This window comes from Roseovarius roseus, from assembly GCF_043355935.2.
GTDB classification, from domain to species: Bacteria; Pseudomonadota; Alphaproteobacteria; order Rhodobacterales; family Rhodobacteraceae; genus Roseovarius; species Roseovarius roseus.
In genome coordinates, this window is the sequence record NZ_JBHFPE020000010.1 from 1 (window position 1) to 57,195 (window position 57,195).

General features: G+C 63.8%; 52 protein-coding genes (1 of these 52 only partly in view). 33 read left to right on the top strand and 19 right to left on the bottom strand.

Features of this window, described 5'->3' with window-relative positions; translation table 11 throughout:
* Positions 1-152: 152 nt before the first annotated feature.
* The 4 genes from ACEWPL_RS14040 to ACEWPL_RS14055 all read left to right on the top strand — a co-directional run bounded on the left by ACEWPL_RS14040 (position 153) and on the right by ACEWPL_RS14055 (position 6,851).
* Positions 153-1,847, top strand: coding sequence for a hypothetical protein (locus tag ACEWPL_RS14040; protein WP_393932145.1), 1,695 nt, complete (start codon positions 153-155; stop codon positions 1,845-1,847).
* Positions 1,844-2,806, top strand: a complete 963-nt coding sequence (locus tag ACEWPL_RS14045; RefSeq protein WP_393932143.1) for an AAA family ATPase — start codon at positions 1,844-1,846, stop codon at positions 2,804-2,806. Before ACEWPL_RS14040 ends, ACEWPL_RS14045 begins: the two co-directional genes overlap by 4 nt.
* Before the next feature lie 549 nt (positions 2,807-3,355).
* The gene (locus tag ACEWPL_RS14050) at positions 3,356-5,137 is read left to right on the top strand and encodes an SLC13 family permease (protein ID WP_393932141.1); all 1,782 of its coding nucleotides are present in this window, start codon (positions 3,356-3,358) and stop codon (positions 5,135-5,137) included.
* Between the two features lie 94 nt (positions 5,138-5,231).
* Positions 5,232-6,851 carry an MFS transporter gene (locus ACEWPL_RS14055; protein ID WP_393932151.1) on the top strand — a complete coding sequence of 540 codons (1,620 nt, stop codon included), beginning with the start codon at positions 5,232-5,234 and terminating at the stop codon, positions 6,849-6,851.
* 29 nt (positions 6,852-6,880) lie between these two features.
* Here ACEWPL_RS14055 and ACEWPL_RS14060 read toward each other — a convergent pair whose 3' ends face one another.
* Positions 6,881-7,732, bottom strand: coding sequence for a MurR/RpiR family transcriptional regulator (locus tag ACEWPL_RS14060; RefSeq protein ID WP_393932139.1), 852 nt, complete (start codon positions 7,730-7,732; stop codon positions 6,881-6,883).
* Positions 7,729-9,186, bottom strand: a complete 1,458-nt coding sequence (locus tag ACEWPL_RS14065; RefSeq protein ID WP_393932136.1) for an amidase — start codon at positions 9,184-9,186, stop codon at positions 7,729-7,731. Before ACEWPL_RS14065 ends, ACEWPL_RS14060 begins: the two co-directional genes overlap by 4 nt.
* Positions 9,187-9,314: 128 nt before the next feature.
* Between ACEWPL_RS14065 and ACEWPL_RS14070 the strand changes: the two genes are divergently transcribed.
* The 14 genes from ACEWPL_RS14070 to ACEWPL_RS14135 all read left to right on the top strand — a co-directional run bounded on the left by ACEWPL_RS14070 (position 9,315) and on the right by ACEWPL_RS14135 (position 23,522).
* A complete protein-coding gene (locus tag ACEWPL_RS14070) occupies positions 9,315-10,850 on the top strand; it encodes an ABC transporter substrate-binding protein (protein ID WP_393932134.1) in 1,536 nt (511 codons plus the stop codon).
* A gap of 55 nt (positions 10,851-10,905) precedes the next feature.
* Positions 10,906-11,862 carry an ABC transporter permease gene (locus ACEWPL_RS14075; RefSeq protein WP_393932131.1) on the top strand — a complete coding sequence of 319 codons (957 nt, stop codon included), beginning with the start codon at positions 10,906-10,908 and terminating at the stop codon, positions 11,860-11,862.
* Positions 11,859-12,710: an ABC transporter permease gene (locus tag ACEWPL_RS14080; protein WP_393932129.1), complete on the top strand. Its 852-nt coding sequence runs from the start codon at positions 11,859-11,861 to the stop codon at positions 12,708-12,710. Before ACEWPL_RS14075 ends, ACEWPL_RS14080 begins: the two co-directional genes overlap by 4 nt.
* The gene (locus ACEWPL_RS14085) at positions 12,707-13,690 is read left to right on the top strand and encodes an ABC transporter ATP-binding protein (RefSeq protein ID WP_393932127.1); all 984 of its coding nucleotides are present in this window, start codon (positions 12,707-12,709) and stop codon (positions 13,688-13,690) included. Before ACEWPL_RS14080 ends, ACEWPL_RS14085 begins: the two co-directional genes overlap by 4 nt.
* Entirely contained in the window at positions 13,687-14,436 is a 750-nt protein-coding gene (locus ACEWPL_RS14090; RefSeq protein ID WP_393932124.1) for an ATP-binding cassette domain-containing protein, read from the top strand. Before ACEWPL_RS14085 ends, ACEWPL_RS14090 begins: the two co-directional genes overlap by 4 nt.
* Positions 14,433-15,206, top strand: a complete 774-nt coding sequence (locus ACEWPL_RS14095) for a dienelactone hydrolase family protein (RefSeq protein ID WP_393932122.1) — start codon at positions 14,433-14,435, stop codon at positions 15,204-15,206. Before ACEWPL_RS14090 ends, ACEWPL_RS14095 begins: the two co-directional genes overlap by 4 nt.
* A 359-nt stretch (positions 15,207-15,565) precedes the next feature.
* Positions 15,566-16,696, top strand: a complete 1,131-nt coding sequence (locus tag ACEWPL_RS14100) for a TRAP transporter substrate-binding protein (protein WP_393932120.1) — start codon at positions 15,566-15,568, stop codon at positions 16,694-16,696.
* A 76-nt stretch (positions 16,697-16,772) separates the two neighbouring features.
* Complete coding sequence (locus tag ACEWPL_RS14105; RefSeq protein WP_393932118.1) at positions 16,773-17,357, top strand: TRAP transporter small permease subunit; 585 nt, start codon at positions 16,773-16,775, stop codon at positions 17,355-17,357.
* A complete protein-coding gene (locus ACEWPL_RS14110; RefSeq protein ID WP_393932115.1) occupies positions 17,354-18,772 on the top strand; it encodes a TRAP transporter large permease in 1,419 nt (472 codons plus the stop codon). The genes ACEWPL_RS14105 and ACEWPL_RS14110 overlap by 4 nt, the downstream gene beginning before the upstream one ends.
* Positions 18,762-20,135: an amidase gene (locus ACEWPL_RS14115; RefSeq protein ID WP_393932113.1), complete on the top strand. Its 1,374-nt coding sequence runs from the start codon at positions 18,762-18,764 to the stop codon at positions 20,133-20,135. Before ACEWPL_RS14110 ends, ACEWPL_RS14115 begins: the two co-directional genes overlap by 11 nt.
* 6 nt (positions 20,136-20,141) lie before the next feature.
* A complete protein-coding gene (locus ACEWPL_RS14120; RefSeq protein WP_393932111.1) occupies positions 20,142-20,303 on the top strand; it encodes a hypothetical protein in 162 nt (53 codons plus the stop codon).
* 6 nt (positions 20,304-20,309) lie between these two features.
* Positions 20,310-21,266: a 2-hydroxyacid dehydrogenase gene (locus ACEWPL_RS14125; protein ID WP_393932109.1), complete on the top strand. Its 957-nt coding sequence runs from the start codon at positions 20,310-20,312 to the stop codon at positions 21,264-21,266.
* 56 nt (positions 21,267-21,322) lie between these two features.
* Positions 21,323-22,735, top strand: a complete 1,413-nt coding sequence (locus tag ACEWPL_RS14130) for an amidase (RefSeq protein ID WP_393932107.1) — start codon at positions 21,323-21,325, stop codon at positions 22,733-22,735.
* A gap of 10 nt (positions 22,736-22,745) precedes the next feature.
* Positions 22,746-23,522, top strand: a complete 777-nt coding sequence (locus tag ACEWPL_RS14135; protein ID WP_393932105.1) for a DUF2189 domain-containing protein — start codon at positions 22,746-22,748, stop codon at positions 23,520-23,522.
* Positions 23,523-23,529: 7 nt separating this feature from the next.
* Here the strand turns inward: ACEWPL_RS14135 and ACEWPL_RS14140 are convergent, their stop codons facing one another.
* The 9 genes from ACEWPL_RS14140 to ACEWPL_RS14180 form a co-directional block, all read right to left on the bottom strand.
* Entirely contained in the window at positions 23,530-24,519 is a 990-nt protein-coding gene (locus ACEWPL_RS14140) for a Hint domain-containing protein (protein ID WP_393932103.1), read from the bottom strand.
* Positions 24,519-25,115: a toxin-activating lysine-acyltransferase gene (locus ACEWPL_RS14145; protein WP_393932100.1), complete on the bottom strand. Its 597-nt coding sequence runs from the start codon at positions 25,113-25,115 to the stop codon at positions 24,519-24,521. The genes ACEWPL_RS14140 and ACEWPL_RS14145 overlap by 1 nt, the downstream gene beginning before the upstream one ends.
* Before the next feature lie 263 nt (positions 25,116-25,378).
* Complete coding sequence (locus tag ACEWPL_RS14150) at positions 25,379-26,353, bottom strand: YeiH family protein (protein WP_393932097.1); 975 nt, start codon at positions 26,351-26,353, stop codon at positions 25,379-25,381.
* Positions 26,354-26,449: 96 nt separating this feature from the next.
* Complete coding sequence (gene hisD, locus ACEWPL_RS14155; RefSeq protein ID WP_393932095.1) at positions 26,450-27,727, bottom strand: histidinol dehydrogenase; 1,278 nt, start codon at positions 27,725-27,727, stop codon at positions 26,450-26,452.
* Between the two features lie 4 nt (positions 27,728-27,731).
* The gene (cuyB, locus tag ACEWPL_RS14160; RefSeq protein WP_393932093.1) at positions 27,732-28,433 is read right to left on the bottom strand and encodes a cysteate racemase; all 702 of its coding nucleotides are present in this window, start codon (positions 28,431-28,433) and stop codon (positions 27,732-27,734) included.
* Positions 28,430-29,623: a DegT/DnrJ/EryC1/StrS family aminotransferase gene (locus ACEWPL_RS14165; RefSeq protein WP_393932091.1), complete on the bottom strand. Its 1,194-nt coding sequence runs from the start codon at positions 29,621-29,623 to the stop codon at positions 28,430-28,432. The genes cuyB and ACEWPL_RS14165 overlap by 4 nt, the downstream gene beginning before the upstream one ends.
* Before the next feature lie 14 nt (positions 29,624-29,637).
* On the bottom strand, positions 29,638-30,651 hold the full coding sequence (gene cuyA, locus ACEWPL_RS14170) for a D-cysteate sulfo-lyase (protein ID WP_393932089.1): 1,014 nt from the start codon (positions 30,649-30,651) through the stop codon (positions 29,638-29,640).
* Positions 30,560-31,645, bottom strand: a complete 1,086-nt coding sequence (locus tag ACEWPL_RS14175) for a GlxA family transcriptional regulator (protein WP_393932087.1) — start codon at positions 31,643-31,645, stop codon at positions 30,560-30,562. The genes cuyA and ACEWPL_RS14175 overlap by 92 nt, the downstream gene beginning before the upstream one ends.
* Positions 31,646-31,651: 6 nt before the next feature.
* Positions 31,652-34,087, bottom strand: a complete 2,436-nt coding sequence (locus ACEWPL_RS14180) for a GcvT family protein (RefSeq protein WP_393932085.1) — start codon at positions 34,085-34,087, stop codon at positions 31,652-31,654.
* A 180-nt stretch (positions 34,088-34,267) separates the two neighbouring features.
* On the opposite strand from ACEWPL_RS14180, the gene ACEWPL_RS14185 reads away from it, so the two are divergent.
* The gene (locus tag ACEWPL_RS14185) at positions 34,268-35,785 is read left to right on the top strand and encodes a trimethylamine methyltransferase family protein (RefSeq protein ID WP_393932083.1); all 1,518 of its coding nucleotides are present in this window, start codon (positions 34,268-34,270) and stop codon (positions 35,783-35,785) included.
* A gap of 12 nt (positions 35,786-35,797) precedes the next feature.
* On the opposite strand, the gene ACEWPL_RS14190 is transcribed toward ACEWPL_RS14185, so the two are convergent.
* Complete coding sequence (locus ACEWPL_RS14190) at positions 35,798-36,772, bottom strand: LysR family transcriptional regulator (RefSeq protein WP_393932081.1); 975 nt, start codon at positions 36,770-36,772, stop codon at positions 35,798-35,800.
* A gap of 179 nt (positions 36,773-36,951) precedes the next feature.
* On the opposite strand from ACEWPL_RS14190, the gene ACEWPL_RS14195 reads away from it, so the two are divergent.
* The 8 genes from ACEWPL_RS14195 to ACEWPL_RS14230 all read left to right on the top strand — a co-directional run bounded on the left by ACEWPL_RS14195 (position 36,952) and on the right by ACEWPL_RS14230 (position 46,698).
* Positions 36,952-37,914 carry an ABC transporter substrate-binding protein gene (locus ACEWPL_RS14195; RefSeq protein WP_393932079.1) on the top strand — a complete coding sequence of 321 codons (963 nt, stop codon included), beginning with the start codon at positions 36,952-36,954 and terminating at the stop codon, positions 37,912-37,914.
* A 76-nt stretch (positions 37,915-37,990) separates the two neighbouring features.
* Positions 37,991-39,019, top strand: a complete 1,029-nt coding sequence (locus tag ACEWPL_RS14200; protein WP_393932077.1) for an ABC transporter permease — start codon at positions 37,991-37,993, stop codon at positions 39,017-39,019.
* A gap of 7 nt (positions 39,020-39,026) precedes the next feature.
* The gene (locus tag ACEWPL_RS14205) at positions 39,027-40,091 is read left to right on the top strand and encodes a quaternary amine ABC transporter ATP-binding protein (RefSeq protein ID WP_393932074.1); all 1,065 of its coding nucleotides are present in this window, start codon (positions 39,027-39,029) and stop codon (positions 40,089-40,091) included.
* Positions 40,092-40,151: 60 nt separating this feature from the next.
* Entirely contained in the window at positions 40,152-41,804 is a 1,653-nt protein-coding gene (locus ACEWPL_RS14210; protein WP_393932072.1) for a mechanosensitive ion channel family protein, read from the top strand.
* Between the two features lie 141 nt (positions 41,805-41,945).
* Entirely contained in the window at positions 41,946-42,452 is a 507-nt protein-coding gene (locus tag ACEWPL_RS14215) for a 2Fe-2S iron-sulfur cluster-binding protein (protein WP_393932070.1), read from the top strand.
* Positions 42,449-43,441: an FAD binding domain-containing protein gene (locus tag ACEWPL_RS14220; RefSeq protein WP_393932068.1), complete on the top strand. Its 993-nt coding sequence runs from the start codon at positions 42,449-42,451 to the stop codon at positions 43,439-43,441. Before ACEWPL_RS14215 ends, ACEWPL_RS14220 begins: the two co-directional genes overlap by 4 nt.
* A complete protein-coding gene (locus ACEWPL_RS14225) occupies positions 43,438-45,645 on the top strand; it encodes a xanthine dehydrogenase family protein molybdopterin-binding subunit (protein WP_393932066.1) in 2,208 nt (735 codons plus the stop codon). The genes ACEWPL_RS14220 and ACEWPL_RS14225 overlap by 4 nt, the downstream gene beginning before the upstream one ends.
* A gap of 78 nt (positions 45,646-45,723) precedes the next feature.
* Positions 45,724-46,698 carry a serine hydrolase domain-containing protein gene (locus ACEWPL_RS14230; RefSeq protein WP_393932064.1) on the top strand — a complete coding sequence of 325 codons (975 nt, stop codon included), beginning with the start codon at positions 45,724-45,726 and terminating at the stop codon, positions 46,696-46,698.
* Between the two features lie 6 nt (positions 46,699-46,704).
* On the opposite strand, the gene ACEWPL_RS14235 is transcribed toward ACEWPL_RS14230, so the two are convergent.
* From ACEWPL_RS14235 to ACEWPL_RS14250, 4 genes are read right to left on the bottom strand one after another with little or no spacing between them, the layout of a single operon-like run.
* A complete protein-coding gene (locus tag ACEWPL_RS14235) occupies positions 46,705-47,436 on the bottom strand; it encodes a proteasome-type protease (protein ID WP_393932062.1) in 732 nt (243 codons plus the stop codon).
* Positions 47,437-47,470: 34 nt separating this feature from the next.
* Positions 47,471-48,268 carry a transglutaminase family protein gene (locus ACEWPL_RS14240; RefSeq protein WP_393932060.1) on the bottom strand — a complete coding sequence of 266 codons (798 nt, stop codon included), beginning with the start codon at positions 48,266-48,268 and terminating at the stop codon, positions 47,471-47,473.
* Positions 48,269-49,210, bottom strand: a complete 942-nt coding sequence (locus ACEWPL_RS14245) for an alpha-E domain-containing protein (RefSeq protein WP_393932058.1) — start codon at positions 49,208-49,210, stop codon at positions 48,269-48,271.
* 1 nt (position 49,211) lies between these two features.
* Positions 49,212-50,630: a circularly permuted type 2 ATP-grasp protein gene (locus ACEWPL_RS14250; RefSeq protein WP_393932056.1), complete on the bottom strand. Its 1,419-nt coding sequence runs from the start codon at positions 50,628-50,630 to the stop codon at positions 49,212-49,214.
* 97 nt (positions 50,631-50,727) lie between these two features.
* Here ACEWPL_RS14250 and ACEWPL_RS14255 point away from each other — a divergent pair, with 97 nt between their 5' ends.
* Both ACEWPL_RS14255 and ACEWPL_RS14260 read left to right on the top strand, forming a co-directional pair.
* Positions 50,728-50,922, top strand: a complete 195-nt coding sequence (locus ACEWPL_RS14255) for a hypothetical protein (protein WP_393932054.1) — start codon at positions 50,728-50,730, stop codon at positions 50,920-50,922.
* Between the two features lie 45 nt (positions 50,923-50,967).
* The gene (locus ACEWPL_RS14260) at positions 50,968-51,354 is read left to right on the top strand and encodes a response regulator (RefSeq protein ID WP_393932052.1); all 387 of its coding nucleotides are present in this window, start codon (positions 50,968-50,970) and stop codon (positions 51,352-51,354) included.
* A 12-nt stretch (positions 51,355-51,366) separates the two neighbouring features.
* Here ACEWPL_RS14260 and ACEWPL_RS14265 read toward each other — a convergent pair whose 3' ends face one another.
* The 3 genes from ACEWPL_RS14265 to ACEWPL_RS14275 are packed head-to-tail and all read right to left on the bottom strand — an operon-like array spanning position 51,367 to position 53,488.
* Complete coding sequence (locus ACEWPL_RS14265) at positions 51,367-51,990, bottom strand: class I SAM-dependent methyltransferase (RefSeq protein ID WP_393932050.1); 624 nt, start codon at positions 51,988-51,990, stop codon at positions 51,367-51,369.
* A 2-nt stretch (positions 51,991-51,992) separates the two neighbouring features.
* Positions 51,993-52,766 (bottom strand): CDP-diacylglycerol--serine O-phosphatidyltransferase, encoded by a 774-nt coding sequence (gene pssA / locus ACEWPL_RS14270; RefSeq protein WP_393932048.1) that lies wholly within the window; start codon positions 52,764-52,766, stop codon positions 51,993-51,995.
* Positions 52,763-53,488, bottom strand: a complete 726-nt coding sequence (locus ACEWPL_RS14275) for a phosphatidylserine decarboxylase (protein WP_393932046.1) — start codon at positions 53,486-53,488, stop codon at positions 52,763-52,765. Before ACEWPL_RS14275 ends, pssA begins: the two co-directional genes overlap by 4 nt.
* Positions 53,489-53,761: 273 nt before the next feature.
* Between ACEWPL_RS14275 and phnD the strand changes: the two genes are divergently transcribed.
* The 4 genes from phnD to phnE (ACEWPL_RS14295) form a co-directional block, all read left to right on the top strand.
* Entirely contained in the window at positions 53,762-54,718 is a 957-nt protein-coding gene (gene phnD / locus ACEWPL_RS14280; RefSeq protein WP_393932044.1) for a phosphate/phosphite/phosphonate ABC transporter substrate-binding protein, read from the top strand.
* A gap of 64 nt (positions 54,719-54,782) precedes the next feature.
* Positions 54,783-55,610: a phosphonate ABC transporter ATP-binding protein gene (gene phnC / locus ACEWPL_RS14285; RefSeq protein WP_393932042.1), complete on the top strand. Its 828-nt coding sequence runs from the start codon at positions 54,783-54,785 to the stop codon at positions 55,608-55,610.
* Positions 55,607-56,413, top strand: coding sequence for a phosphonate ABC transporter, permease protein PhnE (gene phnE, locus ACEWPL_RS14290; RefSeq protein ID WP_393932040.1), 807 nt, complete (start codon positions 55,607-55,609; stop codon positions 56,411-56,413). Before phnC ends, phnE (ACEWPL_RS14290) begins: the two co-directional genes overlap by 4 nt.
* Positions 56,410-57,195, top strand: the 5' portion of a protein-coding gene (phnE, locus tag ACEWPL_RS14295; RefSeq protein ID WP_393932038.1) for a phosphonate ABC transporter, permease protein PhnE. The gene runs 18 nt beyond the window's last position; only the first 786 of its 804 coding nucleotides appear in the window; it begins with the start codon at positions 56,410-56,412; its stop codon lies beyond the right edge, outside the window. Before phnE (ACEWPL_RS14290) ends, phnE (ACEWPL_RS14295) begins: the two co-directional genes overlap by 4 nt.

The window sequence follows — 57,195 nt, forward strand, 5'->3', positions numbered from 1 at the left end:
GGCAAGGTTGCACATGGGTCAATTCTCGATGACAATTTCTGCAGTTGCCGGGTCAGTTCTCAGTGACAATCAACAGCGAGGCCTCAAGTTTCCACGAAGGAGAGCGCTTTTCAGCACCTAAACGGGGCGGGAAGGTTAGGGAGGTTTTCGACGTGCCGGAGGGACGCACGCTTAAGAAATACCAGAAAATCTATCATGAATTCGGTCGGAACCCGATCGTCCTGATGGACCGTGAACACTTGAAAGGCAACCGCACGCGGCGGATGAGCCTCTTTCAGGAAACCTTCATCGATCACGTCATCAGTCTTTGGAACGATCGGCGCCTCCCTAAGCTGGCGCCATTTCTGAGGTTGGCTGAAGCTGATTTTCACGTCCCTCCGCATGAAGTCGCAGCTGGTTTCCAGTTTCCTTCGATCACGACGATAAGGGGCCGTATCAAAGCGCTCTCCGAATTCGTTAAGCAACTGGGGAGGAACGGCGCACACCACGCCCGAAATCGAAAGGGGGCAGGCTCTACCGACATCCGCGCCCTCTGCTACGGTGAAAATGTCCAAGTTGATCAGGTATTCCTGTCGATTTTCACTGAGAGGGACGGGACCGTCCGGGCAAAACAGATTGATCCTCGCCAGGTACCGGAAGCACTTGAGGAAGATGAAATCCGACGCTTCTGGCTGCATGTGATGGTCGATCTCGCCACCCGGCTTCCCATGGCATGGATCATCGCCAAAACGGCTGACGGAGATCATACCGAAGCCCTTCTGCGCATGGCCACCCGCGACAAGAGCCGCGAAAAGATCCGCTATGGTTGCAAGAAAGACCCGGCGCCACCTGTCCGGATCCGGAAGTTCGAGGCGGATAACGGAACTGCAACGCGCAATGCTCAAATTTATGGTAAGCAACTCGGCTCTGGAATGACAGTCATCCCCGGAAGAACTTATCACGCGTCAGACAAGCCCCACGTTGAAACCATGTTCGGAACCGTGCAGTGGCAGGTCTTGACTTTTTTGCCCGGTTATACGGGAAGCCGCCCGGGAGAACTGAAAGACTATGATCCCAAGGGTTCTGCGGAGGTCAGTCACAACGGAATCTACGGGACCCTGACCCGATACTTTGTCGACGAATACTCCCATACGGGTCATCGTGGGATTGGAATGTACGGAGCAACGCCTTGGGAGAAGCTTCAGGAGGTTGTGGCTACCTACCAAGCCATCGAGGCCCCCTCGCAGCGGGAGCGCTGCCTCCACCTCGGGATCAAAACAAAAGCGAGCACGACGACTGAAGGTGTCAAGGCGTTCAACATTCCTTTCAACTCGACCGCCCTTCAGAAATTTTCCGGCGGTGTCTCTCGTAAGGTCACGATCCACCTCGATCCGGATGATCTTCGCAAGGCGTACATTACAGCGGAAGGTCGAGATGAGGTCATTGAGGTCCATCTGACCATGACGGCATTCGTTGACCTGACCCTTGAAGACGCGATCAGTGTGATGGAGGAGGCGTGTCGGCGGGATCCGAAGGCGCAGGAGCTGCATGACACTCACCTGAAGGAGGTGCGGGCGCGCCGCGCCAAGGATTCCGGCTTCTTCCCGGACACGCGAGATCCATCCAACTATCAGACCACCGATCAACTGAGGCACCGGGCAGATCGCCTTGCGCAGGTCTCAGTGCGGCCGTCTGGCGTGACAGGACCTACTGCGCGTCCGGGGCACGTAACCGACAGGAGCGGCGGCGCGTCCGTCTTCAAGGTCAGCAAGACAAATTCAGCGTCAGTCTCAACTTCGCCGTCAACCGAGCAGGCACCCCGGTCTTACGGAAGAACGTTCACTCCCCTCAAGGACAGTAAGTTATGAAATCTCTCTTTAACCCTCAGGTCGCCGAGACGGCGGCCCTCAATACTGGCCGCCATTTCTCACTCGCTCGCGGTGAGAAACTCTGGACGACTTTTGGTGATATGCTCAGCCGCCATATCGGACGCCTGCAGAGTGGCGCTTGGTTCGAAGGGGATGTGCTTTTGATCACCGGCTTGAGCGAGTCCGGAAAGACGCGGGAAATCAATGAGATCCTGGCACAATTGCGCGCACAGGAGATCCCGCTGCCGAATGGTAATCCCGCACGTATCGTTCAGTGTGTGCTGAACCGGACGGGGGGATGGAAAGATCTCGGCAGGAAAACGTTGAAAGCGATGGGATACTGCCTGTCCGACAGCGCGCGGCTCAACCAAACTGAGATCTGGGCGCGTGTCGCTCATCAAGCTGAACTCCAGGGGATCATCGGCATTCACTTCGACGAAACTCAGCATATTTTCGCCGGCAAGTCTGATGATGACAGGCAAATGACCCTCGACAGCTTCAAGACACTCCTGAAAACACCTGACTGGCCTTTGAGCCTGATTATGTCGGGGGTACCAGAACTTGCGGATCATATCCGTCTGCTCGACCAGACCCAGAACAAGGTAACCCATCTTCATTTTGATGGGATCGACCTGCCTCAGGACTTGAGTGTGATCCACGAGATCGTAGGCAGTTACGCCATGGAGAATGGCCTCGAGGTTGATGAATATCTCTTGACCGAGGACTTCTATCGTCGTCTCGCATTCGCTTCGGCGCTGAGGTGGGGAACACTCATCAAATTGACGATCGACACGATCGGAAAGGCGCGTGATTCAGGCTCAACGGTCTTGAAGCACGAACACTACGTGAATTTTTGGGCCGCGAAGGCCAACGTGAACACCTTGGCGACACCCTTCACCCATGATGGATACGAGACCATGTTCCGCCCGGATAAGCCGTTCCAAGTGTATATCTCATAATAACCTTCTCACCCACGATCCCGATAAAGAACCGCGCTTCGGCGCGGTTTTTTGTTTTTCGTTTTAAGGTTTTGGGCGACGCCTGAGACTGAGAACTGCGCAAGCTTATGGTGTGCTGCGCATGCTTATGAATTCCCTGCTCTTTGGAAGGGGCGTAAGTTGTTGATATTGTGTTTCCTTATTTCGATTCGAATCGATGTCCGGACGCGGCGCGCACTATTATGGTTTCTCTCGGTCTTCGTGTTCTGTCTGAGAAACAGATAGGCTGCGATGGAGCCGGGATAAAAGGATCTCTTAGCGGCATTTGACTGCTGTGGTGCACAGGTTGGAGCTCCGATTGGTTTCGGCACCACCCTTCGGCAAATGAAAAGTTCTTCAATGTGTCGGGCACCGACCGTGTCGTCGGATGTGCTCCACGGATAGGTTCAAATGCCAAGGTTGGAGCCGCGCGGGTGTGGAGTGCCCCCATCGAGTGGTCCAAGTTAATTGTTAGTGCATGGTCGGCCTTTGGTCCTTGCTGCGGGGTTTGCCTCCTGTGATGGTGGCGGCATGAGTATGCCCAGTGATCAGATCCAGATTTTCGTTCTTCTAGTTGTGGTCGTCATCCTGCTGATCTGGGGGCGATTTCGCTATGATCTGGTGGCGTTCACGGCGCTTATCCTAGCCGCCGCGCTGGGGCTGGTTCCGGGCGAAGAAGTGTTCTCGGGGTTCGGCCATTCGGCGGTGGCGATCATCGCGCTGGTGCTCATCGTCAGCCGCGGCCTGTCATCCTCGGGCGCGGTCGAGCTGATCGCGTCCAGGCTGATCGACTCGGATCGCACGCTGCCGCTGCATATCTCCATCATCGCGGCGGTGGGGGCGGGGCTTTCGGCGATCATCAACAATGTCGCGGCGCTGGCCCTGCTCATGCCGCTGGATATCGAGGCGGCCAAGAAGGCAAAGCGTTTGCCCGGGCGCAGCCTGATGCCGCTTTCTTTCGCGACCATTCTGGGGGGCATGATCACGCTGATCGGCACGCCGCCCAATATCGTCATCTCCGAGTATCGCAACGACGCCTTGGGTCAGCCCTTCGCGATGCTGGACTTCGCGCCGGTCGGGCTGTCGGTTGCGATCATTGGTATCGTCTTCGTCTCCGTTCTGGGCTGGCGTCTGTTGCCCGAGCGCGGCTCGGCCACCGGGGCGGGCCACGAGATCCGCCAGGGCAGGTATGTTGCCGAACTGCGCGTGGGCGAGCAGAGCTTCAAGGACGATCTGCTGGTGCAGGACCTCTACCCGAAGGCGGATGACGCCGATGTCCACCTTCTGGGCCTCATCCGCAACGGCAAGAGGCGGCCGGGCCTTGCCATGCGCGAGACGGTGCGCTCGGGCGATTTTCTGGTCGTGGAGGGCGAGCCGAAATCCATCGAGACCTTCATGGGCCAGTCCGGCCTGGAATTTGCCGGATCGGAAAAGCATGAGGGCGGCGTGACGGCGCGCGGATTGGAGATCACGGAAACCATCGTTCCCGACGGCGCGCGCATTCAGAACCGGACCGCGCGCAGCCTGCAATTGCTCAAACGACATTCGGTCACGCTGCTGGGCGTGTCGCGCGAGGGCCGGCGCTTTCGCGATCGGGTGCGGCTGCTGCCGATACGGGCGGGGGATGTCCTGCTGTTGCTGGGCACACCAGAGCGTATCGCCGCCGCGACCGACTGGCTAGGCGTGCTGCCCATTGCCGGGCGCAGCACCGAAGTCATCCAGCGCACCAAGGCCGGGATGTCGATTGGCATTTTCATTGCGGCGGTCGGCCTTGCCGTTGCGGGAGTTCTGTCGCTGACCGTCGCCCTTGGCGCTGCTGTCGTAGGCTATGTCCTGTTGGGGCTGGTCGGCGGGCGCGAGGTCTATAATTCGGTCGAATGGAAGGTGATCGTCCTTCTGGCCAGCCTGATCCCGCTGGCCGAGGCATTCGAGCGGACCGGCGGCGCCGAATTCATGGCCAACCAGATCGCGGGACTCACGCAGGGATATCCGGCCTGGGTCACGCTTGCCGCGCTTATGATCGTCACCATGACCATGTCCGACTTTCTGAATAATGTCGCGACGACACTGATCGCGGCGCCGATTGCCCTGTCGATCGCCTCTGCCACGGACACCAATCCCGACACCTACCTGATGGGGGTCGCCGTCGCCGCCTCCTGCGCGTTCCTGACTCCGATCGGGCACAAGAACAACACCATCATCCTCGGGCCGGGCGGCTACCATTTTGGCGATTACTGGCGCATCGGCCTGCCGCTCGAGGTGCTGGTCGTGGCGACTGCGGTTCCCGCGCTGCTTGTGGTCTGGCCGCTCTAGACGCCCGTGGCAGCCAGGTTGCCGAGGGGGCGCGGCGTCAGTAACACTTTGGCCATGAACCGGCCTGAGAAGGGAATGCCCCGTGCCGCAAAGCATGTCTACGTTGACGCTGTTCAGGAACCAGACGTTTCGCATGCTCTGGATCGCCGCCCTTGCCTCGAATTTCGGGGGGTTGGTGCAGGCGGTGGGTGCGGCATGGATGATGACATCGCTGACCGACTCGCAAAGCATGGTGGCGCTGGTGCAATCCTCGGTAACCCTGCCCATCATGATCTTTTCGCTGCTGGCAGGGGTGTTTGCGGATAATTTCGACCGGCGCAAGGTCATGCTGATCGCGCAGAGCTTCATGCTGGCCGTATCTGTCGTGCTGGCAATCCTGGCCTATGAGGGGTGGCTCTCGCCTTGGCTCCTCCTGGGGTTCACCTTCCTGATTGGTTGCGGCACGGCGCTTCACAATCCGTCCTGGCAGGCGTCGATGGGCGACATCGTCTCGCGCGAGGAATTGTCGGCGGCGGTGTCGCTGAACAGCATGGGGTTCAACCTGATGCGCAGCATCGGGCCGGCGGCGGGCGGGGCAATCGTCGCCATCGCGGGCGCGGCTGCGGCATTCACGGTGAACGCGCTCAGCTATGTTGGCATCATCACGGCGCTCTGGCTCTGGCGGCCTGCCACGCCCCAGCGCCGCCTCCCGCGTGAGAGGATGGGCAGCGCATTTTCCGCCGGGCTGCGCTATGTCGCGATGTCGCCCAACCTGATGAAGGTCATCCTTCGCGGCTTCGTCTTTGGCTTGTCGGCTGTCGCAACCCTGGCGCTGCTACCGCTGATCGTCAAAGATCTGCTTAGCGGAGGGGCCTTTGTCTATGGCGTGATGCTGGGCTGTTTCGGCCTTGGCGCGGTGGGCGGGGCGCTGATGAATGCCCGCCTGCGCGCGCGGTTCCAGAACGAGCGGATCACGCAGGCGGCCTTTGTCGCCTTTGCCGTCAGCAGCATCACTCTGGCGCTGAGCCGTCACTATGTCTTTAGCGGTGCCGCGCTGCTGCTGGCCGGGGGGAGTTGGGTTCTGGCGTTGTCGCTTTTCAATGTCACGATCCAGCTTTCGACGCCGCGCTGGGTCGTCGGGCGGGCGCTGTCACTTTACCAGACCGGGGTATTCGGCGGCATGGCCGGGGGCAGTTGGGCTTGGGGTGCAATCGCCGAGATGTCCGGCCCGGACACGGCCATGCTGGTCGCCGCCGTGCTGCTGCTTGTCGGGGCCGTGATCGGACGCATGATCCCACTGCCGGATTCGACCGAGCTGAACCTCAATCCGCTCAATGCCTTTACGGAGCCGTCGCTGAGGTTGAACCTGAAGCAGCGCAGCGGCCCGATCATGATCATGATCGACTACGAGATAGCGCAGGAGGATGTGACCGACTTTCTGGCCGTCATGAATGCGCGCAGACGCATAAGAATTCGCGACGGGGCGCAGCAATGGGCGCTGCTGAGGGATCTGGAGAACCCGGATGTCTGGACCGAGACTTACCATGTGCCCACTTGGGTCGAATATGTCCGCCATCACGAGCGCCGGACCCAAGCCGATGCGGAGTCCTACCAGCGCCTTCTGAAACTGCATCGCGGTGCCGAGAAGCCCAAGGTACATCGCATGATCGAGCGGCAGACCGTCCTACTCTACGACGACACGCCCCCAAAGGAGGCGCCGGGCACGGCCGAATAGGCTGGGTGTCTTCTAGTGTGGCGGGTGCCTTAATCCCTGAACGCGCCGAAACGGTCCTGAAGGCTGCGCATATGCTCCAGTCGCGCCGAAACGTTCTCGCCCATATGCGCGGTCACGTCGTTCAGCAGCAGGGTGCTGAGGCAGGAATAGGGCACATGCGAATCCCAAAAGAGTTGCGAGTCCGTGCGTAGGGGAAAGACCATCTCGGTATGGTCCCGCGCCCAGATGCAATGCGTGTCGCAGATGACGATCAGCGGAATGCCCTCCTGCTCGGCGGCGGCGGCCAAGGTCAGGCTGGCCTGGGTATAGCGCCGCATCTCGAACAGGACGACGCAATGCGTGCTGGCCGGATCGCCCAGAATGTCGCCAAAGATGCCGTCCCTGCCATCCTCGATCCGCACGTCGCCCCGCAGATAGGCAAGCCGCGTGGCAAACCCGGACGCGATGCCGGCAATCGTCTGAAACCCCGCGACATGCAGCTTTTGCGCGGCGCAGATGGCGCGGATCGCCGCGTCCCAAGCCGGGGTGCCGCGCAGGGCATAGGCGCTTTGCAGGGCGGCTACATCCATGTCGAAATTGCCCCACGCATCGCCGGTCCCTTCGGCGCGGATGCGGCCAAGACGGTCCGAGACCAGCACCGGCGGCGCCTCGATCTGGGTGAGCAGGTCGGCCTTGAGATCCGGCAGGCCGTTATAGCCCAGCTTGCGCAGGAACCGGCCCACCGTCATCTGGCTGACCCCGATGTTCTCGGCGATCGAGGCTGCCGTCTCGAAGGCCAGGCGCTCGAAATGCGTAAGCATGTAATTGGCCACGGACTTCTCGGCGCGGGTCAGCTCCGGGTATTTCGCGCGCAGGCGATCCTGAAGGGGCGGCTGACTCATGCACGATCCTTCGGGGCGGCAAGTTCCGGCAGGCGGTCGAACCAGGGGCGTTCCGCCTCGATCTGGCCCGCCAGGCGAAAGAGGATATCCTCGCGCCCGAAATCGGCCGAGATCATCACGCCCACCGGCAGCTCGCTCTTTGAAGGTGCCGGACGGTGCCAGCCCAGCGGCACCGACATGCTGGGCGCGCCCGTCATGTTGTAGAGCTGCGTAAAGGGCGTGAAGCCGGTGAGCGCGGCGCGATAGGCGTCCATATCTTCGGTATCGGTGCGCTGCACGCCCAGTTCGGGCGGCAAAGTCGCCAGTGTCGGGCTGAGGATCACGTCAAAGCGCGCGTGCAGATCAGCCATGCGCCGGCTTTGCGCATGGATCTGAAAGAGCGCTTCGGCGTAATCCTCGGCGCTCATGTCCCGCGCGTCCTCGACAGCGCTCCAGGTCACGTTGTCGACATCCGACTGCTTCACCTTGCGGCCCCTGCGCGTGCCGATGGCGTTGATGCTGCGCGCGACATTGCTGGCCACCAGCACCCAGAGCGCCTTTTGCAGGGGCTCGACCTCGCCGGGCAGCGTGATTTCCTCCACCTCATGGCCGAACGAGGCCAGCAAATGCGCGGCGTCCTGGGCGGCCTTTTGGCACGGCGCAGCGACCGGCTTGCCGCTCATCGGAGAGACTTGCCAGCAGACGCGCAGGCGGCCGGGGTCCCGCTGTACTTCCTCGGCATAGGGCCGCGTCCGCGCCGGGGCGCAATAGGGATCGCCCGGTGCCATGCCTTGGGTTGCGTCCATCATCGCGGCGCTGTCGCGCACGGACCGGGTCAGCACATGCGACACCGAAAGGCTGCCCCAGCCTTCGCCGACCAACGGACCGGACGGATTGCGCGCGCGCGACGGCTTTAGCCCAAAGAGGCCGCAACACGAGGCCGGGATTCGGATCGAGCCACCCCCATCGCTGCCATGCGCGGCCGGAACGATGCCCGCCGCCACCGCCGCCGCCGTCCCGCCCGAGGAGCCGCCGGCGCTGCGCGACAGATCCCAGGGGTTGCGCGTCGCGCCCGTGAGGGAGGTCTCGGTCGACGCGGCAAGCGAGAATTCCGGCGTCGTCGTCTTGCCGAAGATGACGACCCCCGCGGCCTTATAGCGCGCGACCAGTGTCGAATCGCTGGCCGCCGGCACGCCTTTGGACAGCAGGCGCGCGCCGTTGGCGGTGATATGCCCCGCAAGCTCGCCCGAGGCGTCCTTGAGCAGGAAGGGCACTCCCCGAAACGGGCCGTCCGGCAGGCCGGCGGCGATGGCCGCGCGGCCATGATCATATAGCTTTTGCGACAGCGCGTTGATCGCCGGATTGCACGCCTCGGCGCGCGTGATAGCCGTCTCCAGCAGGTCGGTGGGCGAGGCGTCACCGCTTCTGACCAATGCGGCCAGACCGGTTGCGTCGTGCTGTGCGTAGTCTTTCATCGGAGCGAACCTTTATCCAATGTTATAGAAGATAACCCTGATTGACAGAATGGGACTTTTATAACAGCATCGTCAACAAGCTCTGCACGCACCGATGCAATGAGCGTATCAACCGGGGAAAATCTGACATGAAAACTCTCAATCTGATGGGCGCGACCGCGCTGCTGGCTTTTGGCCCGATGGGCGTCCTGGCGCAGGACACCGTGATGACATGGGGCAAGCCCGCCGAGATCACCGGCTTTGACGTGCACGTCGCCGGGACAGTGGCCTCATGGGAAATGTATCAGATGGTCTACGAGACTCTTCTGACCACCGATGCGGATCTCGGGCTCGCCGCCGGCCTCGCCGAGGCGTGGGAGCAGACATCGCCCACCACCTACACGCTGACCCTGCGCGAAGGCGCCGCCTTTTCCAACGGGCGCGCGGTCACGACCGATGACGTCATCGGCAGCCTCGAGCGGATCAAGAACCCCGAAACGGCCAGCTACTGGTCGCCCCAGCTGGGCGATATCGCCCGCATGGACGCCACCGGCGAGCGCGTGATTGAGGTCGAGCTGGCCAGCCCCCAGGCGACCTTCCTGCCCGCGCTGGCGCATATCACGGCGGCGATCCTGCCGATGAAAGAGCTGAAAGAGGGCAGTTTCGATCCGGCGTCGCAGATGCTCGGCTCGGGGCCCTTCATGGTCGAAGAGCACAAGCAGGACGAAAGCTGGACGCTGGCCCGGAACCCGCATTACTGGCGCGACGGGTACCCCCTGGCCGACACGCTGCAGGTGCCGATCATTCCCGACGAGAGCGCGCGCATTGCCGCGCTGCGCGACGGGCGCATCGACTTTACCACGTTCGAGAACCCGGATGCGCAGCAGATGCTGGGCACCGCCGCCAACGTCGCCATAGATGTGCAGCAGACCACCAATTACTACCGTCTCGACGTCAACGCGCTGGACGAGGACTCGCCTTTCCATGACAAGCGGATCCGCCAGGCGATGAACCTCGCGCTGGATCGGGACGCAATCAACGACTTCGTCTTTGCGGGCACATCGGCGCCCGACTTCCCCGTGCCCGCCGCCTTCGGCAAGGACGCCTGCCGGGATCTGGATACCTACGCCATGCCCCGCGATGCTCGTCTGGAAAAAGCGCGCGGCCTTCTGGAGGAGGCGGGCAACACTTCGCCCGAGATCGCGCTGACACTCAGCTCGGCCAACCCGGTTCTGGGGCGCATCGGGCAGGTCGTGCAGCAAAGCCTCGGCGAGGCGGGCTTTGAGGTCTCGCTCGATCAGGTGCCGACGGCGGAATATCTGCAAAAGGTCTTTACCGATGGCGATTTCGATTTCTCGGCCTCGTGGCTGGCGGGCTATACGGATCCCGGCATGGTCATCAAGTGGTGGAACCCCGAATTCGCCGTCTGGAATGCCGCCTTCCATGAGAACGTGCCCGAGCTCTCGCAGGCTCTGGACGACGTAGGCGCGATGCAGGACGGCGCCGAGCGTGACGCCAAACTGACCGAGATCTGCGCGATGATCGATGACGGGGCCAATATCCTCGCCCTAGTCGGAAAGTCCGACTACCTCGCCTACCGCGACGATCAGGTGGACGTGAAGCTGGCCGAGCGGTCCGGCTCGGCGAACACCTATCAGTTCATCGCCGAGTTCGATCCCAAGTAAGACCTGTGCGGCGGCGGTCCCCCGGGATCGTCGCCGCTGATCGTTCGGAGCCACAATGCGCCTTTTTCTTTACCTTCTGCCGCGGCTGGCCGCGATGATCGTGACGCTTTTGGGCGTGTCGATCCTTGTCTTCCTGTCGCTGAGGATGATCCCCGGCGGCTATGCCGACATCCTGCTTGGTCCCTTCGTCACCCCCGCCGCGCGCGAGGCGATCAGCCAGCAATACGGGCTGGATCAGCCCTTGGTGGTGCAATATCTGCGCTGGCTTGCCGCGCTGTTGCAGGGGGATTTCGGCGTGTCGATGGTGACCCGGCAGCCGGTGATCGACGAGTTCATCCGCCGCGCCCCCGTGACGCTTGAGCTGGCGCTGATCGCGCTAGGACTGGCGCTGTCGGTGGGGTTGCCGCTGGGCGTCTGGTCGGGCATCCGCCAAGGCGGGCGGCGCGGTGTCGACATGGCGCGGCTGGTCGGCGCGCTGGGCGCGAGCGTGCCGGATTTCGTGCTGGGCAGCGTGCTGATCTTTGTCTTTTCCGTCTGGTCGCTTTGGTTTCGCGTCGGTGGCTACGTGCCCTTTGGCGAGGATCCGGTGGGTAACATGCAGACGATGCTGCTGCCGGCGCTGACCCTGTCGCTCTTTGGCATAGCACTGGTCTTGCGCACGACGCGCGACGCGGTGCTGCGGGTGATGACCGAAGGCTATATCACCGCCGCCGTTGCGCGGGGCGAGCGGCCGCGCGATATCGTGCGGCTGCACATCCTGCGCAATGCAGCCATCCCGGTGGTGACGGTCGTGACCACCTATTTCGGTTTCCTTCTGGGAGGGGCCGTGGTGGTCGAGGTGCTGTTTTCGGTGCCGGGTTTCGGCCTTTACATTTTCAACGGGCTGCTGAATCGCGACTATGCCATCGTGCAGGCCGGGGTGCTTTTGGCGGCGGTGGCCTTTGTCGCAATCAACATGCTGGCTGACTTTCTATACGCGGTGATCGACCCGCGCGTGGGGGCAGACGGATGAAAACGGCGTTTCACTGGCTGGGGCGGATCTGGCGCGCCGATTTTTTGTCTGCCTTCGGGCTGGCGGTGCTGGGGCTGCTGATCTTCCTTGGCATCTTTGGTCAATGGCTGCCCTTGGGCGATCCCACGCGCATCGCTGCCGGCCCGCGTCTCGGGCCGCCATCGCTCGCCTTCCCCTTCGGCACGGACGAGCTGGGGCGGTCCTTCCTGCCACGCGTCGTGCAGGGCATTCGCGCGACCTTCCTCTTGTCGGCCATCGCGGTCCTCATCTCGGCGGTCATTGGCACGGCGCTGGGCATGGCGGCAGGGTATTTCGGGCGGTTCACGGATATCGCCGTGGCGCGCGGGGCCGACATCCTCTTTGCCTTTCCCGCGCTGCTGGTCGGCCTTCTGGTGGCCGCGGTGCTGGGGCCGGGGCAGTTCTCGGCCATATCTGTCATTTCCATCGCCACCTTGCCGCTGCTTATTCGCGTCGTGCGGTCCGTCACGCTCAGCATTTCGGGACGCGGGTTCGTCATCGCGGCGCGGGTGGCGGGGGCGTCCTGGCTGCGGATCCTTGTGGTGCATATTCTGCCCAACGTGATGGGCGCGGTCATGATGCAGCTGACCTATGCGCTCTCGATCGGGATGATCATCGAAAGCGCGCTCAGCTTTCTGGGCCTTGGCGTGCAGCCGCCCGAGGCATCGCTCGGCTCGCTCCTGCGGCAGGGCAGCGCCTATCTGACGATTGCGCCCTGGATGGTGCTGTCCTCGGGCGCGGTGCTGTCGCTGGCGATCATGTCGGTGAACCTTGTCGGCGATGCGGTGCGCGACATGCTGGAGCCGCTGAAGGGCAGGGCGTTGACATGAGCGACATCGCAAGAGCCGAGGGTGTCATCATCTCCTACCGCACCTCCAAGGGCAGCCTGCGGGCGCTGGACGGCGCGGATCTGGCGGTGCGCGCGGGCGAGACATTGGCCGTGGTCGGGGAAAGCGGATCAGGCAAGACGACGCTTGGCATGGCCTTCGGCCGCGTTCTGCCGGGCGAGGCGGTGCATGAGGCGGGCGCAATCGCGGTGGAGGGCACCGATGTATTCAGGGCTGACCCCGAGACACTGCGCGGCCTGCGCCGGGACAAGCTGGGTTTCGTCTTTCAGAACCCGATGACGGCGCTCGACCCGACAATGCGCGTCGGCCGCCAGGTGGCGCGCGCCATGCCGGGCCGCCCCGGCGAAGATGAGATCGCCGCGCTCTTGCAGCGGGCCGAGCTGCCGGACCCGGCCCGCGTGATGCGCGCCTATCCGCACGAGCTATCGGGCGGCATGGCGCAGCGTGTGGTGATCGCCATCGCCATTGCGCGCGCGCCGCGCCTTTTGATCGCGGACGAGCCGACGGCGTCGCTCGATGCCTCGATCCGCGAAAAGGTGATGGCGACGCTGCGCCGCCTGAGGGATGAGTCCGGCGCCAGCCTCCTGGTGCTCAGCCATGATCTGCGGCTGATGGCGCGCCATGCAGACCGCGTGGCCGTGATGTATGGCGGCCGCGTTGTCGAGATCGGCAGCAGCGCCGATGTGTTGGAGCGCCCCGCGCATCCTTACACCCGCGCGCTTATGGCCGCCGCGTCGGGCAGCGAGCGACCGGGCGAGCGGCTGGAGCCGATACCGGGTACGCCGCCCAGCCTGACGGGCCGCTGCGAGGCCTGCTCTTTCGCGCCGCGCTGCGGATTTGCGCAGGACCGCTGCCGAGAGGTGCGGCCCGAGCCGCGCGAGGTCGAGGGGCGCACGGTGATCTGCCATTTCGCCGAGGAGGTTCTGGCGGATGCGCCCGCAGGCCGGGAGGTATCGCAATGAGCGCTGTCATCACGCTGGACAAGGTCGGTGTCACCTTTCGCCGCCGCCTGATTGGCGGCGACGTGGTCGAGGCGGTGCGCGGCGTATCTCTGGAGATTGCCGAGGGCGAGACACTGGGCCTTGTGGGCGAGTCTGGGTCGGGCAAGACGACGCTGGGGCGCGTGTGCCTCGGCCTTTTGCATCCCACGGTGGGCGAGATGCGGATGCAGGGCGCGCCCTTCGGCAGGTTGCGCCAGCGGCGCGGTCAGCTGTCGGTCGTGCTGCAACATCCCGAATGGGCGCTGAACCCGCGCCTGCGCTGCGGCGCTTCGGTGGGCGAGCCTCTGCGCGTGCTGGGCACCCGCGGCGCGGCGCGGCATCAGGCGGTGGTGAAAATGCTGGATCAGGTCGGGCTGAGCGCGGATTTCGCCGATCGCTATCCCGGCCAGCTCTCGGGCGGTCAGCGCCAGCGCGTGGCCATTGCCCGCGCCCTCATCACCGAGCCTCGCTTCATCCTTTTCGACGAGGCGGTGAGCGCGCTCGATGTGTCGGTGCAGACGCAGGTGCTGAACCTCATCCGCGATCTGCAGGCCGATCATGGCTTTGCCGCGCTCTTCATCTCGCATGATCTGGCCGCGACGCGCTATGTGTCTGACCGCATCGCCGTGATGCTGCGCGGCGAAATCGTCGAGGCGGCGCCCGCGCGCGACTTTTACGGCACGCCCTCGCACCCCTATAGCCGGGCCTTGATGGAGGCGGTGACATGATGCGCGTTTGTGCTCTGCTGCTGGCAGTTTGTGCCTCCGCCGCGCAGGCGAATGTTGCCGACGTCGCGCGGACATGGACGGCGGCGCAGGTCTGGCTGCCCGGCACGGTCAACGCCACTTCCGTCGATGCGCTAAACGAGGTGGAGACGCCGCGCGCGGTCGTCCTCTACGCCCATGGCTGCGATGGGCTGAGCCGGATTACCACGGTAACCGCGCGGTTTCTGGCGCGCGCCGGTCATCTGGTGGTCGCGCCTGACGGCTTTGCCCGCCAGGACAAGCCCATGAGTTGCAACGCAGCTCAGACGCGCGGCGGGCTGCACCGCGCAGTGCTGGGCTGGCGGCAGGACGAGATGCATCATGCTTTGGCGCGCCTGCGCGGAACAGATGCACTGGACGGCGCGCCGATCATCCTGATGGGCCATTCCGAGGGCGCCATCACGGTGGCGACTATTGACGCGCCGGACGCCGCGCTGCGCATCATCGAAGGCTGGACGTGCCATGCGGGATGGCCGGAATATCGCGGCCTGAACGCGCCCGAGGATCAGCCGGTGCTGGCATTGGTTGGAGAAGATGATCCGTGGTTCCGCCAGCCGGTGCTGAGCGGCGATTGCGGTGCGTTCATGCAGGGCGAGGCGCAGGTCTCACAGGTTTACCGTGCTCCCGACTACCTTGCGGGCAAGCACTGGCTGAGCATGGACAAGGATGTGCGAGAACTGATCCTCGAATTTGTGGCCAGCCACTTGCCGCCCGAGGCGTACGGTCAGGAGTGACGTCCGGCAAGGCGGGGTCAGAGATTCGCCTAGCTCACAAGAATGTTGCAACTGCAGCAAGGAATCTTGTCGTCTGTTCTGCTGATATACCCTGTCACGGGCTTAATCTTGCGCGGTGGAAGTGTCGCCGCTGCGTAAGTATGCGGCTTGGGAAATTATATAAAAATTTCAAACGAATAGCGCCGCAAGCTCGCGCTGAGGTCTGCACCTCGCCCTGCGCCCGCGGCACAGCTATTTCTCCTTCGCGCCGATGTTTGCTTGCCATGTATCGCCGAGGCGTTACGGTCGAGGGTTAGATCGCCGCCTCTTGACTACCAAGCGAAAAAAATGGGCACGCGATCGCTCTGGGAGGAGAAAACATGACTACAAACAATAAAATTGACCGACGCTCGTTTTTGACCAAATCGGCCCTTGCGGGAGGGGTCGCCACAGGCAGCATGCTTGCCGCGCCTGCCGTGCTGGCGCAATCGCCAATCGTCATCAAGATGCAGACATCCTGGAACGACGCCAATATCTGGCAGGAATTCGCGCGCGATTACGCGACCCGCGTCGAGGAGATGTCGGGCGGGCGGCTGAAAGTGGATGTCTTGCCCGCTGGTGCCGTCGTCGCGGCATTCCAGGTGCTGGACGCCGTCAATGACGGTCTGATCGACGCGGCCCATTCGGTGCCGGTCTATTGGTACGGCAAGAACAAGGCCGCGTCGCTCTTTGGCACCGGCCCGGTCTTTGGCGGCTCGGCCACGACGATGCTGTCATGGTTCTATCAGGGCGGCGGTCAGGAGCTGTATAACGAACTGATTCAGGATCAGATGGATCTGGACGTTGTCGGCTATCTGGGTTTTCCGATGTTCGCGCAGCCCTTCGGCTGGTTCAAGGACGAGGTCAATACCGTATCTGACCTTCAGGGTTTCAAGTATCGCACCGTGGGCCTTGCCGCCGATCTGATGTCCAAGCTGGGCATGTCCGTTGCGCAGTTGCCGGGGGGCGAGATCGTGCCCGCCATGGAGCGCGGGGTGATCGACGCGTTCGAGTTCAACAACCCGTCCTCGGACAAGGATTTTGGCGCCCATGATGTGGCCAAGAACTACTACCTGTCGTCCTATCACCAGGCGTCCGAGAGCTTCGAATTCCTGTTCTCGCGGACTTTCCTCGAGGATCTGGAACCCGATCTGCAGGCTATCCTGAAATATGGGGTCGAGGCCGCCTCGACGGCGAACACCGCCAAGGCGATGGACCGTTATTCGGCCGATCTGCAATTCCTGCAGAATGAGGCCGGTGTCACGGTGCACCGCACCTCGAAAGAGATCCTGGATGCTCAGCTCAAGGCCTGGGACGAGCTGATCCCCGAGCTGGAGACGGACCCGTTCATGAAAAAGACCCTCGACAGCCAGCGCGAGTGGGTCAGCCGCGTATCCTATTACGAGTTGATGAACTCGCCCGATTATGGACTGGCCTACGAGCATTACTTCCCCGGCAAGGTCAAACTCTGATCGCATTGACGTAGGATAATGCGAACCCCGGCGCGGCATGCCATGCCGGGGTTCGCGTGTGAGGGGCAGGGGCACCATGATATCATTCATCCGGTTCGCCGATAACCTTTCCGCATGGTTCGGAAAGGCATTCGCGTGGCTTATTCTGCTGATGTCCATCGGGACCGGCTACGAGGTTTTCGTCAGGTATGTTCTGAACAATCCAACCGCCTGGGCGCTGGACGTGTCGTTCATCATGTATGGCACCCTCTTCATGATGGGCGGGGCCTACACCCTGTCGCGGGGCGGGCATGTTCGGGGCGATTTCCTCTACCGGCTTTTGCAGCCGAGAACGCAGGCCAAGATCGATCTGGTGCTCTACATCGTTTTCTTCTTTCCCGGCGTGACCGCACTGATCTTTGCGGGCTGGAAATATGCCGCCCGGTCATGGGGCTATGGCGAGGTTTCCGTCAACAGCCCGGCGGGCGTGCCGATCTACCAGTTCAAGGCGGTAATCGTCGCGGCGGGCATTCTGCTCTTCATTCAGGGGCTGGCGCAGGTCTGCCGCTGCTTGCTGGCCATGCGCGACAATTACTGGCTGGAGGCCGATGAAGACGTGTTTGAGACCGAAAATCTGATGATGCAGGCGGCCAACAAGGCCGAGAAGGATCATATCACATGACCGATCCACAAATCGCCCTGATGATGCTGGGATTGTTCATCATCTTCGTGTTCCTCGGCTTTCCGATCGCATTTACGCTGATGGCCATGGGCATCGGCTTTGGCTATTACGCCTATTTCGACGCGCGCCGCATGTGGCGCAGTTTTGACCGATTAGACGAGACCGCCGGACAGTGGGAGCAATGGTCGACCTGGATCGAGGGGTTCTTCAACAATCGAATATTCGACCTCTTCGTGAACCAGACCTTCACGGTGATGTCCAACGAGGTACTGACGGCCGTGCCGCTCTTCCTCTTCATGGGCTATATCGTCGAGCGCTCGAACATCGTGGACCGCCTCTTCACCACGCTCAGCATCGCGTCCAAGAATGTGCCCGGCTCGATGGGTGTGGCCGCGCTTATCACCTGCGCGCTCTTTGCCACCGCCACCGGGATTGTGGGCGCGGTGGTGACGCTGATGGGGCTGCTGGCGCTGCCCGCTATGATGAAGGCGCGCTATGATCCGGCCTTTGCCTCGGGTATCATCTGTGCGGGCGGCACGCTGGGCATCCTGATCCCGCCCTCGATCATGCTGATCGTCTATGCGGCGGCGACCAACGTGTCGATCGTGCGGCTTTATGCGGCGGCCCTGCTGCCGGGGCTGACGTTGGTGGGGCTCTACCTCATCTACATCGTCGGCCGGTCGATCCTGCAGCCGTCCTCGGCGCCGCGTCCCACTGATGACGAGGTGCCAGACATGCCAATGGGCAAGCTTCTGGTGATGATCATCACCTCCTTCGTGCCGCTGGCCTTCCTGATCTTCGCGGTGCTCGGCTCCATCCTCTTCGGCCTCGCCACTCCGACCGAGGCGGCCTCGATCGGCGCGCTGGGCGGGATCTTCCTGGCCTTCGCCTACCGCGCGATGACGTGGCAGCGGATGCGCGAAAGCGTCTATCTGACCGTGCGCACTACGGCGATGGTCTGTTGGCTTTTCGTCGGCTCCTACACATTCTCGGCCGTGTTCTCGTATCTGGGCGGCGAGCATGTGATCTCGGAATTCGTGCAGTCGCTGGACCTTTCGCCGATCATGTTCCTGATCCTCGCGCAGCTCATCATCTTTTTGCTGGGCTGGCCGCTGGAATGGTCCGAGATCATCATCATCTTCGTGCCGATCTTCCTGCCGCTGCTGGTGGTCTTCGAGATCGACCCGCTTTTCTTCGGCATCCTCGTGGCGCTGAACCTACAGACCAGCTTCTTAACGCCACCAATGGCCATGTCGGCCTATTACCTGAAAGGGGTCGCCCCGCCCGAGCTGCGCCTGACACAGATCTTCCGGGGAGTGATGCCGTTCCTGCTCTGCGTCCTCATCTCGATGGTGCTGATGTATGCCTTCCCGTCGATCGTCTTCTACCTGCCGGAGCTGTTCTATGGGGGCTGAGGCAAGAAACCCCGGCCCGCAGCCGGCCGGACAGCCCGCCAGCGCCGCGCTCCTGCGCGAGAGGCTCGCCTCAGGCGCGCTGGACGCGGCCGCGTTGGTCGAGGCCTGCATCGCCCGGATCGAGACGCGCGAGCCGGAGGTGGGCGCGTGGGAATGGTTCGATCCCGAGTTCGCCCGCGCACAGGCGCGCAGCCTCGATGCGCATCGCCGGGCGGGCCGTCCGCTTGGGCGCCTGCACGGGCTGCCGGTGGGCGTCAAGGATGTCATAGACACCATGCGCATCCCCACCGCCAACGGCTGCGCGCATGATGCCGGGCGGGTGCCGCTCAGGGATGCCTTCGTGGTCGAGCGACTCAAGAAAGAGGGCGCGATCCTCATGGGTAAGACGGTCACGACCGAGCTTGCCTTCATGCATCCGGGCAAGACCGCCAACCCGCATAACCTGGCCCATACGCCGGGCGGATCATCGTCAGGCTCGGCTGCGGCGGTGGCGGACGGCATGGTGCCGCTGGCGATCGGCACGCAGACGGGCGGGTCGATCATCCGACCCGCCTCTTACTGCGGCGTGACGGGCTACAAGCCCACCTTCGGCGCGATCCCGCGCCGGGGTATCCTGCCGCAATCGCCCACGCTGGATACGGTGGGCGTCTTTGCCAGCGATCCCGCCGGCGCCGCCCTGCTGGCCGAGGTGCTCTTTGGCTATGATGCCGACGACACGGCGACGCATCTGGAGCCCGCGCCTGCGCTCTTCTCCTCTGCCATGTCAAAGCCGCCGCTGGCCCCGGTCTTCGGCTTCATGCGCCCGCCGGGATGGGAGGGCGCGGACCCGCAGCTGCGCGAAGCCTTTGGCGAGCTGGTGGGCGCGCTTGGCGATCAGGCGTTCGAGTTGCCGGTGCCCGGCGTCTTTGGCAGCGCGGCAGAGCTGCGCAAGCTGATCAATTTCGCCGAGATGTCCTATCACTATTATCCTTATTGGCGCGATGCCAAGGACCAGCTGGGGCAGGTGACCCGCGACGCGATCGAGCAGGGCAACGCCGCGCTGGCGCGCGACTACCTCTCGGCGCTCGACAGGCCCAGGCTGATGAATGCCGCGCTGGACGAGATGCTGGCCCGGTGCGACGTGATCCTCTGCCCGGCTGCGACCGGACCGGCGCCCAAGGGGCTGGAGACAACCGGAGATCCGATCTTCAATGGCCTCTGGACCTATTGCGGCACCCCCTGCATCAGCCTGCCGCTGCTGACCTCGCAGGAGGGGCTGCCCATGGGGGTTCAACTGGTCGGCGCGCGTGGAAACGACGCGCGGCTGATCCGCACGGCGCAATGGCTGTTCGACTGGGCGGATGGGAACGACAATGAGGAGTGACGACATATGAACCGGTTCCTTGCGCTCTTGGCCTTCATCGCGTTGGCGGTGTTTCTGCTGATCCTCGCGGTCAAGGTGCCCAGCGTCGATCTGATCATCGTGATCGTCATCACGCTGGCCTTTGTTGCCTATGATTTCGTCACCTCCAGCCGCAACAAGCAGGACTGACCCCGCGTGAAGCCCGTCATCTGGATCACCCGAACCTTGTCTGCGGCCACGCTGGAGCGGGCCGCGCGGGATTACGAAATCATCTGGGACGCCTCGGATACGCTCGGTAGCGCCGGGGATATCATCGCGATGAGCGCCAAGGTGGATGGGATCATCCCCTGCCATTCCGAGCATTTCACGGCAGAGGTGGTGGCGCAGCTCGACCCGCGCCTGAAGATCGTGGCGAACCATTCGGTCGGCGTGGACCATTGCGATCTGCCCGCGCTCAAATCGAAAGGGATCACTGTCACCAATACGCCTGGCGTTCTGTCGGATGCGACTGCCGAGTTGGCGATGATGCTGATGCTGGGCGCTGCCCGTCATGCGGTGGCGGGCGACCGCATCGTCCGGTCGGGCGCGTGGACGTCGTGGTCGCCTGCATTTCTGGTGGGCAAGCAGGTGACGGGCGCGCGTCTGGGGATCATCGGCATGGGCGGCGTTGGCCGGGCCTTTGCCCGCAAGGCGCGCGGGTTCGACATGGAGATCCATTATCACAACCGCAGCCGTCTGCCCGAGGCGGAGGAAGCGGGAGCGACCTATCACGAGGATCTGGACGGGCTGCTGGCCGTCTCGGATTTCCTGTCGCTGCACTGCCCGGCTACACCCGAGACGACCGGGCTGATGGATAAGGCCCGCCTTGCCCGCCTGCCCAAGGGCTGCATCCTTGTGAACACGGCCCGCGGCAGCCTCATCGACGAGGCGGCGTTGCTGGCGGCCATCGAAAGCGGACATCTGGGCGGCGCAGGCCTCGACTGTTTTCAGACCGAGCCCGGCGGCAACCCGGCCTTTGCAAGTCATGAGAACATCGTGATGATGCCCCATGTCGGCAGCGCGACGGTCCGCACCCGTGATGCGATGGGGTTCAAGGCGCTGGACAATCTCGACGCCTTCTTTCGTGGGGACACCCCGCCCGACCGACTTTGAACGGAATTTTGACCTAGGACATTGCGCCCCGCGCGCCTGCGTGTCCATATCGTGACATGGATATTTTGAATATGGATGCGCGCGCCCAGTCCGGCGCGCTGGAGCGGGGGGATCTGTCAGCGGCAGAGCTGATGGAGGCCACCTTGGCGCGGATCGCGGCGGTCAATCCGCGCGTGAATGCAATTGTCAGCCTGCGCGACGCGGATCAGCTGCGCGCCGAGGCGCGGGCGGCGGATGAGGCGCCGCGCAAGGGATGGCTGCACGGCATGCCCATCGCGATCAAGGATCTGGCCAATGCGGCGGGCCTGGCCACCTCGCGCGGATCGCCCCTGTTTGCGGGGCAGATGGCCGAGACGGATGACATCATGGTCGCGCGGCTGCGCGCTGCCGGGGCAATCATCATCGGCAAGACCAACACGCCCGAATTCGGGCTTGGCTCGCACACGTTCAACCCGGTGCATGGGGCGACGTGCAACCCCTATGATATCTCGCGCTCGGCCGGGGGGTCTTCGGGCGGCGCGGCGGCGGCCCTTGCGACCGGGATGCTGGCCGTTGCCGATGGCTCGGACATGATGGGTAGTCTGCGCAATCCAGCCGGATGGAACAACGTCTATGGCATGCGCCCCAGCTGGGGCACCGTGCCGAGCGAGCCTGTGGGCGACATGTTCCTGCACCAGCTTTCGACCGCCGGGCCGATGGCACGGACGCCCGCCGATCTGGCGGGACTGCTGGATGTGATGACGGGCCGGGATCCGCGCCAACCGCTCAGCGTCGATGGAGCCAAGACCCTTGCGGGCACCGATGACGCGCCGAGCGGGCTGCGCATCGGTTGGCTCGGTGATTGGGACGGCGCCTTTCCCTACGAGGCCGGAATTGCAGAGATATCCGAGGCGGCGCTTGGCCAGATGGGCGATCTGGGCCACCGGATCGAAAAGTTACCGGCGCCCTATGACGCCGAGGCGATCTGGCAGTCGTGGATCGACCTGCGCTCTTTCGCCGTGGCGGGCAATCTAGGCGCGCTCTACGCCGACCCGGCCAAACGCCCTTATCTGAAGCCTGCCGCCCTTTGGGAGGTCGAGCGCGGCCTGGCGATGACGGCGCCGCAGGTCCAGCGCGCCAGCGAAATCCGCTCGGACTGGTTCCGCAGGACCACCCAGCTCTTCGGGACCTTTGACGTGCTGGTGCTGCCTTCGGCGCAGCTCTGGCCCTTCGATGTCACCTGGACCTACCCCGAACGTATCGCCGGGCGCGATATGGATACCTATCACCGCTGGATGCATGTGGTCGTGCCTGCGGGGCTCATCGGCCTGCCTGTGGTCAATGTGCCGGTGGGATTTGGCGAGGGGGGCCTCCCCGCCGGGATCCAGCTGATCGGACCGCGCGGAAGCGACGGGGCGCTGTTGAGACTTGCGCAGCAATGGCACGGCGCAACCGGCTGGCCGCAGAAACGCCCGCCGCCCTTGGAATAGGAGGAACCAGATGGACATCACTGCCGATCGCGCCCACGGGGTGCCCGAGCTGCGCACCCCCACGCCCGAAATCCTGCGCGCCGCGCTGGTCGCCGGGTGGCAGGATTTCCGCGCCGCACCCGCGTTCGGTCTGATCGTCGCGTTCCTGTGCCTGCTGGCGGGGTGGAGCATGACGGCCCTTACCGTCTGGGCCGGGCACACCTTTTGGTTCGTGCTGGGCGTCTTCGGGTTTCCGCTGGTTGCGCCCTTCGCGGCGCTGGGCACTTACGAGGTCTCGCGCCTGCGCGGGCTGGGCGAGAAACCCTCGGTCGGGCGCGTCCTGCATGCGCTGCGCTACGAGCGGGCGCGCCACCTGCCCATGCTCTGCGCGCTGATGATGACGATGCTGCTATTCTGGTTCTTTCTGGGGCACATGATCTTTGCCCTCTTTCTGGGCCTCAAGCCGATGACCAACATCATGTCCTCGGGTGAGGTGTTTTTCAGCACCAATGGCCTGATGATGCTGGCCTTCGGCTCGGTTATCGGGGCGGGGTTCGCGCTGTTTCTCTTCTCGATCTGCGTGATCGGCCTGCCGCTGCTGCTGGACCGCGAGGTGGATTGCATCACCGCGACCGCGCGCAGTGTCATGGTGGTGGCGTCCCGCCCCGCGTTGATGCTGGGCTGGGCCGCCTTTATCGCGGTGGTGCTGGTGCTGGCGATGATCCCGGCATTTCTAGGCCTGCTCGTGGTGCTGCCTTGGCTGGGCCACGCATCCTGGCATGTCTATGCCGGGCTGAAGACAGACTAGGCGGGCCTTACGCCACGCGGTTTTTCCGGAGCCCCGCGCGGAGTGCACGCAGCGAGAAGCCCGCGATGGGCCGCGCGTTCCACTCGCGGAGCAGATCGACATGGCGGCGCATCTGTCGTCCGCTCTTGGCCAATCGGCGTGCTGGCTTCGCCGTGAATCCGGCCTCGTGTATTTGCGGAAAGAGGGCCGCGATCTCGGCCAGGCTTGGCGCCGAAAGCATGCGCAGCGCCTGCGGGCCAAGCAGCAGGCTTTCGCTGGGGGCACCATTGCCAAAGACGATCTGATGGGTGTCAAAGAGCAGGTGATAGTAGGTGACGCCCGCGCGGTGCCGGTCCACCATGATGCCCGGCAGGCCGACAAGGTGAATGGCCGGGATCAGCGTCTCGCCACTGCCGAACGCATCGCGCGCAGCCGCCCCGCGTACCAGCATCCGGTGCTGACGCGAAACGGAAAGGTTGTCCCGTGGGCAATCGGGGCCAAGCGCCCCGGCTTCGATCAGGATCGGACAGAGTGTCTCATCCTCCTGCAACTGCGCTGCCGAATACTGCATGCTGCCGATCCAGCGCAGCGGCAGCGCGCCGTGGTCGGCGGTCATGATGAGCTGGCCGGGCGTCAGCTCTTCGATGGGGCGGGGGCCGTCCTCGGTCTCGATCAATGTGCCGCTGGCAAAGCAGACGGCGCCGTTGATGGTGATCGTGACATCCTGCGTATCCGTGCTGCCATCGGAATCCAGCATCGTGACGGTAAACACGTCGGTCAGCGTGTCGCCCGGATCCAGTGCCTTGACCACCGGATTGCTGTCGTTCAGATCATAGCTCCAGACGCCGGTCGTGGGGTTGATCGTCGCGGTGCCATAGCCCGCCGCGCTGCTGATCGACCAGGTGTCGTCATTGGTGCCGGTAAAGGCCCCCACATCGTCCAGATTGCCGGTGACGATCGCCCCGCTACCCTCCAGAACCGAGCCGGAGGTATCGCCGCCAATGGTCGGCGTGCCCATCAGACCGCCTCGGCGTCAAGATGACGCCCGAACTGTCCGACGCCATATGAGGCCAGCCGAACGGGGGCACCATCGCGCTCGCGCGTCCACTCGATGATCCGGTAGCGCGTGGCCTGGCGGTTATGCCAAAGCGTGCGCACGCGCCGCACCTCAGGTTTCTGGGCGAGCACCTCCAACACCTGTTCCAGATGACCAAACGGTGCCACGAGGTCCATGATCCATTTCGACGTGCCGCCGTTCCACTGGTGCGCCTCCAGACTCTTGTGCTCCAGCGCAAGGCGCCGCTCGGCGTCGGGGTCCAATCCGGCCCATGTGACGAAGGCGCGCGGATAGCCGTCGCTTCGGAAGATCCGGTATTGCCCCAGCCTCAGCGCCGGTTCCAGATCGGTGACAAGCTGGGCATGGCTGCGTGTCTGGTGAAAAGGGCTGAGCGCCGCAAGAAAGCTCATCGCGCCCAGATCTGCCAGCATGTCCTGAGGCCAGTTGAACCAATCGTGCGGAAAGGGCTCGGGCCGCTCGCCCTTGCGCGCAGCGTTGCTCAGGACCGCGAGGTGGCGAAGCGAGGCGCGAATGAAATCCTGATCTTGCGTGCTCACCAATGGGCCTGTCGGGCTATGGGGCAATGGCACGGTTCTTCGCGAGGTGCGAAACTGCTGTTCCTGGGAATTGAGGCCAGGAAATGTCGGCGCGGCCATGTGTGCCCGGTTCTGAGGACTGCTCTTTACGGCGCATTGATGCGCTCTTGGGTTTGAAGGGTAAGCCAGAAGCGCCTTGTTTTTCAAGAAATCTCTGCATGTCGCGGATGCGCCGCGCGCGGGTGTTGCCCAGCGGCCCGGTGCCCGCGTGCGGCGCGATGCATCTACGAGCTGAGGTAGATCGTGTAGACCAACGCAATCGTGAGAAGAAATACCGTCTCCACGATCAGGATGAGACTGTAGCTGAACTTCACCTTGACAATCCGCCCCAGACTGGTCTTCACGCCAAGCGCCGAGATCGCTATAACGAGGCACCAGCGCGACACCTCGTTGAGCACGGCGAGGGGCGCGGCCGGGACGATCCCGGTATTCGCCGCGACGGCGCAGAGCGCGAACATCACCAGGAACCACGGCACGCTGAGACGCTGTTGCTGCGCGCCCCGGAAGCTGAGCATCACGACCAGCATCACCACCGGCAGCAGCGCGACGCGCAGGATCTTGACATAGGTGGCGATGACGCCGGCCTCTTCGCTGATCGAATAGCCAGCCCCGACGACCTGCGCGACATCATGGATGGTCGCGCCCACCAGAAAGCCGCTCTGGACGTCGCTGAGGCCCAGCGACTGGAAGAGGATCGGGTAGGTGATCATCGCGATGGTCGACAGGGCCGTGACGCCGATCACGACGAAGAGCGTGTCTTGCTCGCGATCCTTGTGCGTGGGCAGAACCGAGGCGATGGCTAGGGCCGCGGAGGCGCCGCAAATCGCGACCGACCCGCCAGCGAGCATTCCGAAGGCCAGCCGACGCCCGAAAAGGTAGGACATCAGCGCCCCGCAGGCGAGCGTCGCCAGAACGAAGCCGATGACCGCGGCGACGGGGGCGAAGCCAAGGCTGGTCACCTCGGCTATCCCGAGGCGCAACCCCAAGAGGCCGACGCCGAAGCGCAGCAGCGTTTTTGCCGCAAAATCAATGCCCGCAGCGCAGCTTTCCTCTGCCGACAGGAAATGAAAGGCGATGCCTATCAGCAGCGCAAAGAGCATGACCGGCGCGCCGTAATGCTCGGACATGAAGGTAGCAGAGGCCGCGATGACCGTGGCCAGCAGCAGCCCGCCGAAATAGGGCTCGATCCGGGATTTCATGAGGGTGACGATGACGAGGCTCCCGGATTGGGGGTGGGATCGGCAGGACTCTGACGCGCTTGGAGAGCGGTCTTGCAGGGTGGTCGCGGCGTTCGGTCAGGCGGGCTCGGGCCGCAGCCGCAACTCGGCAGAGCGCGCATGGCCCTCCATTCCCTCGACGCGGCTGATGCGCGCGGTGCGCAGCGCCAGCTCGTGCGAGGCGGCGGCATCGCAGCGCTGCCATGTCACCGTCTTGGTGAACTTGTGGACCGAGAGCCCGCCGGTATAGCGCGCCGCGCCGCTGGTCGGCAGCACGTGGTTCGGCCCCGAAGTCTTGTCCCCGAAGGCGACGGTGGTCTCCTTGCCCAGAAAGAGCGAGCCATAGGCCGAGAGGCGGTTCAGCCACCAGTCCAAGTCCTCGGCCTGCACCTGCAGATGTTCGGGTGCGTAGCGGTCTGAGACTTGCGCGGCCTCCTCGCGGGTATCGCAAAGGATCACCTCGGCGCGCTCGTCCCAGGCGGTGCGGGCGGCCGTCCTGTTCGGCTCGGGCAGGCTGTCGATCACCTGGGGCGCACGGGCGATCACATCATTGGCCAGCGCGCGGTCGGTGCTTACCAGCCAAACGGGGCTGTCCATGCCATGCTCGGCCTGGCTGACCAGATCCCAGGCGACGGTCTCGGCCGAGGCGGTATGATCGGCGATGACGAGGCTATCCGTCGGCCCGGCGAACATGTCGATGCCGACCTCGCCGAAGAGCATCCGCTTGGCCTCGGCCACATAGCTGTTGCCGGGGCCGACGAGGATATCCGCAGGCTTGCCGCCGAACAGACCCTTGGCCATGGCGGCGATACCCTGCACGCCGCCGAGGTTCAGGATCAGGTCCGCGCCGCAGAGGTCCATCGCAAAGACGATTGCATCAGGGATGCCGATATCGGGGCGCGTGGGCGAGACGGCGGTGATATGCGGCACGCCCGCGACCTTGGCAGTGGTAATAGTCATCAACGCACTGGCGACATGGCTGTAGCGGCCACCGGGAACGTAGCAGCCCGCGCTCGATACCGGGATCTGTTTTTGGCCGGCGATCAGGCCCGGCATCACCTCGATTGCGCACTCGCCCATGGTCGCCTTCTGCGCCTCGGCAAAGCGCTGGATATTGGCCTGAGCAAAGCGGATGTCGTTCTTGAGGCCCTCGGGCACACGGGCGCAGGCGGCGCGGCGGGCCTCGTCCGACAGCACGATCTCGCCAGTCCAGCCGTCCAGTTTCTGCGCGTAATCCCGCACGGCCGCCTCGCCCTCGCGCTCGATATTGGCCAGCATGATGGCCACGATGTCGCGGATATCCTTGTTCTCGACCGCGGGGCGGGGATCGGCAGTTTTGAGGTAGGTAATGGCCATGGCGTCAACTCGATTTCATCTGGGTGTGGTCACGTATCGCGCGGGCCAGCACATCGACCGTGTCGATGATGGGCACGTCGGCACGCAAATCGGGGGCGAGCAGCGAGAATTCGGAGCAGGCGACGAAGAGGCACGCGGCGCCCTTGGCTGCCATTTCATCCGCGGCATCCTGCAGGATCTGCCGCGCATGTAGCGTGGCGCCATTGGCCTTGATGCTGCGGATCGCGTCCAGCATGGCCCCCGTGTTCTCGGGCCAAAGCGCGCTCATGCCCGCGCGGCCCAAGGCCGGATCGAACACCCCGGCGCGCTGCACGGCGGGCGAAGCAAGCATGCCGATGCTGGCGCCTTCCGGCACGGTCTGCGCAGCGTGGGCGACCGAGAGATCGACCATGTCCAGCAGGGGGATACTGACGGCCGCCACGATCTGCGGCGCGTAGTGATGCGCCGTGTTGCAGGGCATCGCCAGCGCCGTGGCGCCCGCCGACTCCAGTCTTTGCGCCATTTGTGCAAGGGTAGGTGCGGGGTCGATCCCGGTGCCTTCGATCAGGTGGGCGATACGCGAGGGCACCTGCGGGTTCATGTCGATCAAAAGTGGGATGTGATCCGCATCGTCGCGGGCCGTCACCGTCGCCAGAAGGCGCTGCTGCAACAGGATGGTTGCCTCGGGACCCATACCCCCCAGCACGCCGACAAGATTGCCACTCATGGCGCCACCTCATTCGCTGCGTCGCCGATCAGCCGCGCGATCAGGGCGCAATCGGCTTCGGAGAAGCTGAGCGGAAGGCGCATGTCGAAGAGCGTGGCAAGGATGCGGTCCGTCCGGGGCAGGTCCTGCGCCGTCACGTAACGCCAACTGGGATGGGCCGAGGTGAAGCCAAGAGGGTCGGCCGCGCCAAACCATTTCAGCTCGACCCCGCGCGCCTTGGCCGCATCCATGAAGGCGCGGCATTGATCGACGGTGAAGTTCGGCGTCCGAAACTGAATGGACGAGCCGACATGAAGCTCTGCCGCAGGCAGGGCGATGGTGGTGATGCGCGGATGGCCTTTCAGTCCCGCCTCGACGGAGTGGTAGCGCGCGTTCCAACGCTCCACATTGGCATCCAGCTGCGCCAGTTGCGGGCGCAGGATGGCGGCGCGGAGTGCATCCATTCGGGCCGAGCAGTTGGGCATGTCGTAGCGTGCCTCGGCATAAGCCTCAGGCGCGGGGCCGGCGCCGTGGCGCGCATACATCATGTAGCTGCCCGAGAGGATCGTCGCCCGCGCGGCAATCTCGGCGTCATCGGTGGTCAGGAAACCGCCCTCGCCGGAGTTCATGTGCTTGTAGGTCTGGGTCGAAAAACAGGCCACCTTGCCGAAATTGCCCGAGCGCGTATCGTTCCAGCGTGCACCCATCGTATGGGCGCAATCCTCGATCACGGTAACACCCGCGCCGTCGCAGATGCGCATCAGTCGGTCCATGTCGCACAGATGGCCGCGCATGTGGGACAAGAGCAGCATATGCGCGCCGGAGGTGGCGATCTTGGCCTCCAGATCATCCAGATTCAGCCGCAACGCTTCGTCAATCTCGACCAGAACTGCATGGCCGCCCACGGCGCTGATGGCCCCGGGCACGGGGGCGAGGGTAAAGCCGTTGGTCAGGACTGCATCGCCGGATTGCAGCCCGCAGGCGCGCATCGCGATCTGCATCGCCTGACCCCCGGAGGTGACGGCAAGGCAATACGCGCTGCCTTGCCAATCGCGATACTCTGCCTCAAGCTGCGCCACCTCGCCGACCTCTCCCTCACCAAGGTTATAGCGGTGCAGCCGCCCCGACTGCAGGACCGCCACCGCGGCGTCGATCGCCTCGGCTGGGATAGGCTCCTGCTGGGTGAACGAGCCTGTAAACCTATGTGCCACGGCGGCGTCCATCGTCAGAGCGTGACCCAGCGGTCGCTGTTTTGAAACGCGAAATCATAGCCGCCAAGGGCCGCGGCGCCGCCTGTGTGCAGGAACACCACCCGCTCGCCCGTGAACTCGCCCTTGCGTGCCAGATCGATGAGGCCCGCGGCCCCTTTGGCCGAATAGCAGGGGTCCAGAAGGATGCCTTCCAGCTCGGCGAACATGTGGATCGCCTCGATGCCGCTCTCGGTGGGCAGGCCGTAACCTTCGCCAACGTAGTTGGTGTTGGCCATCACATGCTCGCGCTGGACCACGCCGGGGCAGCCCAGCTTTTCCGCCGTCTTGCAGGCAAGGTCATAGACCATCTGCTCCTGCTTGGGCTGCGGTGCGCGGGTGCCTATGCCAAGGATGGGAATCTGCGAATTCATCGCGCACATGCCGGTCACAAGGCCCGCCTGCGTGCCCGAGGATCCGGTGGCATGAACGATGCGGTCGATCTTCATGCCCGCATCATTCACCTGTGCCAGCAATTCGAACGCGCAGTTCACATAGCCAAGCGCGCCCGTGGGGTTCGATCCGCCGCCGGGGATGACGTAGACCTTGTGCCCCTCAGCGCGCTTTTTCTCGGCCGCGCGCTCCATCTCGCCGGGCATGTCATGGCCGCCGGGGAATTTCTGCGTCGTCGCGCCGTGCAGGTGATCCAGCAGCACGTTACCGTTGCCGTTGTAATTGGCATCGTCATAGCCGGTGCGATCCTCGAGGAGGATGTGGCAGGCCAAGCCCAGCTTGGCCGCAGCGGCGGCGGTCTGGCGGCCATGGTTGGTCTGGGTGGCGCCCTGCGTCATCACCATGTCGGCGCCTTGCTCCAGCGCCTCGGCCATCAGGAATTCCAGCTTGCGGGTCTTGTTGCCGCCGGTGGAAAGGCCGGTGCAATCATCGCGCTTGATCCAGAGATCAACGCCCAGTTCTTCTGACAGCCGTTTCATCGGCTCCAGCGGAGTGGCCAGATGGGCGAGGCGAACGCGCGGAAAGCGGGACAGGTGCATCTTGATATCCTTGTGATTGCGAGGAGGGAGCGCGCGGTGCGGCCTTGGCCGAGAGTTGCGCGCGGCGCCGTGACGGAGAAACGCCAAAGGCGCTGGCGTAGAGTTTGGAGAAGCTCGACGGGCTGCCGAACCCGCAGGCCACCGAAATTTCGGCGACTGGCAGGGCGGTCTGCTCGATCAGGGTCTTGGCCCGGCGCAGGCGCAGCTGCCGGTAGAAGGCCGCCGGGCTTTGCCCCAGGAACAGCTTGAATTTGCGTTCGAACTGGCGGATCGACACGCCCGCGATGGTGGCCAGTTGGGACATGGGCAGCGGATCTTCCAGATGCTCTTCCATCGCGGCGATGGCCGTCTCCAGATTGACCAGGCGCAGGGCGTTGACGTCGTTCTCGCTGCGCGGCTGCGGGGCTGCGCCGTCGCGGATGCGGTCCATCAAAAGGACGTTGCCCACCGCCTGCGCCAGCCAGGCCGAGCGCGGCGCGACGATCTGATTGAGGATCACGTCGGCGGCCGAGATCATGCCCGCAGCCGTCGTGATACGGCCCCTCCGGGTGAAGAGCGGCAGACCGCCGCCCAGCTCGCAGAGCGCCGTGGACCAGACCTGATGATCCTCCCAATGGGTGGTGATCTGCTCGGCCTCGGGGTTCAGCCTTTGCCATTCGGTCGCGGCATCGGACATCAGAAGGATGTCCTGCCCCATCCGCTCGCACCAGCGCAGGCGCGGTAGCAACTGTTGAAAGCGTGCACCAATCCCGGCGCCGCCCAGCACGACGAGGTGATCGGGCGGGGTGGCATCGTCCAGCGGCAGGGGCGCCGCGCGGACCAGCATGCCGCCCATCGCCTCGACCAGCTCCGATCCCGCGGTGCTGCAAACCCGCAGGTCAAAGCAGATGCCTTGGCCCAGCCGGGTCGCGATGCGCAAGGCATCCTGAACCAGTGCCAGCTCGGTCGCGACGAACCCGTCTTCGACCAGTAGAGTGACCTGAACCCGCGTCATGGTGCACTACCCCCGCATCAACGCGTAATCGGGATCATAGGGCGAGGGCGGGATGACGGTGGCATCCACCAGATCCCCGTAGAGGTCGATCTGCATGGTGCTGCCCTCGGCGCTGAGCGTGGGCTCGACAAAGGCATAGGCCAGGTTCATGTCTACCCGGTGGCCCCAATCGCCCGAGGTCACGGTGCCGACGACCTTGCCGCCTTGCATCACGGACGCGCCGCCATGCGCGGGGGCGTGATCCGCCTCCACTTTCAGCGTCACCAGCTTCTTGCGCAGGCCCTCGGCCTTGCGCTTGAGCAGCGCCTCCTTGCCGATAAAGTCGCCCTTCTCCAGCTTGACGAAACGGTCGAGCGAGGTCTCGAACGGGTCGAACTCGGTCAGAAGGTCGGCCTTCCAGTGCAGGAAGCCTTTCTCCATGCGCATCGAGTCGACCGCGCGTGCGCCGAAGAGTATGAGCCCATGCGCCTCGCCTGCCGCGCGCAACGCGAGGTAGGCGGCATAAAGCGAGGCATTGGGCACATGGATCTCGTAGGCCAATTCGCCCGAGAAGCTGACGCCCAGCACGGTGGCAGGGGCAAAGCCGATGAAGCATTCGCGGACGCTGAGCCACGGGAAGGCCGCCTTGGACCAGTCGCCGCGCGAGCAGGCCGACAGGACATCACGCGCCTTGGGGCCAGCCAGCACGAGGATCGTCTGATCGTTGGTCAGGCTGCGGATCTGCACGTCTTCGCCGTCCTTCAGATGCGCCTGCAGCCAGTCCATATCGTGAAATTCACTCGCCGCCGCCGAGCCGTACCAGATCCGCTCGGGGCCACGGTCGCTGGCGGGCAGGTTGGCGATGGTCGCCTCGCCCTTGACCATGCCGTGATGGTTCAAAAGGTAGCCCAGACCGACGCGGCCCTCGCGCTTGGTGACGGCCCCGCAGAACATGCGGTCAAGAAAGGCGTGGCGATCCGCGCCGGTGATCTCGAACCGGTTGAAGCCATTGACCTCGCAGAGGCCGACATTCTCCTGCACATTCTTGATCTCGGCGGCGATAACGGGTGTCGCCTCGTCGAAGTTGAAGCTGAGCGTGGGGTGAAAATCGGGGGTGGGCTTGATGTAATCGACGCGCTCCCAGCCGTTGACGACGGTGAATTCCGCGCCTTCGGCGGCCATGACCGGCGTCAGCGGGGTTGTCTTGGCCGGGCGGCCCGCCGGGCGATGCTCGTGCGGGAAGTGGAAGCGGAACTCGTTCTGGTAATCCTCGATCGCCTTCAGCGCCGTCAACTCGACATTGGTGTGGCCGGTGAAACGGCGCGGATCGATGACCCATGTGTCATAGCACGCCTCGCCATGCACGATCTGCTGCGCCAGAAGCCAGCCATGCCCACCGCCTTCGCCCAGGCCCGCGCGCAGGCCGATGATGCAGAACGCGTTGCGCTTGCCGGGGATCGGGCCAACCAGCGGCGCGCCGTCGATCGTGTAGGTGATCGGGCCGTTGACCACGCGCTTGATGCCGACCTCGGCCAGCACGGGCATCCGCTCGAACGCGCCTTCCAGCACGTCCATGACGCGGTCCAGATCGTCGGGGCAGAGATCGTTGGAGAAGCCCGGGCTGATCCCGTCCATGCCCCAGGTGCGGCAATCCTGCTCGTAAAAGCCCACCAGCAGGCCGTTCTTTTCCTGGCGCGAATAGTAGTCCGAGATTGGGCAGCGCAAGAGCGGCATCCGGTGGCCCGCCTCGACGATGGCGGGGATATCCTCGGTCACGAAATACTGGTGCTCCATCGACGCGACCGGGTGATGCACGCCCATCATGGCGCCCACCTCGTTCACGCGATAGCCGCAGGCGTTGACGACGATATCGGCGTCAATCGTCCCCTTGTCGGTCTCGACGGTCCAGGTGTCGTCGGCTTTCTGAGTCAGGCCGGTCACACTCGTCTGGCGATAGACCTCGGCCCCTGCCTTGCGCGCATGAAAGGCCAGCGCCTGACACAGCTGCGCGGGGTCGATATCGCCGTCTTCGCCATCCCAGAGACCGCCGAGAAGGTTGTCGGTCGAAATGAGGGGGTGGCGGCGGGCGCATTCCTCGGCGTCGATTACCTCGTAAGTGACGCCCATGCCGCGCGCCATCGAGGCGAAGTGGCGATAGCCCTGCATCTGCGCCTCGGTATTGGCCAGACGAATGCCGCCATCGCCGTGGTGATAACCCACGGGATAGTCCGGATCGTCGCGCAGTTTCTTGTAGAGGGCGATGGAATGGCTCTTGAGGCCAACCATGGTCTGGTTGCCGCCAAAATTCGTCACCTGCGCGGCCGAATGCCACGTGGTGCCCGAGGTCAGCTCGTCCCGCTCGATCAGGACGACGTCGGTCCAGCCTTCCTGGGTCAGATGATAGAGCGTCGAGCAACCGGCGATACCGCCGCCGATGACAACAACCTTGGTCCGCGATTTCATGAGGCGCCTCCGATAAACCTGCGCGAAGTAAGGGGTGCAAGGGTGGGGCGCCGCAATGGTCGGCTGGGTGTTTGTCAAAATATCGAAAGCTGTTTGCGATGTAATGATATTAATGCGGAAAGGTTTGCGTGGCAGGGCCAATGTGCAGATGACTCAATTTGAATAATGGTGGGGCAGGATATGACAGTGCTGCGCGGAAGACGGACCGGACGCCAGGAGCGAATGGCACTGCGCGCCGCCAGGCCCGTGCTGGACCCGTGCCCGCCCGGCCAGACCGGCGGCAGCTACAAGCCGCTGACCGACGCCGAGCTGCGGCGCATCCACGATACCGCGCTCGATCTTCTGGAAAAGCTGGGAATGGGAGAGGTGCCTGCGCGCCTGCGCGAGGACCTTCTTGCCGCCGGGGCCGTCGATAACGGCGCGGGGCGCGTCCTCTTTCCGCCCGCGCTGGTCGAGACAGCGATTGATCAGGCCGCCAAGACGTTCGTTCTGCATGGCCGTGATCCGGCCCGCTCGATCGAGGTGGTCGGCAACCGGGTCTATTTCGGCACCGGCGGCGCGGCGGTTCAAACGCTGGATATGCAGAGCGGTGTCTACCGGCCCGCGACGCTGACCGATCTGCATGATTTCACCCGGCTGCAGGACACGCTGTCCAATGTCAGCTGGTTCACCCGTTGCTGCATCGCCACCGACGTTCCGGACAATTACGATCTGGACGTGAACACCGTCTACGCGCTGCTCAAGAACACGACCAAGCCGACGGCGACCGCCTTTACCCTGGCCGAGCATGTGGAGCCGATCGTGCGGATGCTGGACATCGCCGCCGGGGGACCGGGCGAGTTTTCCAAGCGACCCTTCATGAAGGCGCATATCAGCCCCGTCATCTCGCCCATGCGTTACGGTGAGGATGCGGTGGACGTGGTCTACGAATGCATTCGCCACAACATCCCCATGTCCTGCATCACTGCAGCGCAGGCGGGAGCAACGGCGCCCGCGACGCTGGCCGGTTTCCTTGCGCAATCGCTGGCCGAGACGCTGGCCAGCCTTGTCATGGTGCATGCGATCCAGCCCGGATTTCCCATGGTCTTCTCCAACTGGCCGCTGGTCGTGGACCTGCGCACCGGCTCCTTCTCGGGCGGCAGCGGCGAGACGGCGGTGCTGAATGCCGCCTCGTCGCAGCTGTCGAACTGGCTGGGCCTGCCCTCGGGCGTCGCCTGCTCGATGACCGATGCCAAGGCGATCGACGCGCAATACGGGATGGAAAAGGGCATTACGTCAATGGCGGCGGCCCTTGCCGGGGGCAACCTGATCTATGAAAGCTCGGGCATGACCGCCTCGCTTCTGGGCGCCAGTTTCGAGGGGTTCGTGCTGGATGACGAAATGCATTCGCACACGTACCGCGCCCTGCGGGGCATCGAGGTGACGGATGAAAACCTGGGCTTTGACGCCATCTGCGACGCGGTGCTGGGCGCCGGGCATTTCCTGGGCAACGCGCATACCTATTCCGCGATGGAGCGCGATTACTTCTACCCCTCGCTCGCGGATCGAGATGAGCCGCGCACATGGGCCGCGAAGGGCGCCGAGGATGCCTGGACAAGGGCGCGCCGCAGGGCGCAGACCATCCTGCGCGATCACCAGCCCGCCTACCTGACGCCCGAGCAGGACCGCGAGATCCGCGCGCAGTTCAAGATCCTCTGAACGCGGCCCCCGTCATGTCAGCAGTTTGAAACTGTCGACCAGCCAGGGATTGCTTTGGTGGAACGGGGCGATGGCATAGTCCCGGATCAGGCTGCGCATCTTTCCATCCACCAGCTCGATCACCGATCTGGAGCAGTCCGGGGTCGAGACAAGCGCCAGCGTGCGCGCGAAATTCTTGCCCGGAAAGCGGTGCATCTTCAGCTTGGGCTGAAACCTCTTGGCCCGCGAGAAGAGCATCGGGGTGGTGATGGTCCAGCCCGCGCCGGCGGCCACCATGGCCATCAGTGTCTGGTTGTTGCTGCACTCGAACCTGTGCGGCGAGGTCACCCCCAGCCGGCGCAGCTGCGATTCGATCTGGCGCGCGATCATCAGGTTTCCCGAAAACCGCAGGAAAGGCAGTTTGGTCCGCCCCTCGACGATATCCGCAAGCGATTGCTCGTTCACCAGCGGCAGCACCACGACGAAGGGATCGCGCAGCAGGGGGCGATCCTGCAGATCGCTCAGCCGCTCGGAGGGGGCCGTCGTGATCGCCAGATCCAGCTGGCGGTTGCGCAGCATCTCGATGAGCTCGTGGCTGGAGCCGGTCTGATACATGAAATCGCAGGCCGGCATCTTGGCCGAGAGGTAGACCGCCAGCTCGGGCGTGATATCGCTGTCGAAATCCTCGATCGTGCCCAGCCTGAGGTAACTGGCCTCGGCGACGCTCCCCGCGGATGCCTCGGCCTTGGCCTTGCGAATCGAGAAGAGAGCATCGTCGATATTGCGCAAAAATGCGCGGCCCTTGGGCGTCAGCACCATGGGCCTGCGCGCGTGATTGAAAAGCTCGACCCCTAGGTTTTCCTCCAGATTGCGCAGGTGGTGCGATACGGTGCTCACTGTCAGGCCGCTTTCGAGGGAGGCGGCGTGCAGCGATCCGTTCTTGGCGCAGATCTGAAACAGCTCCAGCGACTTGAGGCTGAGATCCTTGGAGGCGGAGGGGCGGGGCATGGGGCGGTCACCGGCGAGTTGGTCGAGTCACGCCAGTTTAGTCGCAATAGATGAAACTATAAATATCAAAATGTTTGACATGATCTAAATTGATCTACCCATCTCCCAAAACGTGGAAGCGTCGCGTTTTAAACGCCTTCGCGGTCTGCAGGGCGCAATAGCAATAAAAGGGAGAAAACATGAAACGTCTTATTCTGACATCCGCCTGCGCCCTCGGCTTCGCGGCCCCCGCGATGGCCCAGGAGTGCGGCGAGGTGACCATCACCCAGATGGATTGGGCCTCGGCCAACGTGGTGACCTCGGTCGCGAAATTTCTGATGGAGCAGGGCTACGGATGTGACGTGACGACAGTGCCGTCCTCCACCCCCACGGCGCTGACCGCTGTCGCCGAAACGGGCACGCCCGACATCCTGACCGAGCTTTGGGTCAACACCGCCCCCGCCTATGCCAAGCTGGTCGAAGAAGGCAAGCTGGTGGAGCTGGCCGACGTGCTGTCCGATGGCGGCGTCGAAGGGTGGTGGGTGCCGCAATACGTGGTCGATGCCCATCCCGAGGCGGCGACGCTGGACGGCATCCTGGCCAACCCCGATCTGGTCGGCGGGCGTTTCGACAATTGCCCCGACGGCTGGGGCTGCCGGCCCGTCAATGACAACATCAACCGTGTCATCGACATGGAAGGCAAAGGTATCGAGGTGTTCAACCACGGCTCGGGCGAGACGCTCGCCACGGCCATCGCCTCGGCCTATGCCGATGAGGCGCCCTGGTTCGGCTTCTACTGGTCGCCGACCGCCATTCTGGGCAAATACCCGATGGTTCTGGTCGATATGGGCGGCTATGACGCCGACACCCACGAATGCAACAGCTCGACCGAATGCGCCGAACCGGGCATCTCGGCCTATCCGCGTGCGGCGGTCAAGACCGCTGCCACCGCCGATTTCCAGGAAAGAGAGCCGGAGATCGCCGAGCTGCTGTCCAACATGACCTTCACGAACGACCAGATGAACGGCGTGCTGGCCTGGATGGAAGAGAACAACGCCTCGGCTGAGGAAGGCGCGGTGTATTTCCTGACCAACAACAAGGATCTTTGGGCCGGTTGGCTGAACGATTCCGCGCGCGACAAGCTGTCGGCGGTTCTGCAGTAATCTGACTCCGGTATCTGGCCCGGCTGGCTCTGCCGGCTGGGCCATGACCTGATGACACGCAAGCAGGAGACTATCGTTGGCGGGCTATGATAAGGTATTCGATGGGCTGGGTTTGCGCGACTGGTGCGACGCAAATGCGTCCGAGTCGCCAATGAGCATGGCCCAGTTGCTGGCCCAGAGCGGCGATACCGACGGCTCCGGCCCGGCGTTCCCGTTCCCCTCGCTCGATGCCCTGCACGAGGCCTGCAATGCGATCCCGCAATCGCGCGACATGACCGTGAATGTCGAGCAGGGCTTTCTCGCCATCAAGGACAGCCTGAAATTCGTGCTCGACCCGTTGACGCAGCCGCTGTCCTGGATGCTGGAGGGCGCGCTTTATACCTTTACCACGACGCCGTGGTGGATTCTGATCCCGCTTCTGGTGCTGGCCGCCTGGTTTGCGACCCGCAAGGTGGGGATCACCGTTTTCGTCGCCATCGTCTTTCTCTTTTTCGGTCTGATCGACCATCTCGACGTCGCGCTTCAGACCTTGTCGATCATCTTTGTCTGTACCGGGCTCAGCGTGCTTCTGGGCGTGCCAATCGGCATTCTGATGTCGCGCTCGGACGGGGCGCAGCGGGTGATGCTGCCCATTCTCGACATGCTGCAGACGCTGCCCAGCTTCGTCTATCTCATCCCCCTGATCTTCCTCTTCTCGGTGACCGAGCCAAAGCTCTACGGTATCGCGATCATCCTCTATGCGATCGTGCCGGTGATCCGGCTGACCGATCTGGGGATCCGGCTGGTGGACCGCGACGTGATCGAGGCCGCCGACGCCTTCGGCATGACGGACCGGCAAAAGCTCTACGGTGTGCAATTGCCACTGGCGCTGCCCAATATCATGGCGGGCGTGAACCAGACCATCATGATGAGCCTTGCGATGGTCGTCATCGCTTCGCTGGTCTCGGCGCCGGGTCTGGGCGTGCTGGTGCTGCGCGGTATCCGCAACCTCGAGCTTGGGGTGGGCCTGGTGGCCGGCTTCGGCATCGTCCTTCTGGCGGTGGTGCTGGACCGCTGCTCCAAGGCCGCGCTGCAACGTATTGACCCCACCCATGAATCGGAGTGATGAGACCATGAACGCTCCGATGATCCGCATCCGCAACCTCTACAAGATCTTCGGCACGGCGCCCAAGCGCGTCCTGCCTATGGTGCGCGACGACGGTATGGGCAAGCCCGAGCTTCTGGAAGAGCACAAGCATGTTCTGGGCCTGCAGGATATCGACATCGACATGCAGGCGGGCGAGATCACGGTGATCATGGGCCTCTCGGGCTCGGGCAAGTCCACGCTGATCCGCCACCTGAACCGCCTGATCGAGCCGACCGCCGGTGAGATCCTGCTGAACGGCAAGGACGTGACCGGCCTCGACAAGGCGGCCCTACGCAACATGCGCCGCAAATCCATGTCGATGGTGTTTCAGAAATTCGCCCTGCTGCCGCACAGGACGGTGCTGGAGAACGCGGCGACGGCCCTCAAGATCCGGGGCGTGGGCCGCAAGACCCGCGAGGACGAGGCACGCAAATGGCTCGACCGGGTGGGGCTGTCGGGGTTCGAGAACCGCTATCCGCGCCAGCTCTCGGGCGGGATGCAGCAGCGGGTGGGCATCGCCCGCGCGCTGACTGCCAATACCGAGATCATGTTGCTGGACGAGGCGTTCTCGGCGCTTGATCCGCTGATCCGCACGGACATGCAGGACCTTCTGATCGAACTGCAAAGAGAGCTGCACAAGACCATCGTCTTCATCACCCACGATCTGGACGAGGCGCTGAAACTGGCCGATCACCTGGTGATCCTCAAGGACGGCGCCGTCATTCAGCAGGGCGGGCCGCAGGAGATCGTGATGAACCCGGCCGACCCCTATATCGAAGCCTTCGTCGGCGATATCAATCGCGCCCGCGTCCTGCGCGCCGGCACCATCGCCTCTGAGGGCGAGCCGGATGGCGTGGTGGTCGGCGAAGTCGATTGGAACGATACGCTGGAGACGGTCATCAAATCCGCGCAAGGCCGCGCGAATGCGACGATCATGGTTCTCAAGGACGGGCAGTCCATCGGCAAGATCGAGATGCCCGAGCTTCTGTCCGCTCTCATTCCCTACAGTGTCTCCGAGAGAGAGGCCTCGGACGGCGCCGCCTTGGGCTGAGAACGGCGCCCCGCATTACCAGCTTGATCTTGAGACGTTTTCCCGACACCATCCGCGGCTATGCCGCGTTTCTTTCTCAAGACCTGCCTTCACGTTCTGGCGCTCACGATTGTCCTTTTGGGCATCATCGCGCCCCTGTCCGCGCAGGAGGAAGACGGCTCCTGGTACGAGATCAGTGCCTCGGCACTGGAGACGGAGCCGAAGAGCCCCGATATCCAGCGCCGCACCCCGCGCGAGACGGTGCGCAACTTCATGGCCCTGACCGGGGACGAGCGGTATTCGGACGCCGCGCAGTACCTGAACCTCGCTGACCTGCCCGAAGGCAGCCGGGCGGAGGATGGCGCGGAACTGGCGCGCCAGCTTGCCCTGGTGATCGAGCGCCAGCTTTGGATCGATTGGGCCGGCCTGTCGGCGCGGCCTGACGCGATGCTTGAGACCGGAACGTCCAACAACGCGCTTGCTGGCAAGCCGCGCCGCGATATCGGGCTGAAGATGGTTGAGCTGAAGGGGCAGGCCTATGAAATCCGTCTTGGCCGCTACAAGGCGCCCGAGATGGACGCCGTCTGGCTGTTCACGCCCCAGACCGTTCAGAACATCCCGGTGCTCTATGATGCGTTTGGCCCGCGTCATTTTGAGCGCTACATCCCGGACCGCCTGACGGTGCAGCTTGGCGGGTTGCGCCTGTGGGAATGGTTGCTTCTGCCGGTCATGCTGGCAGCGCTATTCGGTTTGGGCTGGCTCGTCAGCCGGATCGTCGGCTGGGCGGCGGCCAAGATAAACCGGCCCCTGATCCGGCAGGCGCTGAACCGCTCGCGCGTGCCGCTGGGCTTTGTGGCTGTTGCCCTGGCGGCGCAATTCATGCTGAAGATTGGCGTCTCCTTCTCCGGCCCGGCGACAACCATCCTGCGGCCCTTCCTGCTGATCGTCATGGTGTCCGGGTTGGGCGTTACCGCGCTTAAGATCGTCGATGCGGTGCTGGATCGCGTTACCCGCGGCGTAATCGGCGATATCGATGACACACGCAGCCTGGACGAGCGCGAGCTCTATACCTCGATCTACGCGATCCGCCGCATCATCGTGCTGCTCATGGTCGGGATCGCGGTGATCGTTGTGCTGGCACGGCTCAACCTGTTTGAATCGCTCGGCATGTCGCTGCTGGCCTCGGCGGGCGTTCTGACGGTGCTGCTGGGCATCGCCGGGCAGGCGGTGTTGGGCAATATCATGGCGTCGCTGCAAATCGCCCTCGCCAAGCCCATCCGCATCGGCGACAGCATCCTCTTCGAGGGCAACTGGGCCTATGTCGAGAGCATTTTCTACACCTTCCTGCGCCTGCGCACCTGGGACGAGCGGCGGATCATCGTGCCGGTCAAGTATTTCGTCTCGCAGCCTTTCGAGAACTGGTCGGTGACGGACGCACGCATCCTCAAGACGATCACGATCTTTTTGGATCATCGCGCCGACATGGATGTGCTGCGAGAGATCTTCTTTGACTTGGCCAAGAACGACGACGGGGTGATCGAGCATGATCACCTTTTCGCGGCCGTCACCGGGCATAGCGAGGCAGGGCAGGAATTGTCGTTCTACGCCATGTCCCCCGATCCCTCGACCGGGTGGGAGACCGCGATGCGCCTGCGGGAAAACCTGCTCAAGCGCATCCGCGAAGACTATCCCGATTGGTGGCCGCAAGACCGGCTGGAGTTGCAGCGCAAGTGAAGCGCCGCCACCGCGCGGCACTCCTGCCGATCTGATTTCGGAACCTGACGGCATCTGCCGGGTTAAGCCAGCGTCGCCCTACGCGCGGCACCGCGCCTGCTGCTTGGCCGCAGGCATGACCGGACCCAGCAGGATGGCACCATGAAAACCGAACTCAAGATCAACGGCATCTCCCATGACCTCGACGCAGATACGCGCACCACGCTGCTTGATGCGCTGCGCAATCATCTGGGCCTCACCGGCTCGAAAAAGGGGTGCGACCACGGCCAATGCGGGGCCTGCACCGTCATCGTCAACGGACGCCGCATCAATAGCTGCCTAACTCTCGCCTGCATGCATGACGGGGATGAGATCACCACGATCGAAGGCTTGGGCACGCCGGATGGCATGTCCGATATGCAAGACGCCTTCGTGCGCCATGACGGCTACCAATGCGGCTATTGCACCCCCGGCCAGATCTGCTCGGCCACGGCGATGCTGGAGGAGATCAAGGCCGGCTGGCCGAGCAACGTCTCGGAGGATCTGGACGCGCAGGTGCGCCTGACCGCCGAGGAGATATCGGAACGGATGAGCGGCAATATCTGCCGCTGCGCCGCCTATCCCAACATCGTCGCCGCCATTGCCGAGATCGCCGGAGAAAAAACATGAAGCCTTTCGACTATGACCGCGCCACCGACACCGCGGGCGCCTCAAAGGCGGCTGCGCAGGGTGCCACGATCATCGCGGGCGGCACCAACCTGCTGGACCTGATGAAGCTGGAGGTGATGGCGCCGGACCGGCTGATCGACATCAACCGGCTGGACCTGAAGCAAGTGACGCAGACGGACGCGGGCGGGCTGCGCATCGGCGCGCTGGTCACAAACAGCGATCTTGCCGCGCATGCGGATGTGCGCCGTGACTATGCCGTCCTGTCGCGCGCCTTGCTGGCCGGTGCCTCGGGGCAGCTCCGCAACAAGGCGACAACGGGCGGAAACCTCTGCCAGCGGACACGCTGCTATTATTTCTACGATACCGACATGCCCTGCAACAAGCGCGAGCCGGGCTCGGGCTGTCAGGCGATGGAGGGGTTTAACCGCATCCACGCCATCCTCGGCGCCAGCCCGTCCTGCATTGCCACGCATCCCAGCGACATGGCCGTCGCCATGCGCGCGCTGGGCGCCGAGGTCGAGATCGAGGGGCAGGGCGGCGCTGTGCGCACCGTGCCGTTGCAGGATTTCTATCGCCTGCCGGGGGACCGGCCTGACAAGGACAACACTCTGGAGCCAGGCGATCTGATCACCGCGGTGATCCTGCCCGCGCCCATGAGTGGCGCGCGGCATGCTTACCGCAAGGTGCGCGACCGGGCCTCCTACGCCTTCGCGCTCGTCACAGTGGCGGCGGTCGCGCAGATGGAGGGCGGCCGGATCACCGATATCGCGCTCAGCTTCGGCGGCGTGGCGCACATGCCTTGGCGCGACGGCGCGGTCGAGAACGTGCTGCGGGGCGAGGTCGCGTCGGACGCGCTTTTTGCCGAGGCTGCGGATGTTCTCCTGAAGGACGCCAAGGGCCATGGTGGCAATGATTTCAAGATCCCCCTTACACGCAGGACGCTGAAGGCGGTTCTGCGCGAAGTATGCGCTGCGGGAGAGACAGCATGAACAAGACAGTCACGATGGACGCACCGGCAACCAAGCGGCGGCTGGACGATATGGTGCAGGGTCTGGTCGGCAAGCCGCTTGACCGGCCCGACGGCCCGCGCAAGGTGACCGGCACCGCGACCTATGCGCATGAATGGAACCTTGCCGGCACCGCCTATGGCGTTTTCGTCGGCGCGCCGTTTCCGCGGGGCACGATCACGTCCTTCGAGACCGGCCCGGTCGAGGAAATGGCGGGCGTGTTGGGCGTCATTACCGATGAGCGCCTGCTGCGGAATCCGGCGCAGGGCACCGCGAACGAGGCGCCCGTGCAGGGGCCACGCGATGTGCACTATATGGGTCAGCCCGTTGCGCTGGTCGTCGCCGAGACGTTCGAGGCCGCTCGGCATGGCGCGCAGAACCTCAAGATGACATGGGATGCGGCCGAGGGCGTATTCGACCCCGCAGAGGCCGAGACCGAAGAGGGCGAGGACTTCTCGCAGGGCGATCTGGAGGCCGCGATGCAATCGGCCCATGCCAGCGTCGATGCCACCTATACCACCCCTTGCCATAACAGTGCGGCGATGGAGCCGCATTGCTCGGCCGCGTGTTGGAGCGGCGACGATCTGACGCTCTATGGCAGCTACCAGATGCTGAACTTCAACGTGAACGAGTTGGCCGATGCGCTGGGCATTGATGTCAGCCACGTCCACATGCGCTCGCCCTATGTCGGGGGCGGGTTCGGCTCGAAACTGGGCCTTGCGCCCGAAGCGGTCGGTGCGGCCATCGCAGCCAAGGAACTGGGCCGGCCCGTGGTCGTCGCCCTGACCCGGCCGCAGGTTTTTGAGGCAACGATGCGCCGGTCCGAGACCACGCAGCGGCTGCGTCTTGCCGCCGATGCGGATGGCAAGCTGACCGGCCTCGGGCACGAGGCGCGCGTATCGAACCTTGAGGGCGAGGCGTTTTCCGAGCCTGTCACCCAGTCGACCCATTTCCTGTATGCCGCCGAGAACCGCAAGCTGGCCATCGACATTGCGCGATTGAGCCGAACCTGCGCTGGATCGGTCCGCGCCCCCGGCGAGGCTGTCGGCATGCCCACGCTGGAGAACGCGATGGACGAGATGGCTGAGAAGCTGGGTATGGACCCGGTCGATCTGCGCAAGCGCAACCTGCCCGAGCGGCATCCCGAGAAGGATATCCCATATTCCTCGCGCAAATATGCAGAGGCGATGGATGCGGGCGCCAAGGCCTTTGGCTGGGACAAACGAAACCGCACGCCCGGCGGGCTGCGCGAGGGCGAATGGCTGATCGGGCATGGCATGGCCGGGGCCAGCCGGGTCAACATGATCGGCGATGCCTCGGCGCGGGTGACCCTGTCGCTGGGCGAGGACGGCCTGGCCCATGCCACGGTCGAGACGGACATGACCGATATCGGCACCGGCACCTACGCCATCCTCAGCCAGGTCGCGGGCGAAATGCTGGGCCTGCCGATGTCGCAGGTGACGGCCAATCTGGGCGACTCGCAGCATCCCAAGGGCTCGGGCTCGGGCGGCTCCTGGGGGGCATCCTCGGTCGGCTCGGCCGTGTTTCTGGCCTGCGAAGCTGTTCGTGCCGAAATCTGCAAGACGCTGGGCGTGCGAGACGCCGATCTCGATATCCGCGATGGCGAAGCGGTCGCAGGGAATGTGCGCCGCGACCTGACCGAGATCCTGTCCGATGGCGCGTTGTCCGCCGAGGGCACCGTCAAGCCGGGCGAGGCGGGTAGCGATGTCAGTCAGGCCTCTTATGGCGCCTATTTCTGCGAGGTTGCCGTCAATGCCGTGACCGGCGAGACGCGCGTGCGCCGCATGACAGGGGCCTTCGGCGCGGGCCGCATCCTGAACGAGAAGACCGCCACGTCGCAATGCTATGGCGGCATGGTCTGGGGCATCGGAATGGCCTTAACCGAGGAGATGGTTCACGATCCGCGCGACGGCCATATCGTCAATCACGATCTGGCCGAATACCACCTGCCGGTTAATCTGGACGTGCCGCAGTTGGACGTGATCCTGCTGGACGAGCGTGATGACTGGGCCTGCCCGATCCAGTCCAAGGGGATCGGCGAGCTGGGCTTTTGCGGTGCTGCCGGCGCAGTTTTGAATGCGATTTACAATGCCACCGGCATGCGGGTGCGCGATTATCCGGCAACGCTCGACAAGGTGCTGGACGGGCTGCCCGATCTTGGCTGAGCGCGTGCAAGCCTCGGCCAACGCACATGTGAGCGCGGCGCGCTGGACAGGGGCGAGCCGCCCGCGCATCGTCCTTTTATGATCACGCGCCGCACAATTTGCCTTGCCGCCACGGCGCTTGCCCTGCCGGGAATCGTTCGCGCTCAAGGCAGCGATCTGGACGCGGCTGTCGAGGCGCTTCCTCAGCTTCACTCGCTGCAGGTGCGGCGCGGAGGCGAGACTCTCTTTGCCAAGGCGCCGCGCGGGTCCGGACTGGACAGTCTTGCCAACATCAAATCCTGCTCGAAAAGCATTGTCGCCCTCCTGCTGGGGGCCGCGATCGCGCGGGGCGATGTGCCGGGAGTCGAGGCGACGCTGGGCAATCTGGCCCCCGGTATTCTGCCGCACGGTGCGACACCCGGCGCGGCAGATATCACGATGAAGGATCTGGTGAGCCTGCGCGCCGGGCTTGAGCGCACGTCAGGGCCGAATTACGGCGCATGGGTCAGCTCGTCCAACTGGCTGGCGGATGCGCTGAGCCGCCCGATGGTGGCCGAGCCGGGCGGCAGGATGCTCTATTCCACCGGCACGACCCATATTCTGGGGGCCGCATTGGCCGAGGCGACGGGACAGAGCCTGCTTGCGCAGGCCCGCAGCCGTCTGGGCGATCCGATGGGCATTGAAATCCCCGCCTGGACGCGCGATCCGCAGGGCTATTACCTCGGTGGCAACGAAATGGCGCTGCGGCCGACCGCCATGCTGGACATCGCGGTCATGCTGCGCGATGGGGGCCGCTTTGCGGGCGAGCAGGTCATCCCGCGCTCGTGGATCGAGGCGTCGCTCCAGCCCCGGACGCGCTCGCCCTGGTCGGGGCTGTCCTATGGCTATGGCTGGTTCCTGACGCCATCGGGCTACGCCCTCGCGCGCGGCTATGGCGGCCAGATCATCGCGGCGCACCGCGGCAAGAACCTGGCCGTCGCCATCACGTCGGACCCGGCGCAGCCCGCCCGCTCCGAAGGGTATTTCGGCGAGCTGATGCGCCTGCTAAATGGCCCGATTCTGACGGCAGCCTAGCGGCGATCAGACGCTGTAGCTGGGCAATATCTGGAATGCGTCGCGCAGCGCATCGCCCCATCCGGTCGAAATGGTCTGGTAGATGGCATCATCTGCCTTGATGCGCTTGGTCCGCTCAAGGCTGAAGGAGTCGGTCTCGTAGACCTGCAGATCGAAGGGCAATCCGACCGAGAGGTTCGCCTTGACCGTGGAATCGAACGAGATCAGCAGCAGCTTGATAGCATCGGCGAAATCCATCTCGCGGTCATAGACCCGCACGAGAATGGGCTTGCCATACTTTGTCTCGCCAATCTGGAAGAACGGCGTGTCGTCGCTGATCTCGATGAAATTGCCTTCGGGGTAGATCAGGAAGATCGTCGGCTTGCCGCCCTTGATCTGGCCGCCCAGGATGATCGACGCACTGAACTGGTCGTTCGACATCTGATCGGGTCCCGACACGCCTTTGATGACCTCGCGCAGCGTCTCGCCAACCAGACGCGCGACCTGGAACATCGTGGGCTGGCGCAGGATGCTGGGATCGCGGTCCTCTTCCGAAACGGACCGCTCTTCGAGCAGGCTGATTAGCGATTGCGTCGTCGCGAGGTTGCCGGCGGTCATGATCGTGATGGCTCGCTCGCCGGGCACCTGCCACGAGAACATTTTCTTGCTGACGGCGAAATTGTCGACGCCCGCGCTTGTGCGCGTGTCTGACATGAACACCAGCCCCCGGTCGATCCGCATACCCACGCAATACGTCATGTCATTTCGCCTGAAAGGATTCCCTCGCGGGTGTCTACTGCTGAACCTGCAGATTGACCATCAAAGTTTCATCTGCCGAGCCCATGCGCAGCCCTTCGATGGGGGCGGCGTCGCGCGCATCGCGGCCCACGGCGATGCGGACGTATTTCTCATCCGGCGACACCCCGTTCGAGATATCGAAGCCGACCCATCCCAGACCGTCGATGCAGACCTCGGCCCAGGCATGGGTGGCGTCCTGCGCGACCTGTTCGTTGATCATCAGATAGCCGCTGACATAGCGCGCGGGCAGCCCCGAGAGCCGCACGGCCGAGACGAAGATCTGCGCGTGATCCTGGCAGACGCCGTGACTGCCCTGCAGCGCCTCCTCGGCGGGCGTGTCGACGGCGGTGCGCCCGGATTCGTAGGGCAGTGCCTCGATGATCGCGCCCGAGAGGTCATGCAGCTCGCCCAGCTGCGTGCCGGGATCCCCCGAAATCCGCGGCAGCGCCTTGATCGCGTCGCCCGCGGTGGTCATCACTGTCGGTTGCCGGAAATGCCAGAGCGGCGCGCGCCCATAGACGGGGCCAAGAATGCCGCTGTCGCGCAGGGTCGAGACGTGGCCGCTGGCGCGGATATTCAGCACCTCGGCGCCGGGGGTGATGCTGACCAGATCGACATGGTTGCCGTAATGGTCGCGGTAGCTTGCCTCGATCTTGCCGCCCGTCACGTCGACCGACCAGTCCGGCACCGCCTGCAGCGGCGAGGGCAGGGGCCGCAGCCGCACCTTTTGCAGCGCGTAATCGACCGGTGCGCTGTAGGCATATTCGGTTACATGGGTGATGCTAAGTTCCATTTATCCGACGAACCTGTAATCCTGTTCGACCTGCCGGGCGAGGCAAGCCGTGCTGCCCAGAAGGCCGCTGACGAATTCATGCAGACCTTCGTCGAAGATCGCGTTGATGTCGCGGTCCGCTAGCCGCGCGTGAAGGGTGTCTGCCATGTCATGTGCGCCCGCGCGCGTGCCGTATTCCTCGGCCAGATGTCCCAAGCTCTGCACGATCTGCCCCGCACAAAAGAACAGCGATCTGGGCATGCGGCGATCGAGGATCAGGAATTCCGCGATGGCGGGGGCGGTGAAATCATCCTCGACCGCCCAGCGAAAGGACCGGTGCGCCGAGACCGAGCGCAGGATCGTCTCCCACTGAATATTGTCCAGCCGGCTGCCGACGAAGGCGGGCGACGGCAGCAGTGAGTAATACTTGACGTCGATGATGCGCGCGGTGTTGTCCATCCGCTCGATGAAGGTGCCGAGGCGGCAGAAACTGTAGATATCGTTGCGCAGCATCGTGCCGTAAAGCGCGCCGCGCACCAGCCCCGATTGCTGGCGGATGGTGGCCAGAACGGCGGGCAGTTCGGTCTCGTCGATCGGCTCCTTCAGCACGTCGGTGAACAGCATCCATGTCTCGTTCACCGCCGACCACACCTCGGTCGTGAGGGCGGTGCGGACCATGCGGGCATTGTCGCGGGCCGATTTGATGATCGACAGGACCGAGCTGGGATTGGCCGTGTCGCGCAGCAGGAAGTTTACCACCTGCGCGCTGGTATAGCCGTCATTCGTGGCCTCATACGCATGCTGCGCCGCCAGCGTCGTGATGACAGATCGCCACTCATCCTCGGCATTGGTCGAGCGAGTCAGCGCGATGCGGAACCCCGCCTCGATCAGACGCGCGGTATTCTCCGCCCGCTCCAGCGAGCGGAACATCCAGTAGAGGCCCCCTGCGGTTTTTCCCAGCATATCAGTCTTCCAGAACCCAGGTATCCTTGGTGCCGCCGCCCTGACTGGAGTTGACGACCAGCGAGCCTTCCTGCAGCGCGACGCGGGTCAGCCCGCCCGGCGTGATGTTTATCCCCTTGGGCGAGACCAGCGCGAAGGGGCGCAGATCGACATGGCGCGGCGCCAGTCCGGCTTCGGTAAAGATCGGCACGGTCGACAGGGCAAGGGTGGGCTGCGCGATGTAATTGTGCGGCCGCGCGCGCAGCTTGGCGGCGAAATCCGCCAATTCCTGCTTACTGGCGGCGGGGCCGACCAGCATGCCGTAGCCGCCCGATCCGTGCACTTCCTTGACCACCAGATCGGCGAGGTTGTCGAGCACGTATTGCAGGCTGTCCGGCTCGGAGCAGCGATAGGTCTCGACATTTTTCAGGATGGCCGGCTCGCCAGTGTAAAAGCGGACGATATCGGGCAGGTAGCTGTAGACCGCCTTGTCATCGGCCACGCCCGTGCCGGGCGCGTTGGCGATGGTGATATTGCCCGCGCGGTAGACATCCATGATGCCCGGCACGCCCAGCACGGAGACGGGATTGAAGGTCAGCGGATCAAGGTATTCGTCATCGACGCGGCGATAGATCACGTCGATCTTCTTGTATCCCTTGGTGGTGCGCATGGTGATATGCCCGTCCACCACCCGCAAATCATGCCCCTCGACCAGTTCAACCCCCATCTGGTCGGCCAGGAAACTATGCTCGAAATAGGCCGAGTTGTGGATGCCGGGCGTCAGGATAACGACACAGGGCCGCCGGCTGCACGATCCTGGCGCGCAGGCCTCGAGCGAGCGGCGCAGGTTCTTGGGGTAATCGCTGACCGGCTGGACCTTGATACTGCTGAACAGCTCGGGGAACATCTGCAGCATCGTCTCGCGGTTTTCCAGCATGTAGCTGACCCCCGAGGGCGTGCGCGCGTTGTCCTCGAGCACGAAGAAATCGTCCTCCCCGGTGCGAACGATATCTGTGCCGACGATATGTGTATAGACGCCGCCCGGCGGGCTGAAATCCATCATCTGCGGCAGAAACGCGTCATTCTCGGCGATGAGTTCGATGGGTATGATCCCGGCGCGCAGGATTTCCTGCTGGTTGTAGATGTCGTGCAGGAACGCATTGATCGCGTAGATCCGCTGCTCGATCCCCTTGGAGAGCTTGGTCCATTCGCGGCCCGACAGGATGCGCGGCACCAGATCGAAGGGGATCAGCCGCTCTTCTGCGTCGGTCGCGCCATAGACGTTGAAGGTGATGCCGGTCCGGCGAAAGAACGCCTCGGCCTCGCGCGACTTCTTGGCCAGCCGTTCGTTGTTCTGCCCGGCGAACCATTGGTCATAGATCTGGTAGGGCCGCCGCGGGCTGCCGGCGGCGTGCATTTCGCTGAAGTGCAAAGGACTCATTCCCATGCCTTGATGATGCTGTGGGTGCGGTGGCGTGGCAACGTGCCGGATGCCAATTGCGCATCCCTCGCGTCGATGTGCTTAAATAACAGGCGATTTGGCGGCTTTTGCCTGTTTTTATAACAATCCAGCCGGGCGCGGGCAGGGCCGCCTCGCGATTACCGGCCCCGACATACGCACCGGATTGAAACAGGCGCTTGCGGGGTATTTCAACGAAGCGGCGGAACTCGACTACGATCCGCGCGGTTTGCTCTTCAACCTCGAAACGCCGGTTCCGGGCCTGGCGGCCTGACCGGGCGGGGGCAGACACCTTTAAGCCAGTTGAATAGAGTCACCCATGACGCGAGACACCACATCCCTTCCCGCCGTTCTCGTCGTCGAGGACGAGCCCCTGATCCGCATGGAGGCGATCGACAGGATCGAGGATGCAGGATTTCGCGTCTATGGGGCCAAATCGGCCGACGCCGCCTTGCTGACGCTGCAGCGCGAGGAGGATATCGGCATCCTCTTTACCGACGTCGACATGCCCGGCTCGATGGACGGGCTGAAACTGGCCGCCCATGTCCATAGCCAGTGGCCGAAGATCGATATCATCATCGCCTCGGGCATCGTCGCTATCGACCGGGCGCAGCTGCCCGACGGCGCGCTCTTCTTTGCCAAACCCTATCCGACCAAGGAGATCGTCAAGACGGTGACCGAACTTGCCGAGCATCCGCGCGCCTAGCGGCGGGCTTTCTCAGGCGGATTGTGTCTTGGTCAGGACCAGAAAGGTCATCATCCCGAAAGGCGGCAGAGACTTTTGCATGTCGACCGACAGGACCTGTTCTTGCAGGATGGTCTCGATCTCGAAATCGGAATGCCAGCCAAGGATGTTGGCAAAGGGCGCCGAGATGCGCTCGAGAAAGGCCAGGATGCCTTCGGTGCGCACGAAATGGTTGGTGATGACCACACGGCCACCGGGTTTCAGCACGCGGGCAACCTCGGCCATGACGCGCTCGGGCTCGGGCACGACCGAGAGGACGTGCATCGCCGCCACGGTATCGAAACTATCATCGGGAAAGTCCAGCTCGCGCGCGTCCATCTGGCGAAGGGTCACGTCATTCGACAGGCCCATGCGCTGCACCCGCGCCTGCGCCTTGGCCAGCATCTGACCGCTGAAATCGATGCCGGTCACCTTCAGATGCGGCTTGTAATGCGGCAGCGAGAGGCCGGTGCCCACCCCGACCTCCAGCAGCGATCCGGTGAGGGTGTTGATGTACTCGACCGCGCGCCGGCGGCCCATATTGGTCACGGCCCCGAATGTCTTGTCATAGACCGGCGCCCAGCGGGCGTAGGATGTCTCGACGGCATTAATGTCCATGATCAGGAGTCCTCGTTTGTATTCGGGCGTTGGAGGGGGCGCGTCTTGGCGACACACCATAGGACGGACCCGACATAGGCTAGGCAGAGCACGACCAGCGTGATCCACGCATAGGTCAGCAGCGCCGCCCCGATGATGGCAAAGCCCACGAGGTAGAACTTGGCGTATTTGCGCGACACACGGGTTTTCTTGAAGGACCATGTCGGGATGCGGCTGATCATCAGCCATCCCACCAGCAACAGATGCGCGCAGATGACGATATCGGGCAAAATCGGCGAGTCGGCAAAAGCGAAGGAGATCGACATCGGCAGCAGGGCCAGCAGCGCCGCCGCCGGTGAGGGCACGCCGCTGAAATAGGCGCTTGAGGTGGCAATGCCCGTCTCGGCCTCGGCCTTGGTGGCGACGTTGAACCGCGCCAGACGCATGGCGCAGCAGATCGCAAAGACCATGACTGCGATCCACGCGGCGCTGCGCATGTCCTGAAGGGCCCAGTAATAGATGATCAGCGGCGGCGCGACGCCGAAATTGAGGAAGTCGGCCAGCGAATCCAGCTCGGCGCCCATCTTGCTGTCGCTGCGCAACAGGCGCGCGATGCGCCCGTCCAGCCCGTCCAGAATGCAGGCGGCGATGATCAGCTTCACGGCCAGCACGTAATCACCATGCACACCGAACCGGATCGCCGACAGGCCCGCGCAGATGGACGCGATCGTCAGCATGTTCGGCAGCAGGTGGATCAACGGAATGTCGCTGAAGGACTTGTCGTTTGTCTCTTTCATGTCGCGGCAGCTTGTTCGCTGTCCAGGGCCGGCAACTCGGCCAGCACCGTTTCGCCGGCCACCATGGTCTGCCCGATGCTGACCAGCGGCGGCACGCCATCGGGCAGGTAGACATCGACGCGCGAGCCAAAGCGGATCAGGCCGAACCGCTCGCCCGTCTGCAGCCTTGCGCCCGGTTTGACAAAGCAGACGATCCGCCGCGCAACCAGCCCGGCGATCTGGACCACAGCCAGATCCTGCCCGTTCGCCATCCGCACGCACAGGCTGTTGCGTTCGTTATCGGCGCTGGCCTTGTCCAGCGAGGCGTTGAAGAACTTGCCGGGCCGGTAAGCGACAGCCATGATCTCGCCCGCGATGGGCGTGCGGTTCACATGGCAGTTGAAGACGTTCATGAAGACGCTGACCCGCGTCAGGGGCGTATCGGCCATGCCCAGCTCGGCGGGGGGGACGGCCTTCTCGATCAGTGACACAATGCCATCCGCCGGGCTGACGATCAGCCCCGGACGGTTCGGCGTCACGCGCTCGGGATCGCGGAAGAAGTAGTAGCACCAGACGGTCAGGCCCACTCCGATCCACCCCAGAATGGACGAGATCAGGAAAAGAACCACCGTGATGGCACCGAAGATGGAAACGAACTTGATGCCTTCGGGGTGCATCGGCTTGATGAATGTGCTCATCATGTTCATGGCGGCATCCCTATCGGCGACGACTTCAACCCTCATACGTTGATTGCATCTGAGTGCAAGCGCATTTCCAGGCGGCGGCGGCCTACCGCGTCCGCGCTCTGTGAATGTTTTATGAAATCAGCACCCAAGGGCTTTGCGTGGCCATCGTTTTCGTTGACATGCGGCGTCATGGCATATCGAAATGCCTCAGGGACGAGTGGGACATGCCGTCACGGGCCGCCTCGCCACAGGGGCGGTTTGATGGTAGGATGCAAGGATTGCGCTGGCTCGCTCTCGCTGTCGACGTGTTGTTATTACATTGGAGAAACAATGACCTATCTCACGCATGCCGCCTCGGCCATTGCCCTTGCCGCCGCCATGGCGGCCCCCGCATTCGCCGAATTCCAGCTAAGCGAGCGGTACACGGACGCCGATGGCGACCTGATCGCCGATATCCCCACGGAGGCCGCGGATCAGATCGACCCGTCGACCCTGATCTTTGCCTATACCCCCGTCGAGGACCCTGCCGTCTATGCCGAGGTCTGGTCCGATTTCCTTGACCACATGAGCGAGCTGACCGGCAAGGATGTGCAATTCTTCCCGGTCCAGTCGAACGCGGCCCAGATCGAGGCAATGCGCGCGGGTCGTCTGCATGTGGCGGGCTTCAACACCGGGTCCAACCCGTTGGCCGTCGCCTGCGGCGGTTTCCGCCCCTTCGCCATGATGGCGGCCGAGGACGGCTCGTTCGGCTACGAGATGGAAATCATCAGCTATCCGGATTCGGGTATCGAGGCGATCGAGGACATCAAGGGCGGCAAGCTGGCCTTCACCTCCGAGACATCGAACTCGGGCTTCAAGGCACCGTCGGCCATCCTCAAGGCCGATTTCGGCCTGGAGGCGGGCAGGGATTTCGAGCCGGTCTTCTCGGGCAAGCATGACAACTCGATCCTGGGCGTCGCCAACAAGGATTACCCGGCGGCGGCCATCGCCAACTCGGTCAAGAGCCGCATGATCGAGCGCGACGTGGTGACCGAGGATCAACTGAAGACGCTCTATACCTCGCAGACCTTCCCGACGACGGGATATGGCGTTGCCCATAACCTCACGCCTGAACTGCAGGACAAGATCAAGGAGGCCTTCTTCAGCTTCGACTGGGAAGGCACTGGTCTGGAAGAGGAATTTGCCAAGAGCGGCGAGGCGCAGTTCATCGAGATCACCTTCAAGGACGATTGGGAAGTGATCCGCAAGATCGATGACGCCAACGGTGTTTCCTACGCGTGCCAGTAATTCTGGCTCAACCAGCAAGGACAGGCGGGCAGTGGCCCGCCTGTCGCATTTCGGAGGCGCGCCCATGCTGAGACTGAACAGCCTGTCCAAAACCTACAAGACGGGCGATACCGCCCTCAGCGACGTATCGCTGACGGTTGAAAAAGGGCAGCTTGTTGGCCTGATCGGCCCGTCGGGGGCCGGCAAATCCACCCTGATCCGCTGCATCAACCGATTGGTCGAGCCGAGTTCGGGCGAGGTCTGGCTGGGCGATGTGAACCTTGCGGCGCTCAGCCGTGCGGAGCTGCGCCGCCAGCGCCGCCGCATCGGCATGATCTTTCAGGAATATGCGCTGGTCGAGCGTCTGACCGTGATGGAAAACGTCCTGTCGGGGCGGCTGGGCTATGTGCCCTTCTGGCGCAGCTGGCTGCGCCGCTATGACGGGCAGGATATCCGCCGCGCGTATGAACTGCTGGACCGGGTCGGCCTGATGCAGCACGCGGACAAGCGCGCCGATGCGCTCTCGGGCGGGCAGCGGCAGCGCGTGGGAATTGCGCGCGCCCTCATGCAGGGGCCGGACCTCTTGCTGGTGGACGAGCCGACGGCCAGTCTTGACCCCAAGACCAGCCGCCAAATCATGCGCCTTCTGACCGAAATCTGCGCCGAGCGTGACCTGCCCGCCATCGTCAACATCCATGACGTGCCGCTAGCGCAGCAATTCATGGAGCGGATCGTTGGCCTGCGCGCGGGCGCAGTGGTGTTCGACGGCCCGCCCGATGCGCTGAGCGAGGAGGTGCTGACGCAGATCTACGGCGCCGAGGATTGGACCGGCACGACTGCCGAGGGCGAGGATGAGGAGGGCGAAAGCGCCGCGCCCCATCCGGCGATCCCCGAGGCCGAGGCGACCGCATGAGCGCGCCCGCCTATCCGACCACATGGCGCCGCCCGGCCCAGATCATTCCAAACCGCCGCCTGCGCATCGCCTTGCAGATCGCCGTGCTGGTCTACCTCGTGCTGGCCGTCGGCTCGATCGAGGTGAACTGGGCGCGCGTGTCCGAGGGGATGGAGCGCGGGCAGCGTTTCGTCATGGGGTTCCTGCAGCCTGATTTTTCCAGCCGTTGGCGCGATATCAGCCAGGGCCTGATCGAGAGCCTGACCATGACGCTGACCTCGACCGTCGTCGGCGTGGCGATCTCGATCCCCATCGGCATCGGCGCCTCGCGCAACTTGGTGCCGCGCGCGATCTACCTGGTCTGCCGGTCGATCATCGCCGTCAGCCGCTCGCTGCAGGAACTGATCGTCGCGATCTTCCTCGTGGCCATGTTCGGCTTCGGCCCGTTCGCGGGCTTTCTCACCCTGTCCTTCGCCACCATCGGCTTCATCGGCAAACTGCTGGCCGATGAGATCGAAGAGGTGGACCCGCGGCAGGTCGAGGCGATCCGCGCGACCGGGGCGTCCTGGCTGCAACTGCTGAATTACGCGGTGCAGCCGCAGGTCATGCCGCGCCTCATTGGCCTCTCGCTCTACCGGCTGGATATCAATTTCCGCGAAAGCGCGGTGATCGGCATCGTCGGCGCGGGCGGGATCGGCGCCACGCTCAACACCGCCATCGACCGCTATGAATATGACAGTGCGGGCGCGATCCTCCTGATCATCATCGCCATCGTCATGGTGGCCGAATACAGCTCCAGCTATCTGCGGAAATTCCTGCAATGACTGACCTTTCCGATATCTGGACCCACCGCACGCCCAAGCATCGCCTGCTGCTCTGGACCGGCTGGTTCGCGCTGGTCGCGCTCTTCGTCTGGTGCTGGCAGATCATGGCCCGCGACACGATCTGGGCCTTCGTCTGGGATGCGCCGCAGCAGGCCGCCGACATCGGCGGCCGCATGGTGCCGCCGAAATGGAGCTATCTCGGCGAGCTGATGGTGCCGCTTTGGGACACGCTGAACATCGCGACGCTGGGCACGATCGGCGGCGTGATCCTGGCCATCCCGATCGCCTTTCTGGCCGCGCGCAACACCACGCCATCGGTAACGGTGCTGCGGCCCGTCGCGCTTTTCATCATCGTGACGTCGCGCTCGATCAACTCGCTGATCTGGGCCCTGCTTCTGGTGGCCATCATCGGGCCGGGTCTTCTGGCCGGGATCATCGCCATCGCCCTGCGCTCCATCGGGTTCGTGGGCAAGCTGCTGTATGAGGCCATTGAGGAGACGGACCCGCGCCAGATCGAGGCGATCACCGCCACCGGCGCGGCACCGGCGCAGGTTCTGACTTATGGCATCGTGCCGCAGATCCTGCCTGCCTTCTGGAGCATTGCGGTCTTTCGCTGGGACATCAATATCCGCGAGAGCACGATCCTCGGGCTGGTCGGCGCGGGCGGTCTGGGGCTCAAGATGAACGCATCTCTGGCGATCCTTGCATGGGATCAGGTGACGGTCATCCTGCTTTTGATCCTCGGAACGGTGATCCTCAGCGAATGGATCTCGGCGCAAGTG

Coding starts and splice junctions, on each gene's coding strand:
- ACEWPL_RS14045 (WP_393932143.1), top strand. CDS start 1,844: ATGAAATCTCTCTTTAACCCTCAGGTCGCCGAGACGGCGGCCCTCAAT.
- ACEWPL_RS14050 (WP_393932141.1), top strand. CDS start 3,356: ATGAGTATGCCCAGTGATCAGATCCAGATTTTCGTTCTTCTAGTTGTG.
- ACEWPL_RS14055 (WP_393932151.1), top strand. CDS start 5,232: ATGTCTACGTTGACGCTGTTCAGGAACCAGACGTTTCGCATGCTCTGG.
- ACEWPL_RS14060 (WP_393932139.1), bottom strand. CDS start 7,732: ATGAGTCAGCCGCCCCTTCAGGATCGCCTGCGCGCGAAATACCCGGAG.
- ACEWPL_RS14065 (WP_393932136.1), bottom strand. CDS start 9,186: ATGAAAGACTACGCACAGCACGACGCAACCGGTCTGGCCGCATTGGTC.
- ACEWPL_RS14070 (WP_393932134.1), top strand. CDS start 9,315: ATGAAAACTCTCAATCTGATGGGCGCGACCGCGCTGCTGGCTTTTGGC.
- ACEWPL_RS14075 (WP_393932131.1), top strand. CDS start 10,906: ATGCGCCTTTTTCTTTACCTTCTGCCGCGGCTGGCCGCGATGATCGTG.
- ACEWPL_RS14080 (WP_393932129.1), top strand. CDS start 11,859: ATGAAAACGGCGTTTCACTGGCTGGGGCGGATCTGGCGCGCCGATTTT.
- ACEWPL_RS14085 (WP_393932127.1), top strand. CDS start 12,707: ATGAGCGACATCGCAAGAGCCGAGGGTGTCATCATCTCCTACCGCACC.
- ACEWPL_RS14090 (WP_393932124.1), top strand. CDS start 13,687: ATGAGCGCTGTCATCACGCTGGACAAGGTCGGTGTCACCTTTCGCCGC.
- ACEWPL_RS14095 (WP_393932122.1), top strand. CDS start 14,433: ATGATGCGCGTTTGTGCTCTGCTGCTGGCAGTTTGTGCCTCCGCCGCG.
- ACEWPL_RS14100 (WP_393932120.1), top strand. CDS start 15,566: ATGACTACAAACAATAAAATTGACCGACGCTCGTTTTTGACCAAATCG.
- ACEWPL_RS14105 (WP_393932118.1), top strand. CDS start 16,773: ATGATATCATTCATCCGGTTCGCCGATAACCTTTCCGCATGGTTCGGA.
- ACEWPL_RS14110 (WP_393932115.1), top strand. CDS start 17,354: ATGACCGATCCACAAATCGCCCTGATGATGCTGGGATTGTTCATCATC.
- ACEWPL_RS14115 (WP_393932113.1), top strand. CDS start 18,762: ATGGGGGCTGAGGCAAGAAACCCCGGCCCGCAGCCGGCCGGACAGCCC.
- ACEWPL_RS14120 (WP_393932111.1), top strand. CDS start 20,142: ATGAACCGGTTCCTTGCGCTCTTGGCCTTCATCGCGTTGGCGGTGTTT.
- ACEWPL_RS14130 (WP_393932107.1), top strand. CDS start 21,323: ATGGATATTTTGAATATGGATGCGCGCGCCCAGTCCGGCGCGCTGGAG.
- ACEWPL_RS14135 (WP_393932105.1), top strand. CDS start 22,746: ATGGACATCACTGCCGATCGCGCCCACGGGGTGCCCGAGCTGCGCACC.
- ACEWPL_RS14140 (WP_393932103.1), bottom strand. CDS start 24,519: ATGGGCACGCCGACCATTGGCGGCGATACCTCCGGCTCGGTTCTGGAG.
- ACEWPL_RS14150 (WP_393932097.1), bottom strand. CDS start 26,353: ATGAAATCCCGGATCGAGCCCTATTTCGGCGGGCTGCTGCTGGCCACG.
- hisD (WP_393932095.1), bottom strand. CDS start 27,727: ATGGCCATTACCTACCTCAAAACTGCCGATCCCCGCCCCGCGGTCGAG.
- cuyB (WP_393932093.1), bottom strand. CDS start 28,433: ATGAGTGGCAATCTTGTCGGCGTGCTGGGGGGTATGGGTCCCGAGGCA.
- cuyA (WP_393932089.1), bottom strand. CDS start 30,651: ATGCACCTGTCCCGCTTTCCGCGCGTTCGCCTCGCCCATCTGGCCACT.
- ACEWPL_RS14175 (WP_393932087.1), bottom strand. CDS start 31,645: ATGACGCGGGTTCAGGTCACTCTACTGGTCGAAGACGGGTTCGTCGCG.
- ACEWPL_RS14180 (WP_393932085.1), bottom strand. CDS start 34,087: ATGAAATCGCGGACCAAGGTTGTTGTCATCGGCGGCGGTATCGCCGGT.
- ACEWPL_RS14185 (WP_393932083.1), top strand. CDS start 34,268: ATGACAGTGCTGCGCGGAAGACGGACCGGACGCCAGGAGCGAATGGCA.
- ACEWPL_RS14190 (WP_393932081.1), bottom strand. CDS start 36,772: ATGCCCCGCCCCTCCGCCTCCAAGGATCTCAGCCTCAAGTCGCTGGAG.
- ACEWPL_RS14195 (WP_393932079.1), top strand. CDS start 36,952: ATGAAACGTCTTATTCTGACATCCGCCTGCGCCCTCGGCTTCGCGGCC.
- ACEWPL_RS14205 (WP_393932074.1), top strand. CDS start 39,027: ATGAACGCTCCGATGATCCGCATCCGCAACCTCTACAAGATCTTCGGC.
- ACEWPL_RS14210 (WP_393932072.1), top strand. CDS start 40,152: ATGCCGCGTTTCTTTCTCAAGACCTGCCTTCACGTTCTGGCGCTCACG.
- ACEWPL_RS14215 (WP_393932070.1), top strand. CDS start 41,946: ATGAAAACCGAACTCAAGATCAACGGCATCTCCCATGACCTCGACGCA.
- ACEWPL_RS14220 (WP_393932068.1), top strand. CDS start 42,449: ATGAAGCCTTTCGACTATGACCGCGCCACCGACACCGCGGGCGCCTCA.
- ACEWPL_RS14225 (WP_393932066.1), top strand. CDS start 43,438: ATGAACAAGACAGTCACGATGGACGCACCGGCAACCAAGCGGCGGCTG.
- ACEWPL_RS14230 (WP_393932064.1), top strand. CDS start 45,724: ATGATCACGCGCCGCACAATTTGCCTTGCCGCCACGGCGCTTGCCCTG.
- ACEWPL_RS14235 (WP_393932062.1), bottom strand. CDS start 47,436: ATGACGTATTGCGTGGGTATGCGGATCGACCGGGGGCTGGTGTTCATG.
- ACEWPL_RS14240 (WP_393932060.1), bottom strand. CDS start 48,268: ATGGAACTTAGCATCACCCATGTAACCGAATATGCCTACAGCGCACCG.
- ACEWPL_RS14245 (WP_393932058.1), bottom strand. CDS start 49,210: ATGCTGGGAAAAACCGCAGGGGGCCTCTACTGGATGTTCCGCTCGCTG.
- ACEWPL_RS14250 (WP_393932056.1), bottom strand. CDS start 50,630: ATGAGTCCTTTGCACTTCAGCGAAATGCACGCCGCCGGCAGCCCGCGG.
- ACEWPL_RS14260 (WP_393932052.1), top strand. CDS start 50,968: ATGACGCGAGACACCACATCCCTTCCCGCCGTTCTCGTCGTCGAGGAC.
- ACEWPL_RS14265 (WP_393932050.1), bottom strand. CDS start 51,990: ATGGACATTAATGCCGTCGAGACATCCTACGCCCGCTGGGCGCCGGTC.
- pssA (WP_393932048.1), bottom strand. CDS start 52,766: ATGAAAGAGACAAACGACAAGTCCTTCAGCGACATTCCGTTGATCCAC.
- ACEWPL_RS14275 (WP_393932046.1), bottom strand. CDS start 53,488: ATGAGGGTTGAAGTCGTCGCCGATAGGGATGCCGCCATGAACATGATG.
- phnD (WP_393932044.1), top strand. CDS start 53,762: ATGACCTATCTCACGCATGCCGCCTCGGCCATTGCCCTTGCCGCCGCC.
- phnC (WP_393932042.1), top strand. CDS start 54,783: ATGCTGAGACTGAACAGCCTGTCCAAAACCTACAAGACGGGCGATACC.
- phnE (WP_393932040.1), top strand. CDS start 55,607: ATGAGCGCGCCCGCCTATCCGACCACATGGCGCCGCCCGGCCCAGATC.